The 57671-nt window shown below is 39.3% G+C and carries 56 protein-coding genes and 1 tRNA gene (1 of these 57 running past the window's edge); 38 read left to right on the plus strand and 19 right to left on the minus strand.

The genetic code is table 11. From position 1 onward, the window contains the following. Positions 1–470: 470 nt before the first annotated feature. Positions 471–1085, plus strand: coding sequence for a trimeric intracellular cation channel family protein (locus WNY98_RS12880; protein WP_342878074.1), 615 nt, complete (start codon positions 471–473; stop codon positions 1083–1085). Positions 1086–1119: 34 nt separating this feature from the next. After that, positions 1120–2631: a YifB family Mg chelatase-like AAA ATPase gene (locus tag WNY98_RS12885; RefSeq protein WP_342878075.1), complete on the plus strand. Its 1512-nt coding sequence runs from the start codon at positions 1120–1122 to the stop codon at positions 2629–2631. On the opposite strand, the gene WNY98_RS12890 is transcribed toward WNY98_RS12885, so the two are convergent. Further along, a complete protein-coding gene (locus WNY98_RS12890; protein ID WP_024600237.1) occupies positions 2628–3332 on the minus strand; it encodes a response regulator transcription factor in 705 nt (234 codons plus the stop codon). The two genes, WNY98_RS12885 and WNY98_RS12890, sit on opposite strands and share 4 nt — an antisense overlap. A gap of 216 nt (positions 3333–3548) precedes the next feature. Beyond that, complete coding sequence (locus WNY98_RS12895; protein ID WP_342878076.1) at positions 3549–6044, minus strand: prolyl oligopeptidase family serine peptidase; 2496 nt, start codon at positions 6042–6044, stop codon at positions 3549–3551. Between the two features lie 84 nt (positions 6045–6128). Here WNY98_RS12895 and WNY98_RS12900 point away from each other — a divergent pair, with 84 nt between their 5' ends. Next, a complete protein-coding gene (locus WNY98_RS12900; protein ID WP_024590554.1) occupies positions 6129–7205 on the plus strand; it encodes a hemolysin family protein in 1077 nt (358 codons plus the stop codon). Positions 7206–7237: 32 nt separating this feature from the next. Here WNY98_RS12900 and WNY98_RS12905 read toward each other — a convergent pair whose 3' ends face one another. Next, positions 7238–8449: an EAL domain-containing response regulator gene (locus WNY98_RS12905; protein WP_024600235.1), complete on the minus strand. Its 1212-nt coding sequence runs from the start codon at positions 8447–8449 to the stop codon at positions 7238–7240. Between the two features lie 166 nt (positions 8450–8615). Between WNY98_RS12905 and WNY98_RS12910 the strand changes: the two genes are divergently transcribed. Both WNY98_RS12910 and WNY98_RS12915 read left to right on the plus strand, forming a co-directional pair. Beyond that, positions 8616–9632 (plus strand): site-2 protease family protein, encoded by a 1017-nt coding sequence (locus tag WNY98_RS12910; protein ID WP_197185597.1) that lies wholly within the window; start codon positions 8616–8618, stop codon positions 9630–9632. Positions 9633–9924: 292 nt separating this feature from the next. Next, positions 9925–10638: a type II CAAX endopeptidase family protein gene (locus WNY98_RS12915; RefSeq protein ID WP_342878077.1), complete on the plus strand. Its 714-nt coding sequence runs from the start codon at positions 9925–9927 to the stop codon at positions 10636–10638. A 101-nt stretch (positions 10639–10739) separates the two neighbouring features. Here WNY98_RS12915 and WNY98_RS12920 read toward each other — a convergent pair whose 3' ends face one another. Further along, on the minus strand, positions 10740–12053 hold the full coding sequence (locus WNY98_RS12920; RefSeq protein WP_342878078.1) for a TIGR00366 family protein: 1314 nt from the start codon (positions 12051–12053) through the stop codon (positions 10740–10742). Positions 12054–12222: 169 nt separating this feature from the next. Between WNY98_RS12920 and WNY98_RS12925 the strand changes: the two genes are divergently transcribed. Continuing rightward, a complete protein-coding gene (locus WNY98_RS12925) occupies positions 12223–13290 on the plus strand; it encodes a potassium channel family protein (protein WP_024600232.1) in 1068 nt (355 codons plus the stop codon). Next, complete coding sequence (locus WNY98_RS12930; protein WP_076924021.1) at positions 13290–13487, plus strand: PLDc N-terminal domain-containing protein; 198 nt, start codon at positions 13290–13292, stop codon at positions 13485–13487. The genes WNY98_RS12925 and WNY98_RS12930 overlap by 1 nt, the downstream gene beginning before the upstream one ends. A 35-nt stretch (positions 13488–13522) precedes the next feature. Here WNY98_RS12930 and WNY98_RS12935 read toward each other — a convergent pair whose 3' ends face one another. Further along, the gene (locus WNY98_RS12935) at positions 13523–14557 is read right to left on the minus strand and encodes a cytosolic protein (RefSeq protein ID WP_342878079.1); all 1035 of its coding nucleotides are present in this window, start codon (positions 14555–14557) and stop codon (positions 13523–13525) included. Positions 14558–14626: 69 nt separating this feature from the next. Continuing rightward, the gene (locus WNY98_RS12940; RefSeq protein ID WP_342878080.1) at positions 14627–15085 is read right to left on the minus strand and encodes an EVE domain-containing protein; all 459 of its coding nucleotides are present in this window, start codon (positions 15083–15085) and stop codon (positions 14627–14629) included. A gap of 77 nt (positions 15086–15162) precedes the next feature. Here WNY98_RS12940 and tesB point away from each other — a divergent pair, with 77 nt between their 5' ends. Then, positions 15163–16020: an acyl-CoA thioesterase II gene (gene tesB / locus WNY98_RS12945; RefSeq protein WP_002957902.1), complete on the plus strand. Its 858-nt coding sequence runs from the start codon at positions 15163–15165 to the stop codon at positions 16018–16020. A 23-nt stretch (positions 16021–16043) separates the two neighbouring features. On the opposite strand, the gene plsB is transcribed toward tesB, so the two are convergent. Next, entirely contained in the window at positions 16044–18482 is a 2439-nt protein-coding gene (gene plsB / locus WNY98_RS12950; RefSeq protein WP_342878081.1) for a glycerol-3-phosphate 1-O-acyltransferase PlsB, read from the minus strand. A gap of 418 nt (positions 18483–18900) precedes the next feature. Between plsB and rpsJ the strand changes: the two genes are divergently transcribed. The 11 genes from rpsJ to rpsQ are packed head-to-tail and all read left to right on the plus strand — an operon-like array spanning position 18901 to position 23864. Beyond that, entirely contained in the window at positions 18901–19212 is a 312-nt protein-coding gene (gene rpsJ, locus WNY98_RS12955; protein ID WP_002957900.1) for a 30S ribosomal protein S10, read from the plus strand. 27 nt (positions 19213–19239) lie between these two features. After that, positions 19240–19875, plus strand: a complete 636-nt coding sequence (gene rplC, locus WNY98_RS12960) for a 50S ribosomal protein L3 (protein ID WP_002957898.1) — start codon at positions 19240–19242, stop codon at positions 19873–19875. A 17-nt stretch (positions 19876–19892) separates the two neighbouring features. Continuing rightward, positions 19893–20498 carry a 50S ribosomal protein L4 gene (rplD, locus tag WNY98_RS12965; RefSeq protein WP_002957897.1) on the plus strand — a complete coding sequence of 202 codons (606 nt, stop codon included), beginning with the start codon at positions 19893–19895 and terminating at the stop codon, positions 20496–20498. Beyond that, positions 20495–20797, plus strand: coding sequence for a 50S ribosomal protein L23 (rplW, locus tag WNY98_RS12970; RefSeq protein WP_002957896.1), 303 nt, complete (start codon positions 20495–20497; stop codon positions 20795–20797). Before rplD ends, rplW begins: the two co-directional genes overlap by 4 nt. Before the next feature lie 15 nt (positions 20798–20812). Beyond that, complete coding sequence (gene rplB / locus WNY98_RS12975) at positions 20813–21637, plus strand: 50S ribosomal protein L2 (RefSeq protein WP_002957895.1); 825 nt, start codon at positions 20813–20815, stop codon at positions 21635–21637. Positions 21638–21652: 15 nt separating this feature from the next. Then, positions 21653–21931, plus strand: a complete 279-nt coding sequence (gene rpsS, locus WNY98_RS12980) for a 30S ribosomal protein S19 (protein WP_004588689.1) — start codon at positions 21653–21655, stop codon at positions 21929–21931. 13 nt (positions 21932–21944) lie between these two features. Then, entirely contained in the window at positions 21945–22277 is a 333-nt protein-coding gene (gene rplV, locus WNY98_RS12985; RefSeq protein ID WP_002957892.1) for a 50S ribosomal protein L22, read from the plus strand. 11 nt (positions 22278–22288) lie between these two features. Beyond that, entirely contained in the window at positions 22289–22990 is a 702-nt protein-coding gene (gene rpsC / locus WNY98_RS12990) for a 30S ribosomal protein S3 (protein WP_002957891.1), read from the plus strand. A 12-nt stretch (positions 22991–23002) separates the two neighbouring features. Further along, on the plus strand, positions 23003–23416 hold the full coding sequence (gene rplP / locus WNY98_RS12995; RefSeq protein WP_002957890.1) for a 50S ribosomal protein L16: 414 nt from the start codon (positions 23003–23005) through the stop codon (positions 23414–23416). Then, the gene (gene rpmC / locus WNY98_RS13000) at positions 23416–23607 is read left to right on the plus strand and encodes a 50S ribosomal protein L29 (RefSeq protein WP_002957889.1); all 192 of its coding nucleotides are present in this window, start codon (positions 23416–23418) and stop codon (positions 23605–23607) included. The genes rplP and rpmC overlap by 1 nt, the downstream gene beginning before the upstream one ends. Beyond that, the gene (gene rpsQ / locus WNY98_RS13005; RefSeq protein ID WP_002957888.1) at positions 23607–23864 is read left to right on the plus strand and encodes a 30S ribosomal protein S17; all 258 of its coding nucleotides are present in this window, start codon (positions 23607–23609) and stop codon (positions 23862–23864) included. Before rpmC ends, rpsQ begins: the two co-directional genes overlap by 1 nt. Before the next feature lie 196 nt (positions 23865–24060). Here rpsQ and WNY98_RS13010 read toward each other — a convergent pair whose 3' ends face one another. Beyond that, positions 24061–24597 (minus strand): helix-turn-helix transcriptional regulator, encoded by a 537-nt coding sequence (locus WNY98_RS13010; RefSeq protein ID WP_342878082.1) that lies wholly within the window; start codon positions 24595–24597, stop codon positions 24061–24063. Between the two features lie 183 nt (positions 24598–24780). Between WNY98_RS13010 and WNY98_RS13015 the strand changes: the two genes are divergently transcribed. The 11 genes from WNY98_RS13015 (at position 24781) to WNY98_RS13065 (ending at position 36253) form a co-directional block, all read left to right on the plus strand. Continuing rightward, complete coding sequence (locus tag WNY98_RS13015) at positions 24781–25245, plus strand: hypothetical protein (RefSeq protein WP_342878083.1); 465 nt, start codon at positions 24781–24783, stop codon at positions 25243–25245. 272 nt (positions 25246–25517) lie between these two features. After that, a complete protein-coding gene (gene tsaE / locus WNY98_RS13020; protein ID WP_024600227.1) occupies positions 25518–25985 on the plus strand; it encodes a tRNA (adenosine(37)-N6)-threonylcarbamoyltransferase complex ATPase subunit type 1 TsaE in 468 nt (155 codons plus the stop codon). Between the two features lie 27 nt (positions 25986–26012). Continuing rightward, on the plus strand, positions 26013–27356 hold the full coding sequence (locus WNY98_RS13025) for an N-acetylmuramoyl-L-alanine amidase (RefSeq protein WP_342878084.1): 1344 nt from the start codon (positions 26013–26015) through the stop codon (positions 27354–27356). Between the two features lie 36 nt (positions 27357–27392). After that, positions 27393–29246 carry a DNA mismatch repair endonuclease MutL gene (mutL, locus tag WNY98_RS13030; protein WP_342878085.1) on the plus strand — a complete coding sequence of 618 codons (1854 nt, stop codon included), beginning with the start codon at positions 27393–27395 and terminating at the stop codon, positions 29244–29246. 10 nt (positions 29247–29256) lie between these two features. After that, the gene (gene miaA / locus WNY98_RS13035) at positions 29257–30174 is read left to right on the plus strand and encodes a tRNA (adenosine(37)-N6)-dimethylallyltransferase MiaA (protein ID WP_342878086.1); all 918 of its coding nucleotides are present in this window, start codon (positions 29257–29259) and stop codon (positions 30172–30174) included. A gap of 78 nt (positions 30175–30252) precedes the next feature. Further along, positions 30253–30516, plus strand: a complete 264-nt coding sequence (gene hfq / locus WNY98_RS13040) for an RNA chaperone Hfq (protein ID WP_024590569.1) — start codon at positions 30253–30255, stop codon at positions 30514–30516. 15 nt (positions 30517–30531) lie between these two features. Continuing rightward, a complete protein-coding gene (gene hflX, locus WNY98_RS13045) occupies positions 30532–31821 on the plus strand; it encodes a ribosome rescue GTPase HflX (RefSeq protein ID WP_342878087.1) in 1290 nt (429 codons plus the stop codon). A 100-nt stretch (positions 31822–31921) separates the two neighbouring features. After that, positions 31922–33091, plus strand: coding sequence for an FtsH protease activity modulator HflK (gene hflK / locus WNY98_RS13050; protein ID WP_170072248.1), 1170 nt, complete (start codon positions 31922–31924; stop codon positions 33089–33091). 5 nt (positions 33092–33096) lie between these two features. Further along, on the plus strand, positions 33097–33975 hold the full coding sequence (hflC, locus tag WNY98_RS13055) for a protease modulator HflC (protein ID WP_002957880.1): 879 nt from the start codon (positions 33097–33099) through the stop codon (positions 33973–33975). Between the two features lie 214 nt (positions 33976–34189). Further along, a complete protein-coding gene (locus WNY98_RS13060) occupies positions 34190–35503 on the plus strand; it encodes an adenylosuccinate synthase (protein ID WP_024600222.1) in 1314 nt (437 codons plus the stop codon). Positions 35504–35614: 111 nt separating this feature from the next. Beyond that, positions 35615–36253, plus strand: a complete 639-nt coding sequence (locus WNY98_RS13065) for a tetratricopeptide repeat protein (protein ID WP_342878088.1) — start codon at positions 35615–35617, stop codon at positions 36251–36253. Positions 36254–36324: 71 nt separating this feature from the next. Here the strand turns inward: WNY98_RS13065 and WNY98_RS13070 are convergent, their stop codons facing one another. Beyond that, on the minus strand, positions 36325–38172 hold the full coding sequence (locus tag WNY98_RS13070) for a sodium:proton antiporter (RefSeq protein ID WP_007586413.1): 1848 nt from the start codon (positions 38170–38172) through the stop codon (positions 36325–36327). A gap of 871 nt (positions 38173–39043) precedes the next feature. Between WNY98_RS13070 and proB the strand changes: the two genes are divergently transcribed. Together proB and WNY98_RS13080 are read left to right on the plus strand one after the other, a co-directional pair. After that, positions 39044–40150, plus strand: coding sequence for a glutamate 5-kinase (proB, locus tag WNY98_RS13075; RefSeq protein ID WP_010554355.1), 1107 nt, complete (start codon positions 39044–39046; stop codon positions 40148–40150). Continuing rightward, positions 40147–41394 carry a glutamate-5-semialdehyde dehydrogenase gene (locus tag WNY98_RS13080; RefSeq protein WP_342878089.1) on the plus strand — a complete coding sequence of 416 codons (1248 nt, stop codon included), beginning with the start codon at positions 40147–40149 and terminating at the stop codon, positions 41392–41394. The genes proB and WNY98_RS13080 overlap by 4 nt, the downstream gene beginning before the upstream one ends. A 71-nt stretch (positions 41395–41465) precedes the next feature. Here WNY98_RS13080 and WNY98_RS13085 read toward each other — a convergent pair whose 3' ends face one another. The 4 genes from WNY98_RS13085 to WNY98_RS13100 form a co-directional block, all read right to left on the minus strand. After that, positions 41466–43673, minus strand: a complete 2208-nt coding sequence (locus tag WNY98_RS13085; RefSeq protein WP_294119799.1) for an EAL domain-containing protein — start codon at positions 43671–43673, stop codon at positions 41466–41468. Positions 43674–43732: 59 nt separating this feature from the next. Further along, positions 43733–46951, minus strand: a complete 3219-nt coding sequence (locus tag WNY98_RS13090; RefSeq protein WP_342878090.1) for a response regulator — start codon at positions 46949–46951, stop codon at positions 43733–43735. Then, positions 46951–48213, minus strand: coding sequence for an extracellular solute-binding protein (locus WNY98_RS13095; protein WP_342878091.1), 1263 nt, complete (start codon positions 48211–48213; stop codon positions 46951–46953). The genes WNY98_RS13090 and WNY98_RS13095 overlap by 1 nt, the downstream gene beginning before the upstream one ends. Positions 48214–48392: 179 nt before the next feature. Next, positions 48393–48468: transfer RNA gene (locus WNY98_RS13100), tRNA-Ala, on the minus strand. Positions 48469–48634: 166 nt separating this feature from the next. Here WNY98_RS13100 and WNY98_RS13105 point away from each other — a divergent pair. Then, positions 48635–49030 (plus strand): hypothetical protein, encoded by a 396-nt coding sequence (locus WNY98_RS13105; protein WP_024600215.1) that lies wholly within the window; start codon positions 48635–48637, stop codon positions 49028–49030. A 1-nt stretch (position 49031) separates the two neighbouring features. After that, positions 49032–49532: a prolyl-tRNA synthetase associated domain-containing protein gene (locus WNY98_RS13110; RefSeq protein WP_342875258.1), complete on the plus strand. Its 501-nt coding sequence runs from the start codon at positions 49032–49034 to the stop codon at positions 49530–49532. Here WNY98_RS13110 and WNY98_RS13115 read toward each other — a convergent pair. Continuing rightward, positions 49499–50647, minus strand: coding sequence for an MFS transporter (locus WNY98_RS13115; protein ID WP_024600213.1), 1149 nt, complete (start codon positions 50645–50647; stop codon positions 49499–49501). The two genes, WNY98_RS13110 and WNY98_RS13115, sit on opposite strands and share 34 nt — an antisense overlap. A 198-nt stretch (positions 50648–50845) precedes the next feature. Between WNY98_RS13115 and WNY98_RS13120 the strand changes: the two genes are divergently transcribed. The 4 genes from WNY98_RS13120 (at position 50846) to WNY98_RS13135 (ending at position 54026) form a co-directional block, all read left to right on the plus strand. Beyond that, entirely contained in the window at positions 50846–51385 is a 540-nt protein-coding gene (locus WNY98_RS13120; RefSeq protein ID WP_002957867.1) for a DUF2058 domain-containing protein, read from the plus strand. Between the two features lie 183 nt (positions 51386–51568). Continuing rightward, positions 51569–51892, plus strand: a complete 324-nt coding sequence (locus WNY98_RS13125; protein WP_024600212.1) for a c-type cytochrome — start codon at positions 51569–51571, stop codon at positions 51890–51892. 164 nt (positions 51893–52056) lie between these two features. After that, complete coding sequence (locus WNY98_RS13130) at positions 52057–52824, plus strand: class II aldolase/adducin family protein (protein ID WP_024600211.1); 768 nt, start codon at positions 52057–52059, stop codon at positions 52822–52824. 26 nt (positions 52825–52850) lie between these two features. Continuing rightward, on the plus strand, positions 52851–54026 hold the full coding sequence (locus tag WNY98_RS13135; protein WP_077536801.1) for a mandelate racemase/muconate lactonizing enzyme family protein: 1176 nt from the start codon (positions 52851–52853) through the stop codon (positions 54024–54026). Between the two features lie 89 nt (positions 54027–54115). On the opposite strand, the gene WNY98_RS13140 is transcribed toward WNY98_RS13135, so the two are convergent. The 5 genes from WNY98_RS13140 to WNY98_RS13160 form a co-directional block, all read right to left on the minus strand. Beyond that, a complete protein-coding gene (locus tag WNY98_RS13140) occupies positions 54116–54487 on the minus strand; it encodes a hypothetical protein (protein ID WP_024600210.1) in 372 nt (123 codons plus the stop codon). A gap of 49 nt (positions 54488–54536) precedes the next feature. Beyond that, positions 54537–55376, minus strand: coding sequence for an amidohydrolase family protein (locus tag WNY98_RS13145; protein ID WP_342878092.1), 840 nt, complete (start codon positions 55374–55376; stop codon positions 54537–54539). 24 nt (positions 55377–55400) lie between these two features. Then, a complete protein-coding gene (locus WNY98_RS13150; protein WP_342878093.1) occupies positions 55401–56129 on the minus strand; it encodes an SDR family oxidoreductase in 729 nt (242 codons plus the stop codon). Positions 56130–56150: 21 nt separating this feature from the next. Next, complete coding sequence (locus WNY98_RS13155) at positions 56151–56639, minus strand: peptidylprolyl isomerase (RefSeq protein WP_007586440.1); 489 nt, start codon at positions 56637–56639, stop codon at positions 56151–56153. 66 nt (positions 56640–56705) lie between these two features. Next, positions 56706–57671, minus strand: partial view of a LysM peptidoglycan-binding domain-containing protein gene (locus WNY98_RS13160; RefSeq protein WP_342878094.1) — the 3' portion only. It continues 504 nt past the right edge of the window; 966 of the gene's 1470 nt are visible here — the last part of the coding sequence; its start codon lies off the right edge, out of view — the gene reads right to left on this strand; it ends in the stop codon at positions 56706–56708.

The raw sequence follows: 57671 nt of genomic DNA on the forward strand, positions 1-57671 counted from the left end.
ATGTCTAAAATTTGGTGTGTATATTGTGGCTCATAACCCGAAGGTCGTCGGTTCGCTTTTTACAAACTCAGGCTCCCACAACCACTGAAATAAATAAGAATGAAACGACACGCTTAAAGCGTGTTTTTTTATGTCTAAAATTTGGTGTGTATATTGTGGCTCATAACCCGAAGGTCGCCGGTTCACCTTTTATAAGTTCAGGCTCCCGCAACCATTGAAATAAATAAGAATGAAACGACACACTTAAAGCGTGTTTTTTTATGCCTGAAATTTGATGAGTGTGGTGATTTAGCTTATAGGTTAAAGATCGTCTTCACAGCATGAGGCATTCACTACTCATAAGCACAAGCTCCCGCTTCCCTGAGATACACTTAACAAAAGTTATAAACGACTTAAAATAAATCGTTATTACTTAAAACTTTGTTTAGTTTGTGTTAAAACGGCACAAATATTTTTGGGTTGTTACAAATATGACTGAACTTTACCACTGGTTTGATTTAATAGGTATTGCGGTGTTTGCTGTATCGGGCACTTTACTAGCGTACGAAAAAAAAATGGATGGCTTTGGGGTCGTAGTTTTAGCGACAGTAACTGCTATTGGTGGTGGTACAGTGCGAGATCTAATTTTAGATGTTCCAGTGTTTTGGTTACACGATCAAAGTTACTTTTTTGCTATACTCGCTTCAGTATTTGTTACAACACGCCTTATAAATAAACAAAAGCCGATACCTCATTATATTTTACAAACAGCGGATGCGTTCGGGTTAGCTTTTTTTGCAGTAATGGGGGCGCAAAAAGCACAGCTTGTTGGTATGCCCGATATGACTGCGGTAATTATGGCTGTAATTACAGGCTGCTTTGGTGGATTAATTCGAGATGTGCTTGCACGCGAGATCCCTATGCTATTAAAGGGTGAGCTTTACGCTATTACCTGTATAGCGGGTGGTACTGTTTATACGCTTGGCATTAGTTTTTCGTTAGCAACCGAAATGGCGATGGTATTAGGCATGTTAGTGACCTTATTGCTTCGTTTGGCTGCTATAAAATGGCAAATCACATTACACGTTTTTAAATATCCTGACTAAACTGGTGTAATCACACCATTTACTAGGATAAGGAATGTCGTTAGCTCGTATATTTTCTCGTGCTCAAGTGGGTATAAATGCCCCTGAAGTTATTGTAGAAGTTCACCTAGGAAATGGGTTACCCGCTTTTCATATTGTAGGCCTGCCCGAAGCGTCCGTTAAAGAATCAAAAGATAGAGTACGTAGCGCACTCGAAAACTCACAATTTGGTTTTCCCGATCAACGAATAACTGTAAATTTAGCCCCTGCCGATTTGCCAAAAGATGGCGGACGGTTTGATCTTGCTATTGCGGTGGGTATTTTAGTCGCCTCTGGGCAAATAGTGTGTCCTGATATTCACAAGTACGAGTTTTATGGTGAGCTTGCTCTTAATGGTGAGGTGCGTGGTGTAAACGCTATTTTACCTTCGGTACTTGCTGCTAAAGAAGAAGATCGCTGCTGCTTTTTACCTCTTGCAAACGACAGCCTAGCAAGCTTAGTTAATGGCGTTAAACGCAAAGCCGTAAGCTCTATTCAAGAAGTGTGGGGCGACCTACTTAATCAACAACCCTTGCCATTAAATATAGAGTATCCCGACTGCACACAAGCCCCTGACTTTTTGCTCGATTTAAGCGATGTGAAAGGTCAGCCTGGCGCCAAGCGAGTATTAGAAATAGCCGCAGCTGGCGGACATAATTTACTATTTTTAGGCCCTCCAGGTACTGGTAAATCAATGCTGGCCCAGCGAATGGCTACAATTATGCCTACTATGTCGGACGATGAAGCTATTTCAACAGCTGCGCTTTACTCTATTATTGGACAATCCATAGATTTAACTAATTGGCGACAGCGGCCATTTCGTAATCCGCATCATACGTGCTCAGCTGTTGCTTTGGTGGGGGGCTCTTCAAATCCCAAGCCTGGTGAAATTTCGCTGGCACACAACGGTGTGCTCTTCTTAGATGAGTTGCCAGAGTTTGAGCGTAAGGTGCTTGATTCACTGCGTGAACCAATGGAGACCGGCACAGTAACTATTTCACGTGCAGCTAGGCAAATGGAGTTCCCAGCGCAGTTTCAGCTTATTACAGCATTAAACCCAAGCCCAACGGGGAGCCATACTGATAAGCGGGCAACTCCCGATCAAGTTATGCGTTATTTATCACGCGTGTCGGGGCCTTTTATTGACCGTATTGATTTGCAAATAGAACTACCTCGTTTAACGAGTGTTGAGCTACAAAGTACCAAACCAGAGGAAACCAGTGCTGAGGTTAGAGCAAGAGTTGAGGCTGCTTATTACCTACAGTTAAAACGCCAAGGTAAGGTTAATGCGAGGCTTAATAATAAAGAAATGAGTGTGCACTGTGTACTGGCGCCAGCAGAGTTGCAGTTTTTAGCCAGAGCAAGCGAAAAGTTGTCTTTATCGCCACGCTCTTACCATAGAGTGATTAAAGTGGCGCGGACTATTAGTGATTTAAACGGGGCTGAAAATATTAGTTTAAATGAGCTTAAGGAAGCACTTAATTACCGTGCATTTGAGCGCCTTATTGCGCAATTAACTAAATATTAAATAGAGAGCATATAGCCTTTACCGCGAACGGTAACAATACGTTTTTGATCTTTTTCGTCATTTAATTTTTTACGTAAACGACCAATAAGCACATCAACAGTACGGTCGTTTGGGCTCCAATCGGGCTGGCCTATTTCTTCTGATATTTTTTCACGGGATGTGGCTTTACCTGCATTACTAATTAAGCAAATAAGCACTTTATGTTCGGCTTCAGTTAAGCGTGATTCAACGCCTGCAGCAGTAATTAATGTGCGGTTATCGGGGTGAAGCTTAAAGTCAGCATATTCTATAAACTCTTCGCTTTCGTCGTCTTCTAGGTTAACGGCAACACGCTTATAGAGCGCGCGCATGCGAAGTTCTAACTCAAGTAAATCGACGGGCTTACAAATATAGTCATCAGCACCTTGTGCAAGGCCTGCAATACGATCGGCTTGGGAGTCACGACTCGATAATACAATAACGCCAATATCGGTAAGTGTGTTTAATTCTTTTGCGAGTTGAAGCCCATCGCGCTTTGGCAAAACAATGTCAATTATGGCTAATGATATAGCACCGCGCAGGTTTACCCGCTGCCTTACAATGCTAAGTGCATCAGCGCCAGTTGGGTCTACCTCTATTGTAAATTCGGTATCTGCAAAGTGATTTTGGATGCGTTTAACGAGTAGTTCATCGTCTTCAACCAATAAAACATTAATAGCCATAGTACTTTATTTTGAATGCTTATAGCTCTGTATGGTAGCACCATTAGGTAAATGCTGAGAAGGGGGTTTATTAGTTTTAAGTAACTTAATATTTCAAAGGTGTAGAAGGTGTTATTAGAGGATGAGATTAGCACCTTTAAACTAATTAAAAGGTGCTAAGTAATTAATACTACAATTAATAAATCTGTATTAAGTCGTTATTTAGAAGAAGCAGACTCAGTCATTTTTATACATTGAGTCCCACCATTGAGGTTCATCTTTTAGCTTTTTATCAAAGTATGCGAGCATGGTGTTCCACCAATCAAATCGTTTATCGCGTGCAAATATTTGATGATCGGCGCCTTTGTATTCGATTAACTCTACGTCCTTATTAAGCAGTTTAAGCGCAGTGTACATTGTTAAGCTTTCGCCAACAGGTACATTGGTATCACTATCACCATGAAGAAGTAGCATAGGTGTTGTTACTTTGTCGGCATGAAACACAGGGCTGTGCTGGCTGTAAAGCTCAGGGTTATTCCACGGAAAGCTATTTTTTGATGCTTCGCCTGAATATAAATAGCCCCACCAACCTTCACCCCAATATGAGGTAATGTTAGAAATACCTGCATGGGCAATGGAGGCACTAAATATATCGGTTTTAGTTGCTAGTAGCATGGTCATAAATCCACCGTATGATGCCCCTAAATTTCCTACCTTTTCACTATCAACATAGTTGTATTTCTTTAAAAAGGCGTGCGTGCCTTCGATAATATCGTCTGCGGTGTAGTCGCCCCAGGCATTAACATGTTGCGCTGAAAACTTTTGTCCAAACCCTGTTGCGCCAGTAGGTTGTACTACATAAACAACGTAGCCATTTTCTGCCCATAAGTTAAACGGGTAACGACCTGTAAAACCACGCGTAACGGGTGAAGTACCGCCGTAGTAATACACGAGCGCAGGGTGCTTTTTAGTTTTATCTAAGTTGCTAGGAATGTACACACGACCAGTTATTTCGACACCATGTTTATTTTTAAAATTAAACTCTTCTAATGTAGGGAGTCGTGTATTTGCATAGCTACTTGGTTTTGAATCCCATATTAAATCTGTTTTATTTTTACTTACGTTAAGGCGCTTTAGTTGTTGTGGAGCTAAAGCGTTGGTACCACTTAGTAAAATTTCGGTATTACGGTCGTATGAGTAACTAAATTGTTCAACAATATCCAATCCTGTATTTAACTTTTTAAAGCGCTGTTTACTTAAATCAAATAGGTAAAGTGGTTGAGTGTCTTGCTCTGTTACTTTAATGAGCGCATCGCCGTTTTCTAAAACTTGCAGTTGGCCAATAGCGGGGTCGAACTGTTTACTAAGTGCTTTTACGTTTTTACCGCCTTCAGTAAGTAGATAAAGTTGCCCGTCGTAGTTATTGGCAAGCATTGCTTTTGGTAGAGCTCTGCCTGCGCCATTTTTAAAGTCAGGGCCTGCAACTACATAAATATCTTTATTTGCATATTTAGCTAAATTAAACGTTTTAAATTTACCAAGCGATGAAAGCTTATTTGATTTTAAATCGAGTTCGACTAACTCTGTTTCTGGGTGTGTTGATGCCTGCATTGCCATTACTGGGCGGCTCATTAATATTTTGCCACGGTTACTATTTGAATCTTCAAGGCTGTAAGAAAGAGGACCTTGGCTAAGTGCTTTTGTTAAACCACTTTTAGTATCAAGCATATAAATTTGGCTGGTGGAGCGTGCATACGACCAGCGATCTTGCAGACCTTTATAGTGCTTAGTTAAGTTGTTAGTGTTCTCAGGTAATTTAGACCAGCTAAACAAAAGACTGGTGTCGTTATAAAAGGTAAAGCCATTGGCTCCTTCTAAATCGTTTGCTAATGTTTTTATTGAGAAGTTTTTACGGCTAAGTTGTTTAAGCTCACCATTTAACAAATACACTAAATATTGGTTATCTGGACTCCAAATAATGTTACTTGGTTGGCCTGCTTCGAAGCGATAAAGCGTTTGATTATCTGAATCTTTAAGGACAGTAACTGTATTTGCTTGGTTTTGTGTTTTATCGCTATAAGTGCGAGTAGTAGTAACGTACTGCTTGGCGTTAGGTGCGAGTGATAATTGGCTAATTGTAGGAGCATCAAACAACTGTTTTGCAGATAAGCGCTTTGTTTGTGAGGCGCTAAGCGTAATTTTATCAACCTCGCTTTTAGCTGCAAAATCAAGCATTACGTCGTGCCAATTAGCTACTTGTTGGGCTACTATTAAAATAGAGTGAGTACTGTTATTTAGAGCTAACTTATAGCTATTTTTATCACCTGTTTGTAGTTCGCCATTAATAAATAACTGACCTTGCTCAATCCCTTTTAAGGTAAGCGTACCTTGTGTAAAGCGGGTTGTTTCAATATTAAATTTTAGTGCCTGTAACCCACCTAAAGTGAGCGCATTGATTTTATTAAATGGCTGCCAATTTTGTTTTTTCCCAAATACAGAAAAACTATCTGAGTCTGCTTGTAATTGAGGTAATAGGTTATTAATAATGGCATTACCATGAGGTGTTTGAAAAGGCTTTAACTGCATGTCTTCGGCAAGTGGGCCGATAAACTGAATTTTTGATTTATCCAATGGTGCAGCTATTGCAGCAAAGCTTAAGCTGCTAAGCGTTAAAAGAGTCGCTGCATGCTTAAATAGCTTATTTTGATGACACCATGGTGCGCTAAATTTCATTATTATGCCTATTATTATTGGAAGTTTGGCCAAATATAGCATGTATTGATACCATGCTCACATATCCAATATAGAGGAGAGAAAGTGACTTTACTGATAGTTTATATGGTAGTGGCGATTGTTATTTCGTTTTTATGTTCTGTGATGGAGGCTGTGTTATTAAGTATTTCGCCCAGCTATGTTGCATCACTTAGGAAAGATCATCCTGAGCTTGCTAAACAGCTCGAAAAACTTAAAAACAACATAGATCAGCCTTTAGCTGCTATTTTGACTTTAAATACGGTTGCCCATACTGCGGGTGCTGCTGGGGTCGGCGCACAGGCAGCTGTCGTGTTTTCCGATGCGGCTGTAGGTATTGCATCAGCCATTATGACATTCCTCGTATTAATCCTTTCTGAAATTATTCCTAAAACTTTGGGGGCTAATTACTGGCGAGCTCTAACGCCAAGTGTTACTTACGCTTTGCGGTTTCTAGTTATATCGCTAAAGCCTTTTGTATGGTTTGCACAAAAGCTAACAAATTTAATGGGTCCAAAGCACGATGAGGCTTACTATATTCGTCAAGAGATAGAGGCAATGGCTGATATAGGTACGGAGTCGGGCGCATTACATCAAGATGAGTCTGAAATAATTCGTAATCTATTGCATTTTAGACATGCAAAATTATGCGACTTAATGACGCCTCGAACTGTTATTTTTAAAATCCACAAAGACTTAACCGTTAATCAGTATTTAAACGATCACGGCTCGTCATCATTTTCTCGTATATTGGTATTTGATAAAGACAGCGACGATATTGTAGGGTTTGTGCATAAAAACGATATTATGCTGGCATTTCACCGCTTAGGTACCGATTATAAAATTAGCAAATTGATTAAGCCTATTTATACAGTGCCGAGCTCTCAAAATGTATCGTCGTTACTGCAAACTCTTTTAACAAAGCGCACGCATATATGCCTAGTTGTAGATGAGTACGGTGACGTGCAAGGTATTGTAACGCTAGAGGATATGATTGAAGCTTTAATGGGGCTAGAGATTGTAGATGAGCGTGACCAATCTACTAATATGCGCGCAGTAGCAAGGCAGCGTTGGCACAAACGTTTAGCAAGTAGTGCGCATATAGTCAGTGAAGAAGATAAACACACTCGGGGTGATAATTAGTTAACCAGCCCCGATTAAATATTAATACCGCTTTAAGCGGGGCTGCCATCAGTTTTCAGCCAATCTTTAGCCCAAGATATAAATTCGTTTTGTGGTTTAGGGCGGCTAAATAAAAAACCTTGTATGGCTAGTTTTCTTTTATAGTGCCTTAAATAAACGAGCTCTTCTGGGCGCTCAACACCTTCTGCCACTAAATCTAAATTATCTTTACTCGTAATGTTAAATAACGAACTTACAACCACTTGAGAAAATAAATCTGTTTCTATATGGCTAATGAGTGAGCGGTCTATCTTAATTTCAGTAAAAGGAAGGTTTCGAAGTTGATTCATATTAGTAAAACCAACACCAAAGTCATCTAGCGATATACCAAAGCCGTGCATTCTTAATCTGTTTAGTGTTTCTAATTGCATGAGGCTTGAGAGTGCATGTTGTTCTGTTATTTCTATAATTATATTACTAGGCGTGAGTTGATTTAGTTCTAATATGAGTAGTAATTTATTAGGACAGTTTAGGTCGTCGAGCTGAGTTGGCGATAAGTTAAATGCCATCTTAAAATCATGACCTAGTTGCGCTTTCATATTTTTGAATTCGCTGGTGGCCTTTTCAAAAAGAGAAAATGTAATTTGATTAATTAAGTTATGTTGCTCGGCAATACCTATAAAACGGTTAGGTAAAATAATATTGCCGTCTTTACTTGATAGAATACGCGCTAATACTTCAACGCTCTCAATTCTATTGTTATCAGCGTTTATTTTTGGTTGATAAAAAGGCGTTATTTCATCATTTTTTAATGCTTCAATAAGCTCATCTTTTGAAATGGCTGACTCTTTTAATAAAGTATGGCTATTTAATTGCGCTACTTTAATAAGTAACCTACTTACCTGAGATAGTTGCACTGGTTTTGTAATATTACCAATGAGGTGAGCGTTATGTTGCTTGGCAAGGCTGGCAGCTAAACTAATAACTTTATGATCCATTTCAGAAACAATAATAATACCGCCTTGATAGTGTAGCCCTCCTAAGTGGCGGATTAATTCCATACCATCCATTTCGGGCATATTAAGGTCAGTAAAAATAGCATCAAAGTAGTTTATATCAGAAGCAACTTTTTCGAGGGCTTCAGCAGCACTCAAGCAGGTGACTACATTATCAGACATATTTAATTCATTTAATATGGCTTCCATAACAATCAAAATCGCTTTTGAGTCGTCAACAACTAAAATGTTAGGCACTATTTTGTTCACTGTTATCCCTTTCAATGTATAGCTTATGGTTACTATAAAAGTAGTAGTGTTTTTTTATTTTGTCAGTATCAAATGCTTTTATTTTGAAAATAGTTATAGAACACCTTCACTCGTGTTTTTAAGTTGATTAGGTATACTAGCGCCATTATTTTAAATGGTCTTAATTATGATAAGAATAGATCTTACTTTAGCCGGGCAGCCATTTTCGCTTATGGTGTCTGGGCAAAAAATTGTGCAGGTGTTTCATGCTCAACAAGCTATTACCTTTGATAATCCTCGTGAAAACTATTATCAGTTTACTTACGACAACAAAGTAATAGGTATTGATACAGCGGCGGTGAAAGAGCAAAGTATTTCGCTTTTTGTAGATGATCAATTTGCAACACAACTTGCGTTACCAGCGCCTACAAATGGATCACCTAAAAAAGGCTTTTTGGGGTTGGCTGCATTAGGTTTTAAGCTTTTTAAAAGTGCTAAGGTAATTAAAGTAGTGCTTGCAGGGGCTTCTGTTGCAGGCTATGCGTGGTTATTTAGTATTGAATTTGCACTAATGCTAATTGGGTGTTTAGTTGTACACGAATACGGCCATGTGCGAGCAATGAAATACTTTGGCATAAAAACTAAAGGTATTTATTTAATCCCATTTGTAGGTGGGCTAGCTGTCAGTGACGATAAAATAACGACTCGTTGGCAAGATGTAGTTATATCATTAATGGGGCCTGCATTTGGTTTAATTACCTCGGTGTTGGGTGTCGTTTTATATTACGTCACCGAAATGGAAATATTTGCAGGTGTTGCGGTGCTTAGTGCGTTATTAAATTTATTTAATTTATTACCAATTTTGCCGCTTGATGGCGGGCATGTATTAAAAAGTATCAGCTTTTCAATGCGTTCATGGATTGGCCTAAGCGTATGCTTATTAGGCGTACTATTTGGCTTATGGCTAAGTTACACCTTTGGCTTAATGTTATTGGTATTCTTTTTGTTTGTTGGTGCGCTGGAAATTGTATTTGAATGGCGAGGCCGTCACTATTCACATTTAATGCCACTAGATAAATATGGCCAAGGCTTTTCAGCGGTTATGTATGCAGTTGTAGTAGCTGGGCATGTAGCTGTAATGATGCACTTTGCCGATTCAGAAAATCCAATATTGAGTCTGCCGATGACTATTTTATCGAGCTAGCAATAATAACAGCATGGTAGTTCAAAGCTCGCTCACTATGCTGTTTTTTGTACGTTGCTTTTTAAGGTTTTTGTGCATTTGTTGTTTAGAAAGGAAGCTGTCGCTCAGCAAAGTGGGCGTTTAACAGGGGCAATTACGCTTGCCCAACTGCTCGGAATAAAATTAACAGTGTTTATTTTAGCTTGTGTAGCGATAGCAAGATGTTAGTTTTGGTTCGTTTCTTAATGGGGTAATTGATATGGTACTATCCCCCAGAATGAAAAATAACAAGAAGCCGTGAGCTGATAGAATTATGAATGATGCGATAAAACAACAAGTAAATCAAAGCACAGGGGAATATTTATTGTACACGCTCTATTGGTTGGCCTTTTTTTTACTGGTGCTCCCAATACCCTCAAACTTGATTATTTTTTTATTGGATGGTGGATCATTAGTATTCAATTCCAATCCTATTTACCTTATTATATCTACCTTCCTCACTGCTGTACTTACGCTGCCATTTTTAAAGTTTACTCTTGATGCGCAAAATAAAAGCGAAGTTATTGGGCGCTTAGCAATAAAAAAAGTGGCTCTTTTTCCTTTAATCATTACAGTGCTATTAACAGCGGCTTTCGTTTTACTGGAACAATGGCTTTTTGGTTTTATGGAAGTCGCCTTGCCAGATTTTATGTTAGAAGTTGAAGCACAAACAAATTCGCTTTTAGCCAAAATTATCCTGCTTTTAGCAGTAGTATTTATTGGGCCCATATATGAGGAGGTGATTTTTCGAGGAGTGGCATTCTATAGGCTGAAAAAAACCGCCTTAGGAGTCAGTGGCGCAATTATTATCCCAAGTATCGTGTTTACATTGATACACTGGCAGTATGATCAAGTTGAAATTTATATTTCAGTGTTTGTATTTTCGTGCTTGATGGGACTACTTCGTCATCTATCGGGTAACTTGTGGTATTGCATTATCGCTCACATGATCTGTAATTTATTAGCACTAGGTGAAATTATTTTGTGATATTAGATGACTCATCAGTTAATTTTACTTTCTTGCTTAGTTCTTTTGGTTTGCAGCTGGCAAGCGCGATATAAAATCGCGCCTATTTACTACCAAAATACTTACGGATAAAAACTTAGCATTAACGAAATAAACACCCCAGTAATAATTAGTTGTACCACGCAAAAGCCCATAATATCTCTTGCCTTTAGGCCCGCTATAGCCAATACGGGCAGTGCCCAAAAAGGTTGAATTAGATTCGTCCACGCATCTCCCCATGCCACAGCCATAGCAACACGGGATATATCGGCGCCAAGCTCTTGTGCTGCAGGGATAACAATAGGTGCTTGTACCGCCCATTGTCCGCCACCTGAGGGCACAAACATATTAACGAGTCCTGCACTAATAAAACTATAAAATGGCAAGCTATCGGCATCCGCAATGGCAATAAAGCCTTGTGATATCTGCTGTGCTAATCCTGTATCGACCATGACCGCCATAATACCGGCATAAAAAGGGAACTGAATTACAATTCCCGCACCACTCGGAATTGCTTGTTGCAGGCTATTTAGTAGATTGTGGGGTGTTTGATGCAGGGTGATAGCCATAAACAAAAACAGGGCAATTATACTATTGAGGTTTAAGCCGCCACCAGAGATAAAAAAGTAATAGCTTAAGTAGGCAAGCCCCATTAAGCCAATGCCCATACCTAGCAGTTTGCTTTGTTCCAAATGTTGGGCGGGTCTGGTTATTGTTGTCAACTTAGGTGCTATCTCTTGTAAAAGAGCTGGGTCGATATATACGCTTTCTTGCTCACTTGGCAGCATATAGCGATTAACGAGCGGCATAATAATAAATAAGCCAACTAATATTGCTATATTAAAGCCCGCAAATAAGGTGTGCTCTGTACTAATAATACCAATGCTGGCTTCTGAAAAGTGGCCATCGGTTGCGATAGTTAAAGGAATCGAACCGGCTAATCCGCCATGCCATACAACAAAGCCTGAGTAAGCGCTGGCTACTAATAATCGATAATCAACACGAGTATGTTTTGCAATTGCCTTGGCAAAAAGGGCACCAATAACTAAGCCAAATCCCCAATTTATCCAGCTTGCTAAAAGCGAAATAAGCGTTACTAATATAATTGCTTTAGGTGCGGTGCTTGCAAATGTTGCTAGTTTTTCTAATAACTTACTTATAGGTGGCGTACTTGCCAGCATGTAGCCTGTGATTAACACTAGTAGCATTTGCATAGCAAAACTTAATAAGTTCCAAAAACCACCTCCCCACGCTTGTAATACTTCAATGTTGGTTGCGGTTGTAAATAAGCTCGCACTGACAAGAGTAATTGTTGTAAGTAAAATTACAAATATAAAAGGGTCGGGAAGATAGCGCTCTACAATTTTAGTAAAAGGGCGGGCTATTTTATTAAGCATAAGCACAACTGTTTTGGTTATTATTTTAACGCTAATTAATCATGAAAAATCACCATTGGCAAACAGCATTTAGTCTTATATTTGCGGTTAAAAGCTTAAACATTGCTTAAAAGCATCGCTTACAGTAACGTACTGTTTATAGATAATTTACTAACGAAGACTTTGTATTATGCCGGTGATATTTAAAAGGCTAGCGTTACTTGTTCGCGCTCATATAGATCAGTTGAGTTGGCAAGCAGTGGCATTAGCTATTTTGACTCATATGCTATTAACATGGAGCTTGCTATTTATAGCGAATGAGAAAGCGTTAACTTCGCTTACTACCTTTTTTTACTATTACACAGTAACAACATCAACAGTGGGATATGGTGACTTTAGTCCAACTACTGATCTTGGTCGTTGGGTGGTTGCATTAATACAAATTCCATTTGGTTTAGCTTTATTTGGTGTCTTGCTAGGAAAAGCAGGACAGACAGTTACTTACTTAATTAGGCGCGCTATGACTGGTGATAAAAACTTTGCCCACAGTAACCACCATATTATTATTTTTGGTTGGCACGACACTCGTACAAAAAAGATGATTGATTACATTTTGGCAGATACGAAGCGAACCGATCGTCGTATTTTACTCGCGGTAACCGAGCAAATGGATCATCCTTTTTTAGCTAACGAAAGCGTCGATTTTGCACGTTTAACTAGTTTTACAAACTTAGGAGAGTTAGAGCGTGTAGCTATTCGCCGTGCCGATAAAGTGATTATTGATGGGCAAGATGACGACCAAACATTTACGACAGCGCTGCGTATTAGTCGCTTAGTAAAAGACGATTGCCATATAAGCGCTCACTTTTTAGATGAAACCAAAGTTGAGATGATGTTAGAGCATTGCCAAAATGTAGAGTGTAGTAGTGCAAAATCAGCTGAGATATTAGTACGCTCAATGCAAGATCCAGGTTCGAGCCGTGTGCAAGAGGAGCTGCTATCTACTTTACACGGCGATACACAATTTAGCCTGAAAGTACCAAGTGGCTGCAAAGATATGGAGTTTGGTACTTTGTTTCATCACTTTAAACTTGAGCATGATGCAATACTGTTAGGCGTAGCTCATAATTTAAGTGCGCAAAATATGGATTTAAACCCGCCATTAGATTACAAAGTAAATGAAGGTGATATTTTGCATTATATATCGGTAGAACGAGTATTAAGTAGTGAAGTAGATTGGTCGAGTTTAGAGAAATAATGAATGAAGTTGTATTTTTAATTGTTGTTTTAAGTGCTTACATTTTACCTGTCGTTATTGTACTTAATAGTAAGCGCTCAAAAGGCCATGAAAAGAACGGCTGGCTGATGGGAATCATTATATTTTCGTGGTTAGGATTAATGATGTACTTTGCTATTGTGCCCAAGCATGGGCACAAAAAGAAAAAGGCAAAATAGAGTCATTAGTTTTTATAGCCGCATTTGCTGGAATATTACTCTTCTAGCTGTTTGAGTTTATGCTCAATTAGGGGGTCGTCAGGTAAAAGTTGCTGGGCGACTTCTAATAGCTGGATAGCATCATTAGGGTGTTCATCTTGGTGCTTAAGCGCCACATCAATCAAGGGCTGAATATCAATTTTTGCCTGATGCTCTTGTACATGCACTTCTTTTTCATCAGCTAAAATTTTATGCGCTGTACTCAATAATGCTAAACGATGCGGTGAGCTTGCATTAGCCGAATTGAGACTTTGATAATAATCCTCTTTTAAGCGTAAGGTTTTGGTTTGCAGGCGAAACTGTGCAATATCGATTTGCTGATGTTGAATGAAATCAACGGCTACTTGCTTATAAAACCCAAACTTATTCAAATATGTGGCGTGTGTACCATGTCCCATACCAAATACTCGTAAGTGAGTTAGCTGCTTATAGCGCTTAGCGTGCATTCTGTCTATACGATTAGTAGGATCGTAAATAATATAGCCTTGGGCATCTCCTAAATCTAGATCGTGATAATCTTGCTGCCAGTCAAACTGCTGAGCTATATCGGTACTAGAGCGGTCATCCCACGGTACTAATTCTTTATTTTTAGTACTTACCGGGTGAAAAAACAGTACTTGGTTTAGTTTTAATAGTTTAGCAAAAGCGCCAACAGCAAATCCGCCGCGGCTTAAGCCATAGCCTAGTCGACAATTAAACGGTGTAAGTAATGTTGATAGCTGCTCGAGAAAAAAGATTAAATTACGATTACGAAACCAATTACTTTTACCTAAATGTTGAAAAGCGATTATGTTTACGTTTTGTTTTTGAGCTAAGTGATAACCCCATGGTGCAAAATCAGGGTGAAGATCTTGCTCTTGTACATTTGTGCCAGCAGGTGAGAAGGTAAAAAGCAGGGGTTTATTAACGTCAATAAACTCATATTTTACAAATACATCGCCGAGTAAGTCACTACCCGTCATGGGTAATTGAGTTTGTTGCTCATTGCGCGGGAGAGTTAACCATTCATCTAACCAATACAGTAATTTCATTAATCCTCCAGCTATAAGTCGGCATAGATCATATCAAACTCAATGAAATTAGGTCAAACCGATAGGGTATTACTGCGCCATTTTGATTATTTCATCCCAGTCATTTTTAGTGACGGGCATAATTGATAATCGCCCACCTTTTTTAAGTGCTATTTCGGTAATATTATTATTGGCTTTAATATCTTTAAGGCTAATTAATTTTTTTAAATGGCTTTGGTAAGTAACGTCAACAACAACCCAGCGTGGTTTGTCGCTGGTGGCTTTTGCATCGTAATAGTCGCTACTTAAATCAAACTGAGTAGGATCTGGGTAGGCATCGTGTGTCACTTCGGCAATACCCGCTACACCTACGTTTTTACAGCTTGAATGATAAATCATGACTGAGTCACCGACCTTAACGCCGTCCCGCATGAAGTTTCGCGCTTGGTAATTACGCACGCCTTCCCATAGAGTCGTTTGTTTTGGTGCATTTTTTAAATCATCAATCGAAAACGCATCGGGTTCAGTTTTAAATAGCCAGTAAGCCATAACAGTATTCCTAACAAATATTTACTTCCCACTATTGTATAGTATCATTTGGATACTAGGGTAATGAGGAAGAAATAATGAGCCAAGTATTAGATGATTTATTGTCGTTGTTAACACTTGAAGAAATTGAGCAAGGTTTATATCGAGGACAAAGCCAAGATTTAGGCTTTGGTGCTGTGTTTGGCGGTCAAGTTATGGGGCAGGCGCTTTCTGCAGCTAAAGAAACTCTACCTGAGGGGCGTATAGTCCATTCATTACATTCTTACTTTTTACGCCCAGGTGATCCGGCTAAACCGATTGTTTATGATGTAGAAACTATTCGAGATGGTAAAAGCTTTAGTACTCGCCGAGTAAAAGCGATTCAGTACGGTAAGCCAATTTTTTATATGACAGCGTCATTCCAGGGGGAAGAAAATGGTTTGTCGCATCAAGCAACAATGCCTGATGTACCTGCACCTGAAGAGTTACGTTCATCGCTTGAGTTTTATCAAGATAACGCTTCACACATTCCTGAAGTGATTCGTAATAAGTTTACGCGTGAAATGCCAATTGAAATGCGACCGGTTACTTTTCATAACCCGTTTAAGCCAGAAGTTATGGAGCCGGTAAAACATATTTGGTTTAAAGCTAATGGTGAAATGCCTGACGATCAGCGCATCCATAACTATTTATTAGCGTATGCGTCTGACTTTGAATTTTTGCCAACTGCATTACAGCCACACGGTGTGTCGTTTATGCAGCCAAATATGCAAGTAGCTACTATAGATCATGCAATGTGGTTTCATCGCCCATTTAGAATGGATGATTGGATTTTGTATTCAATTGATAGTCCAAGTGCGAGTAATGGATGTGGTTTGGTACGTGGGCAGTTTTTTGATCGCCAAGGCAACTTAGTTGCCTCAACAATGCAAGAAGGGGTTATGCGCCAGCGCTAACCCCTACTATAGATACAGTAGTACTAATTACACTGATCTTGTACTATATCGCTGATTGACTGCCAGACGCGTGCTGGCAGTAATGTTTTAAGGTGTGCGTAGGTTTCGCAAAGTTGTGTACTGCCTACTAAGCCTTTATCACCCTCTGTTATTAACGACTCGCCACGTAAGTTATCAATAAAACTAACAAGTACTTTTTTATCAAAAAACTCAGGTGTTTTAATACCATGGAGTGTGCCTAAACGCTGTGCAAGTACTTGGCTCTCTCGTTCTAATTCTGCTTTTTCAATACCATCACTTGTTTGAATAAAACCAATCACAATAGCGTAACGTTGCAGAGTAAAACTAAGTGCTCGTCCAAGCATTTCAAGCTTAGCTAAGCAGTCATTACTGTTCGTTATATGAATGTTATCGCCATCAAACTCAATTAAATTTTGATCAGCAAAATTAGCTAAAATACGCGTTATATAGTTTTCATCAAGAGGCTGTAAGTACCATTCTTTAGCAAATAACGGATAAAACGTTTTTACAAGTTGCTGGCATTGCTCAATAGTTGTGCTGTGTTGTTTAAACAGATGTAGTGCAATTAAGCTTGGAACTGCAAACAAGTGCAATATGTTGTTTCGGTAGTAATTAAACAATACCTTTTCTTTATCGCTAATAGTAATAATTTCGCCAAATTCATCACTTATAACTTCAAACTTATTAAGCTTTAATGCATGCGTTAGTAATTGCTCTGGTGTTTCGTCTGGAGCTGTTACTTTATCGCTGTAACTGGCGTCGCGTTGTAAGCGCAGATAAAAATCAAGCTGTGCTAATAGCTTTGGTTTACTCAATGCTTGCTTATCATTAACCAGCAATATCATCGCTAGTAAGTTAACCGCATTAAGCGCCGCTGCATTATTAATTTTTACCATTACTTGGTCGGCAAGTTTAGTTACTTGTGGTGCTAACCATTGTGGCTTTTGCACGTCAGTTGGATGTATTGAATCGCGCCAATCAGGTTGGTTATCGTTTAAGTATTGGTTAATAGAGATTGGATCGCCAAAGTTTAAATTACCACGACCGTAGTTTTTAAGGTTTTTGATTGCCTTAAAAATACCGAAGATGGATTCGCCTTTTTTATCTTTCCCGTCCAGCTCTTTAAGGTAGGTGTTAATTTCCATTACGTGTTCGTAGCCAATGTACACAGGAACAATCGATATTGGTCTGTCTATTCCGCGTAGCATTGCTTGTAAGGTCATCGATAGCATACCCGTTTTAGGTGGAAGCAGACGCCCAGTTCTACTTCGACCGCCTTCTGTATAAAACTTAACAGAGTAACCTTTAATAAATAACTGGCTTAAATACTCTTTGAATATGGCAGAGTAAAGCTTATTGCCTGCAAACGAGCGACGAATGAAAAATGCGCCTGAGCGTCTAAATATGCCTCCGGCAGGGAAAAAGTTAAGATTTACGCCTGCAGCAATATGTGGCGGCACTAAACCTAAATGATAAATAGAGTAGGTAAGCAGTAAGTAATCCATGTGGCTGCGATGACAAGGCATATAAATTATTTCATGACCTTTATCGGTTAATTCATGAATTTGTTCTGCGTGCTTAATATCTATACCGTTATAAAGCTTATTCCATAACCAAGTTAAAAATCGCTCGGCCACACGTATCATTGCCTCAGAGTAATTAGCTGCTATTTCATCAAGTAGTTTAAGTGCATTTTGACGGGCTTCGGTTTGGCTAATATTTTTAGCTTTAGCTTCATCTTGAATTGCTTTTTTTATTGTTGGTGACGCCAATAATGAATTAAATAATTGCTCGCGAGAGGGCATTTTAGGACCAGTTGCTGCAAGTTTTTGACGTCTAAAGTGTACACGTGCTACACGTAACAACTTATGGGGTAATTCACTTACGTCAGCTTTTTCATTCACTAAAAGCGATAAGTCGAGAGGCTGACTGAAGCGAATAAAGTTATCGCGACCTGAAAACAACACCACAAAAATCTTTCTAAACCAGCTAGGAGTTAGAGAGTGTGTAATTAAAGTACGTAATCCTGGTTTTTCTTTACCTGGGTCACGTCCCCATAAAATAGTAACCGGAACAACTTGTACGTTTTGCTGTCCGCTCTCTATTAGGTACTCAATGATTTGTTTACCTTGAGCTAAAGCATTGGTTGGTTTAGCTTCATCACCAAATAGTGGTGGCGGGTTTTTAATACCAATAAAACGATCTAAATTTTGGTTGCCTAGTACTTGCTCTTCGGTTGGACTAGGTAGGCCATTTTTTTTACAAGCATGGGCAAGGGCAGCTAAATCAAATCGCGAATTTAAGCGCACTATATAAAATGTAGGGTACTCAGGGTTTAGCTCATACTGTTTAATAGGATTTTCTGGCAGTACTTTGCTTTTTACAAATAAGCGGCTAAATCCAGCAGACATAACATTTAAACAATAATTAAAAATACGCATCGACTCACCATATTGAGAGTATTAAGGCCAAAATTAGCGCAGTAGGATATCATAATATCTAAAAATCCCTTAGTTTGCGTAATTAAGGTGTTAACTTGTTTTATTGACTAACAGTAGAGGTATTAGTTCAAGTATAGCTAGTAAGTATGTATGGGTGCTTATTTAATCAAATTTACAGTCATAGTATTGTTTCTAAATAGTTGTTGCATTTATCACCAATACCTCTATAATACGCAGGCTTTCAAAATTCCTATGGGAACTAGGAAGGATAAATTAAGCTTGGATTTCAAGCTAATAAACAGGAGTTCCGATTTGGAACTCAACGTAGATATAATCAAACAGCCGGCATCTTAATTTTTAAGATTGTTTCGGTCGTTTTTTTATGCTCTTTTATATGCTCTTTATATTGAGGTTAAGAATGTCAAATCAACGCATTCGTATTCGCCTAAAAGCTTTTGACCACCGTTTGATTGACCAATCAACGGCAGAAATCGTGGAAACTGCGAAACGCACTGGCGCACAAGTACGTGGTCCAATCCCACTACCTACACGCTTTGAACGTTTTACTGTACTAACTTCACCGCACGTTAATAAAGATGCGCGTGATCAGTACGAGATCCGCACCCATAAACGTCTGATAGACATCGTAGAACCAACTGACAAGACTGTAGACGCGCTTATGCGTTTAGATCTTGCTGCTGGTGTTGATGTTCAAATCAGCCTGGGTTAATCGAAAGATTAGAGAGGTTTTAGGAAAATGGCATTAGGTCTAGTCGGTCGTAAAGTGGGTATGACACGAATCTTCACTGAAGATGGTGTATCTATCCCTGTGACAGTTATTGAAGCGACACCTAACCGCATTGCTCAGATCAAATCTGACGCAACAGACGGTTATAACGCGCTTCAAGTAACCGCAGGCACTAAAAAAGCAAGTCGTGTAAACAAAGCTAAAGCGGGTCATTTCGCTAAAGCTGGTGTTGAAGCGGGTCGCGGTCTGTGGGAATTCCGCCTTAACGGTGGTGAAGGCGATTTTGAAGTAGGCGCTGAGCTTACTGTTGAATTATTCAACGAAATCAACAAGGTTGACGTAACCGGTACTTCTAAAGGTAAAGGTTTCCAAGGTGGTGTTAAGCGCTGGAATTTCAGCATGCAAGACGCTACACATGGTAACTCTCTATCTCACCGTGCTCCTGGTTCAATCGGTCAAAACCAATCACCTGGTAAGGTGTTTAAAGGTAAGAAAATGGCCGGTCATATGGGTGCTGAGCGTGTAACGACTCAAAACTTAGAACTAGTTCGCGTTGACGCTGAGCGTAATTTGCTTTTAGTTAAGGGTGCAGTACCTGGAGCTATTGGCGGTGACGTTATCGTTAAACCAGCTGTTAAAGCATAAGTCCTGGAGATTTAGTGATGGAATTAGCAATTAAAGACGCTTCTGGCGGTCTTGAAGTTTCTGAAGCTACTTTTGGACGTGAGTTTAACGAAGCATTAGTACACCAAGTAGTTGTTGCATACGCAGCAGGTGCTCGTCAAGGTACTCGTGCTCAGAAGACACGTTCTGAAGTAAGCGGTGGTGGTAAAAAACCATGGGCTCAAAAAGGTACTGGCCGTGCACGTGCTGGTACAATCCGTAGCCCAATTTGGCGTTCAGGTGGCGTTAGCTTTGCAGCTAAACCACAAGACCACAGCCAAAAAGTAAACCGTAAAATGTACCGTGGTGCGATTAAAAGCATCTTATCTGAATTAGTTCGTCAAGAGCGTTTAATCGTTGTTGAAAGTTTTGCTCTAGCAGCACCAAAAACTAAAGAACTAGTTGCTAAGCTTAAAGAACTTGAGCTTAAAGATGTTCTTATCGTGACTGAAGAAGTAGATGAAAATCTTTTCTTATCGGCACGTAACCTTTATAAGGTTGACACACGTGATGTAGCTGGTATCGATCCTGTAAGCTTAATTGCTTTCGATAAGGTACTTATTACAGCCGCTGCTGTTAAGCAACTTGAGGAGGCGCTAGCATGATTCGCGAAGAACGTCTTTTAAAAGTGATCCTTGCTCCACATATCTCTGAAAAAAGCACAATTGCTGCTGAAGAAAACAATACTATTGTTTTTAAAGTAGTAAATGACGCAACTAAAGCTGAAATTAAAGTAGCAGTTGAGAAGCTTTTTGAAGTAGAAGTAACTGGTGTTCGCACACTTAACGTTAAGGGTAAAACAAAACGTACTGGCGCACGTTTCGGTCGTCGTAGCGACTGGAAGAAAGCTTACGTTACTCTTAAAGAAGGCAGCGAGCTAGACTTTGTCGGCGGCGCCGAGTAATAAGGGGATAGAATTATGGCACTTCAAAAGTGTAAGCCTACTTCTGCGGGCCGTCGTCACCTAGTTAAAGTGGTTAACTCTGATCTACATAAGGGTAAGCCATACGCACCACTTTTAGAGAAAAACTCTAAATCAGGTGGTCGTAATAACAATGGTCGTATTACGGTTCGTCATATCGGTGGTGGTCATAAACAACACTACCGTTTAATCGATTTTAAACGTACTAAAGATGGCATTCCAGCTACTGTTGAACGTTTAGAATACGATCCAAATCGTAGCGCAAACATCGCTCTTGTATTATATGCAGACGGTGAGCGTCGTTACATTATCGCACCTAAAGGCTTAAAAGCTGGCGATGCAATCCAGTCTGGTGTTGATGCACCAATCAAGCCTGGTAATGCATTACCAATGCGTAATATGCCTGTAGGTTCGACTGTTCACAACGTAGAATTAAAACCAGGTAAAGGTGCTCAAATAGCACGTTCTGCTGGTGCATACGTTCAAATCCTTGCTCGTGATGGTCAATATGTAACATTACGTCTTCGTTCAGGCGAAGTTCGTAAAGTTGAATCTGATTGTCGTGCGACTCTAGGTGAAGTAGGCAATGCTGAGCATATGCTTCGTTCACTTGGTAAAGCAGGTGCAAATCGCTGGCGTGGTATTCGTCCGACAGTTCGTGGTGTTGCCATGAACCCGGTAGATCACCCACACGGTGGTGGTGAAGGTCGTACATCTGGTGGTCGTCATCCTGTGTCTCCATGGGGTAAACCGACTAAAGGTGCGAAGACGCGTAAGAACAAGCGTACGGATAAATTTATAGTACGTCGTCGTACTAAGTAATATTGAGGAATAGCCATGCCACGCTCTCTCAAGAAGGGTCCTTTTATAGACCTACACTTGCTGAAGAAGGTAGAGAAAGCTTTGGAAAGCGGTGAGAAAAAGCCAATTAAAACTTGGAGCCGTCGTTCAATGATCATACCTAACATGATCGGATTGACCATTGCTGTCCATAATGGTCGCCAGCACGTACCAGTTTTCGTTTCTGACGAAATGATCGGTCACAAACTAGGTGAATTTGCACCAACTCGCACTTACCGTGGCCATGCTGCGGATAAGAAAGCGAAGAAACGATAAGAGGGGAAGATAAATGCAAGCATTAGCTAAACATAAATTCGCCTCTGGTTCGGCGCAAAAAGCACGTCTAGTTGCAGATCAGATCCGCGGGTTACCTGTAGATCGCGCACTAGAAATCCTGGCGTACAGCCCTAAGAAAGCCGCTGTATTAGTTAAGAAAGTACTTGAGTCTGCTATTGCTAACGCAGAGCATAACGAAGGTGCTGACATTGATGAGCTTCGTATAACAACGATCTTTGTGGACGATGGTCCTACAATGAAACGTATTATGCCTCGTGCTAAAGGACGCGCAGACCGCATCCTTAAGCGTACAAGCCATATCACTGTTATGGTTTCAGATAGCTAGGAGTATAAGTAATGGGACAAAAAGTTCATCCTACTGGTATTCGCCTAGGTATATCTAAACCTTGGGTTTCTACCTGGTACGCGAGTTCAAAAGATTTCTCTGCACAGCTTTTTGGCGATCACAAAGTTCGTACATTCCTTACAAAGGAATTGAAAACGGCTTCTGTGTCTAAAATCGTTATTGAGCGTCCAGCAAAATCAATCCGAGTAACAATCCACACGGCTCGTCCGGGTGTTGTTATCGGTAAAAAAGGCGAAGACGTAGAAAAATTACGTCAAGCGGTAACTAAAATCGCTGGTGTACCTGCTCAGATTAATATCTCTGAAGTACGTAAACCAGAACTAGATGCACAACTAGTAGCAGACGGCATTGCCTCTCAACTAGAGCGTCGTGTTATGTTCCGTCGCGCTATGAAGCGTTCGGTACAAAATGCAATGCGCATCGGTTCTAAAGGGATTAAAGTTGAAGTTAGCGGTCGTCTTGGCGGCGCTGAAATCGCACGTTCAGAATGGTATCGTGAAGGTCGTGTACCTCTACATACTCTTCGTGCTGATATCGATTACGCAACTTCTGAAGCCTTAACCACTTATGGTATCATTGGTGTTAAAGTTTGGATCTTCAAAGGCGAAGTTATTGGTGGTTTACCACTAGTACAAGAGCAAGAGAAGCCAGCTAAACGCGCACCAAAGAAAGCCAAGAAAAGTGCTAAGTAGAGGTAGCGAGTAATGTTACAGCCAAAACGTACAAAATTCCGTAAAATGCACAAAGGCCGCAACCGCGGTTTAGCGCAAAACGGTAACAAAGTAAGCTTCGGTACTTTCGGATTGAAAGCAACTGGCCGTGGCCGTATGACTGCTCGTCAAATCGAAGCAGCTCGTCGTGCTATGACGCGTCACGTGAAACGTCAAGGTAAAATCTGGATTCGTGTCTTCCCTGACAAACCGATTACAGAAAAACCTCTTGAAGTTCGTATGGGTAAAGGTAAAGGTTCTGTTGAATATTGGGTTGCTGAAATTCAGCCTGGTAAAGTACTTTACGAAATGGAAGGTGTTTCAGAAGAGCTTGCTCGTGAAGCGTTTGACCTTGCTGCTCGTAAATTGCCATTCAAAACAACTTTCGTAACTCGGACGGTAATGTGATGAAAGCTAGCGAACTAAAAGATAAAAGCGTAGAAGAGCTTAATGCTGAACTTCTAGGACTACTTCGTGAGCAATTTAATATGCGCATGCAAGCTAGCACTGGTCAGTTAGCTCAGACACACACGCTAAGAACAGTACGCCGCGATATCGCGCGTGTAAAAACAGTTATTAACCAGAAGGCAGGTCAATAATGAGCGATAAAATTCGTACTCTTCAAGGCCGTGTAATCAGCGACAAGATGGAAAAATCTTTCACTATCGCTATCGCACGTTACGTGAAGCACCCAATCTATGGGAAATTCATTAAACGTACGACTAAGTTACACGTACATGACGAAAATAACACAGCAAAAGCGGGTGACGTAGTTACTATCCGTGAATGCGCACCAATTTCTAAGAATAAATCTTGGACTTTAGTAGACGTTATTTCTAGTCCAAAACAAGCTTAATTTTTTAATTAAGTTAGTTTTGTAAAAAGCCCTGGCATTAGCTGGGGCTTTTTGTATTTGGAATAATGAGTTAGTAGTAAAGACTATCTGAGTTAAGGCTACGTACTACGGTTTAGATTGAGTATCACTCCTAACATAGTTAAAATTTTAATGAAGGAAGAGGGATGATTTTGTAAACTTAGAGCATAAATTTATACTAACTTCTCTTTTTCAGCCAAGATTTATTTATAAGTAGGCTTACTAAAAGCCCGCCGAGGATAAGTACAGCAGAAGATACCATTAAAGCGCGGTTCTCTAAGCGACTTACGTCACGTTGACCTATGATTTCATACACCACGTCCCCTTCTATATACTTTTCACCTTTATACATTTCAGTAATATTTATTGCCCAAAAACCTTGGTTTTTAGCTTGGTAAGTAAAGTAGGTTTCTGGATAAAAGATGTTAAGCACAGCGCAAAGGTAAATCAGTATGCCAGTAGCAATTAAAATAATGCTACCCCATTTTAGCTTATTAGTAGAGTTCGATATTTTTTCCTGATTGGGAACAAGGTGGTCAAAAGAAATTTGATAGCAGGTATTTAACTTTTCAATGACATCGGGTGAAGGAATAAATTGTCCGTTTTCTAGCTTGGATAGATAGGATTGCTGAATGCCTATTTCTCGAGCTGCAAAGGCTTGCGTCCATTTCTTATTTGCTCTAAGGCGTTTTAATTCTGTTCCTAACGATGACATGCTTTCATACTCTAATTATTCACCTACCCGTTCATTATCGCTAAAAATGAGTTGTTTGAATAGCCCGCTGAGTTATATTCATGGCGATGAATAAAAAGAATATCATGAATATTAGTAAGTTATATATTAATTGGTTTTTTTTTAGTTATGCTAAGCAGACTTATTAATAAAGGAGTGTCACTAATGAAGATGTATTTTTATCAAACGGTCTTGTTTATTAGCTTTCTGTTTGTATCGCACACGAGTTTTGCAGAACCTGTGCTTGCAATTAAAGCGACTATTTATAAATTGCCAAATAAAATCACCATCGATAGCCAAATAGATAAAACCTTAGAGAGTTTAAAACCAAGCCATCAGCCTCAATTATTAGCCAGTTTAAATAAAAGTGCATTAATAGAAATAGGCAATGATGCACAGTTAACGGCGCTTGAAGTTAAATCAAATGAAGATGGCAGCTACTTTAATGCAACGATGAAATTGAAAGAGAAAGTAGGTGGACAGTGGGAGTCAATTACATCTTTTATGCCTCATATTCCTGATGGGCAAACGGTGTATTTTAGTCGTACATTTACAGACAGTGTTTGGGTGATTAAATTAACAGGGAAGAGGTATGAGTCTATCGAACTAGGTCAGGCAAGTTTTGAGTAGTATATAATCGGATTTGACTGATTATTTATAGCTTATAAAAGCCTCTTAGTTGAGGCCTTACCTTCGAGGTTGGATTTTTAGCTAGATGCTTCGTAGAGCCGGTGTAGTGCATTATTAAATATAAATAGGCGGTCATACACATAGATACCAAGTACACGTGTCCTATTTTTAGTCCTCGAGTCTTTATGTCTAAAACCTCAATTTATCGCCTTAAATTAATATTCTGGTATGATTAGCTAATATGCGCTTTTGAATGAATTTTTGAGGTAGTAATGACGCGTAGTTTTGAATTTCATTTAACTGATGAAGTTGCCACGGTTGCAATGGGGAATTGCGTTGCTGATATTATTGAGCAAGGTGCGGTTATTTATTTACATGGTGATTTAGGTGCGGGTAAAACAACGTTTACACGTGGTGTAGTACAAGGTTTTGGCCATACAGGTAAGGTTAAAAGCCCAACGTATACACTCGTAGAGCCTTATGAACTTGAGCGCGCAAATGTTTATCATTTTGACTTATACCGCTTAGGTGATCCTGAAGAATTAGAATACATGGGTATACGCGATTATTTTTCAACAGATGCAATTTGTGTTGTTGAATGGCCTGAAAAGGGTGGTGAGTTTATTCCTGTGCCTGATTTAGATATTACTCTAAGCTATGTGGGTAACGAACGTAAAATTGTTATTAATAGTGCTAGTGAGCGCGGTATAACAATTGTCGAAAAACTAAATAACAAATAATAATATAGTTAAGGCAGTAATTATCAAATGAGCCGAGGTGTAGTTAAACTTTTTATTTATCTTATGGTTATTACCATAAGCTTGCCGTTGTGGGCCAAAAATACAATTAATAGTGTACGCGTTTGGCCGTCACCGGATAGTACTCGTGTGGTATTTGATTTAAATGATAAGCCCGACTTTAGCTATTTTATGCTTAAAAATCCTAGCCGTTTAGTGGTTGACTTAGAGAACACTAGCGAGTTAAAAATATTGCCAGGTGTGCCGCCAAAACATCAAATAGTAAGCAAATTACGTTACTCAAAGCCTAAAAATAAACAAAGCGTGCGTTTGGTATTTGAATTAAGTGCGCCAATAAAGCCTGTTGTATTTGCTTTAGCGCCTACTGGTCCTTATAAAAATAGACTCGTTGTTGATTTATATAATAAGAGCCAAGCAAAAACTGTTGTATCACCTGCACAAACAGCGGCTAAAAATCGCCAATTAAGCCAAGAACGAGACATCGTTATTGCAATTGATGCAGGGCATGGCGGCGAAGATCCAGGTTCAATTGGTCCATCTGGCACGTACGAAAAAACAGTAACACTGCAAATTGCAAAACGCCTTGAGCGCATGATTGATGGCGAGCGTGGGATGATTTCGCGCATGGTACGAAGCGGTGACTATTTTGTAAAACTTAATACGCGTACTAACCGTGCTCGTGAAAAAAAAGCTGACTTTTTTGTTTCTATTCATGCTGATGCATTTACAAGCCCTGGACCAAATGGTGCCTCTGTTTGGGTATTGTCGTTAAGGCGTGCTAATTCAGAAATAGGTAAATGGATAGAAGATAAAGAAAAACACTCTGAGCTTTTAGGTGGCGCTGCTGATGTAATGAAAGATGCCGCTAACGAAAAATACTTAGCTCAAGCATTGCTTGATATGTCGATGGATCACTCTATGAAAACCGGCTTAAACGTAGCTGACGAAGTTGTTAAAGAGCTCAGTAAAGTTGCTAAATTGCATAAAAAAGATCCCCAACATGCGAGTCTTGCTGTACTTAAATCACCAGATATCCCGTCAATTTTAGTAGAAACAGGGTTTATATCTAATCCACGAGAAGAAAAGCTGCTTAAAAGCGCTAACCATCAAGAACGTTTGGCTAAAGCTATATTCACTTCAATTAAAAATTACTATTTAAAAAATCCACCGGATGATTCTTTGTTTGCTAAATTAAAATCGCAATATCCAACAAAGCACAAGGTACGCCCGGGTGAATCTTTAAGTATGTTGGCGAGTCGCTATGGCGTTACAATTACTGAATTAAAACAAGTTAATAAGCTTAGCTCTAATACTTTATTTATTGGGCAAGAGCTAGATATACCGCAAAGTTAGTCATTATTATTAGCGCAATGCTTGCTAGGAAATCTCATGAATATTGAAATACTACCCGCGCGTTTAGCTAACCAAATTGCCGCAGGCGAAGTGGTTGAACGCCCCGCGTCGGTAGTAAAAGAACTGGTCGAAAACAGTTTAGATGCTGGCGCTACACGTATTCAAATAGATATTGAGCGTGGTGGTCATAAGCTTATTCGTATTCGTGACAACGGCTCAGGGATAAGTAAAGATGAGCTAACGCTTGCACTTTCTCGTCACGCTACCAGTAAATTAAAGTCACTTGATGATCTCGAAAATATTTGTTCACTTGGCTTTAGAGGCGAAGCGCTTGCGTCAATTAGCTCCGTATCGCGTTTAACGCTGAGTTCAAAACCAAAAGATCAAGAAGCAGCTTGGCAAGCATTTGCAGAAGGTCGCGATATGGCCGTGCAAGTAAAGCCAGTAGCGCACCCTGATGGCACAACCATTGAAGTAAAAGATTTATTTTTTAACACCCCAGCTCGTCGTAAATTTTTGCGTACCGAAAAGACTGAATTCAGTCATATTGATGAATTGATAAAGCGTATTGCGCTTAGTCGCTTTGATGTTTCTATTACACTAACTCACAACGAAAAAGTAGTAAGGCAATATCGTGCGAAGACAGATCCTTCTCAGGCTATTACACGTGTGGCACAAGTTGCAGGTAAGGCCTTTGCAGAGCAAGGTTTACATATTCAATCAGGCGAGGGCGGCCTACAGCTGCATGGCTGGGTGTTACCTGTCGGTTCAGCTAATACGACTCAATATACTTATGTAAACAATCGCATGATGCGCGATAAGCTTATTTTGCATGCTATACGCCAAGCATTTGAAGAGGTAAGTGGCACTCAAGAGCTTCCAGGGTTTGTTATTTATATTGATATTGACCCACGACAGGTTGATGTAAATGTTCACCCTGCCAAACATGAAGTGCGCTTTCATCAAGGGCGCTTAATTCATGACTTTATATTGCAAGCTATTAAGCAAGTGGTAGTGCCGCTGCAAGGTGAGTTTACGAATGAACCGTTTGGCTCTGAGGTGGAATCTGCGCCTGTGTTAATGGGGTCAACGCATATTAGCGCTAATAATATAGAAAGCGAAGGTGTGTTTGATTACCCTAAATCGCAATTACAGCCCTCTTACTCTGGAAGTGCTGGTAGCTCAAGTTCGTCCTCAGGTACTAGAAGTGTTGCCGGTAGCGGTGCATACCGTGCTACACCAAGTACGAGCCATCATGACGTAAATGCGTTTTATCAAGGTGTAAGTGAGCAACACGCTGCGCATTTTGATAACGTAGCAAATATACCAGCAACACAGCAGCAGTTTGAGTCAGCGCATAATGTTTTAAAGGTTGTTTCCATCATCAGTATTAATGAAGGTGTGTGTGTATTTAGTGAAGAGCAGCAATTGTATTGCTCACATTTCAAATATGCATTGGTAGATGATTGGCATACACAAATCAAGGAGCTTGGTAGCTTAGAAGGGAAAGCCCTTTTGCTGCCCGTAAGAGTAAACCTATCGAAAGAAGATTGCTTGCTCATAAAAGCACAGCAATCATGGTTTACTTTACTTGGTTTTGAACTCGTAATAGAAAAACAGTTTGTAATGGTTAAAAAATTGCCAGCGTGCTTATATTTACTTGATGTAAGTACCGCGATAGGTGAGTTACTTAATGGATGTAAAGCGGAGCTTGAAAATATAGAGAGTTGGTTAGAGTGGCAGATGAAATGTGTACCAACTCGATTTTATTTGAGCAATGTATTTTTAGCGCAACAAATGCGCTTACAAAATAATCCGCAAACTATTGAACGCTTGCGCGAAAAAGCAGTTAAAATAGAGCTAAATCACTATTTAACGCAATTAGATTAAGGTATCAGTGTTGAGTAATTTACCAGTCATATTTTTAATGGGTCCAACAGCTGCTGGTAAAACAGCATTGGCAATCTCACTGTGCGAGCATTTAAATACAGAAATAATCAGCGTTGATTCAGCGTTAGTGTATAAAGATATGAACATTGGTACTGCAAAACCCGATGCAGAAGAACTTGCTAAAGCTCCGCATCATCTGATTGACTTGCTCGATCCGAGTGAAACATATTCAGTTGCTGATTTTAGGCGTGATGCAGTACAAAAAATTGACGAATTTCATAGACAAGGTAAAGTGCCTGTATTGGTTGGAGGTACAATGTTGTACTTTAAATCTTTAATTGATGGTTTATCGCCTTTACCTGAAGCAGATCCTGTAATAAGAGCTGAGTTAGAAGTACAAGCTAAAGAATTTGGCTGGCCTCATTTATATAAAGAATTAGCTAAAGTTGACCCAAAAGCAGCCGAAAAAATAAGTGAAAATGATTCACAAAGAATTAATCGAGCTTTAGAGGTTTATAGATTAACTGGTAAGACCATGACTGAGTTGCAAAAGCAAAAGCAGCCGGCTTTACCTTATACTTTTCATCAATTTGCGATTGCACCGCAAGAACGCAGCGAATTACACCGCCGAATTGAAGAAAGGTTTAAAATAATGATTGATCAGGGGTTTGAAAATGAAGTTTCGACCCTATATCTACGTAAGGATTTACACCCCAATATGCCTTCTATTCGTTGTGTTGGTTATAGACAAATGTGGGATTACCTTGCGGGTGAAACAAACCATGATGAAATGGTTTTTCGTGGCATCGCGGCAACACGTCAATTGGCAAAACGTCAGTTAACGTGGCTTCGTAGTTGGCCTGATGTTACGTGGTTAACAACAGGTGACGAAGAAAACTTGCATCGTGTAGTAAGTTCGCTAAGCTAGTAGTAGTTGAATATTGTTTTTTATCAAATAAGTTCAGCCACTTAATTATAATAACACCTAGAACGAAGGAACAATAACATGGCAAAAGGCCAATCGTTACAAGACCCATTTTTGAATGCACTACGACGTGAGCGCATTCCAGTATCAATCTTTTTGGTAAATGGCATAAAATTACAAGGCAAAATTCAGTCATTTGACCAATTTGTTATTTTACTAGAGAACACCGTAAATCAAATGGTTTATAAGCATGCAATTTCAACAGTTGTCCCTGCTCGCGCAGTTAACTTCCAAGCAGTTCAAGGGAGTGAAGAAACTGAAGAGCCAGAAGCTGGTAACTTTTAATTAGGAGCATAATGTTTGTTTGACCGCTATGAATCCGGCGAACAGGCAATTTTAGTTCATATCGACCTACCTAAAGAAGGGGATCGTGAAGATCTTCATGAATTAGAGATGTTGGTATCTTCTGCTGGTGTTAGTAGTTTGGCGGTTGTGCAAGGCAGCCGTCAAGCACCACATCCGAAACTATTCGTCGGTACCGGTAAAGCAGAAGAAATAGCTGAGATTGTTAAAATCCACAATGCAGATGTCGTAATTTTCAATCATCAACTCAGGCCGTCACAAGAGCGTAATTTAGAGCGTGTTTGTCAGTGTCGTGTGCTTGATAGAACGACGCTAATTCTTGATATTTTTGCCCAACGTGCACGTACCCATGAAGGTAAGCTGCAGGTTGAATTGGCACAACTTCGCCATATGTCGACTCGATTAATTCGTGGCTGGACCCATCTTGAACGCCAAAAAGGCGGGATTGGTTTACGTGGACCTGGTGAAACCCAACTTGAAACCGATAGGCGATTACTTCGTGCCCGTATTCAAAATATTCGTGCGCGTTTAGCTAAAGTAGCAGTGCAACGCGAACAAGGTAGGCGAGCTCGTACTCGTAACGAAATACCTACGGTATCGTTAGTTGGCTATACTAATGCAGGTAAATCTACATTATTTAATCGAATTACGAATTCAAATGTATACGCGGCCGATCAGTTGTTTGCAACGCTTGACCCGACTCTACGTAAGCTTGAATTAGGTGATGTTGGTCCTGTTATCTTAGCTGATACAGTGGGCTTTATTCGTCATTTACCGCACGACTTAGTTGCTGCTTTTAAAGCAACGCTAACTGAAACTCGTGAAGCTGATTTACAATTACATGTAATTGACGCAGCAGACTCTCGTCTTCAAGAAAATATTGAACAAGTACAATCGGTGCTTAAAGAAATTGAAGCCGATGAAGTACCACAGCTATTAATTTATAATAAAATTGATGCGCTGGATAACGTAAGCCCACGTATTGATCGAGATGGCGAAGGCCAACCTATAAGAGTATGGCTTAGCGCTCAGACTGGTGAAGGGTGTGAATTACTTAGTGAGGCTATTAGTGAACTACTTGCTAAGAAGATGTTTAACGAAACATTATTTCTTACGCCATTGTATGGTCGCCTAAGAGCTGCATTGTTTAGTTTAAATGCAGTACATGAAGAACGCTTTGATGAGCAAGGTAATTGGCTGTTAGATGTTAGAATGCCAATGGTTGAGTGGAATCGTTTAATTAAAGAATTTGGTCCTGAAATTGCTGGTTTTATCTACCGTAATTAAAAATTGACGTTTTAATGTCGGTTTTTGTATGAGAAACGCGGTAGATTTGTTAGATTTAACACAATTTCCTAATTTATTTAGATAACAATGGAGTATAGCTATGGCCTGGAATGAACCGGGTAATAATGGCAATGACAAAGATCCGTGGAATAATAAAGGCGGACGTGATCAAGGCCCACCTGATTTAGACGAGGTGTTCCGCAAGTTTAGTAACAAGTTCGGCGGCTTATTTGGCGGGAAAAAACCTGGCAATGGTAGCGGCGGTGGACTTGGCGGAGCCGGTATTTCATTCATACTTATTATCGCCGTTATTGTATGGGCGTTAAGTGGTATTTATACGGTTAAAGAAGCCGAGCGTGGTGTAGTTCTACAATTTGGTAAATATGACCGAATTGCTGATCCTGGCCTGCGTTGGAAAATGACTTTCATCGAAACGGTAATCCCAGTAGATATTGAAGCAGTTCGTTCACTATCGGCTTCTGGTTTTATGCTTACTGAAGACGAAAACGTAGTGAGCGTAGAGTTTCAGGTGCAATACCGTGTTATTGACCCATATCTTTATGAGTTTAGCGTAACCAACGCTGATAGTAGCTTAGAAGAAGCGCTAGACAGTGCACTACGTTATGTTGTGGGCCATGCAAAAATGGACCAAGTATTAACTAATGGCCGTGAGGTTGTTCGTCAAAATACATGGGATGAGCTTAATAAGATTATCGAACCATATAACTTAGGTTTAATTGTTACTGACGTGAACTTTAAAGACTCTCGTCCGCCAACTGAAGTTAAAGATGCTTTTGATGATGCGATTGCTGCACAAGAAGATGAAGAACGTTTCATCCGTGAAGCAGAAGCATATGCTCGTGAAATTGAGCCTCGTGCTCGTGGTCAAGTAACGCGTATGACTCAAGAAGCTGAAGGTTACCAAGAGCGTATAACATTAGAAGCACAAGGTGAGGTAGCTCGCTTTGAAAAGCTATTACCTGAATATCAAGCAGCTAAAGAAGTTACTCGTGAGCGCTTATACATTGATGCAATGGAAGAAGTGCTAGGCAGTAGCTCTAAAATATTGGTTGATGTTAAAGGCGGTAATAACATGCTTTATTTACCTCTTGATAAGATTATGGATAAGCAAGGGACAGCAACACGTGTTGCACTTCCAAGCTCTAGTGATATTCAAGATTTACGTAATAAAGTAAATACGTCGCGTAATAGCTCTGTTAACAGTGGCAATGACCGCTTTAACAACGACCGCTTTAATGATGGGAGATAATCATAATGAAAAACTTTAGTTTAGTAATACTATTAGCTGCCATTGTTATGTCTTTCTCATCGGTATTTGTTGTACCTGAAGGGCAAAAAGCAATTGTAATGTTATTCAGTAAAGTACAAAAAGATAGCGACGACAAAGCGATTGTATATGGCCCAGGCCTACAATTTAAGGTGCCATTTTTTAGCCAAGTACGTCGCATTGATGCACGTATTCAAACGCTAGATGGTGCGCCAGACCGTTTTGTTACTAGTGAGAAAAAAGACTTAATTGTTGATTCGTTTGTAAAATGGCGTGTTAACGACTTTAGCGCTTTTTACTTACGTGCACGTGGCGATAAGCAATACGCTGAAACGCTACTTAAACAAAAAGTAAATAATGGTCTTCGTACAAACTTTGGTACACGTACAATTCGTGAAATTGTATCGGGTGAGCGTAGCGAATTGATGGAAGAAGCGTTAGTACAAGCTTCTGAAAGTGCGCGTGAGCTTGGTATTGAAGTACTAGACGTACGTGTTAAGCAAATTAACCTACCACAAGAAGTAAGTAGCTCTATTTACCAACGTATGCGCGCTGAGCGTACTGCTGTTGCAAAAGAGCACCGTTCTGAAGGTCAGGAAAAAGCTGAGACCATTCGTGCGGGTGTTGACCGTCGTGTAACAGTAATGCTTGCTGACGCGGAGCGTAATGCGCGTTCTGTACGTGGTCAAGGTGATGCTGACGCTGCTGGTATTTATGCTAATGCGTATAACAAAGACCCTGAGTTCTTTAGTTTTGTGCGCTCGCTTGAAGCTTATAAAAAGACTTTTAAAGATAAGCAAGACGTTATGGTGCTTTCACCAGATAGCGACTTCTTTCAATATATGAAAGGTGCTAAAGCTCAATAAGCTTTACCTTAATTATTTAAAAGTTAAAAAGCCTCGCATTTGCGGGGCTTTTTGTTAAATGCTATTTGTAATCATAAATCACTGTTATTTATGTGGTTATTAGCTGATATTTCGGTAGAACAGTTACGCGCAGAAAAAATAAGCTGAACAGGGGTGATCTTTACTTTAGTTTTCTGGTAAAATCTCGTCCTAATTTTCTCTAAGTGAATTTACGATGGGTAAAAACGTTGTTGTATTAGGCACCCAATGGGGTGACGAAGGAAAGGGTAAGGTAGTTGATCTCCTTACAGACAAAGCATCTTTAGTAGTTCGTTATCAAGGTGGCCACAATGCGGGTCATACTTTAGTTATCGAAGGTGAAAAGACGGTTCTACACCTTATTCCATCGGGTGTATTACGTGACAATGTTAAATGTGTGATTGGTAATGGTGTAGTTTTATCACCAGAAGCGCTAATGAGAGAAATTGGCATGCTTGAAGAACGTGGCGTACCAGTACGCGAGCGTCTTTTAATAAGTGAAGCATGTCCACTAATCTTGCCTTTCCATGTTGCATTAGATGTAGCCCGCGAAACTGCTCGTGGCGATAAGCCAATTGGTACAACTGGTCGTGGTATCGGTCCAGCGTACGAAGATAAAGTGGCGCGCCGTGGTTTACGCGTAGGTGATTTATTTAATCCTGAAGTTTTTGCAGCTAAATTAAAAGAAGTTCTTGAGTACCATAACTTCACTTTAGTTAACTACTACAAAGTAGATGCTGTAGATTTTCAAAAAACGTTTGATGATGCAATGGCTGTTGCAGATATCTTAAAAGCAATGGTTGTAGATGTAACTGAGCTTTTAGATCAAACGCGTTTAGCAGGCGAAAACATTTTATTTGAAGGTGCACAAGGTACATTACTTGATATCGATCACGGTACTTACCCTTATGTAACATCTTCAAACACAACTGCCGGTGGCGTTGCTACTGGTGCTGGTTTTGGTCCACTAAACCTTGATTACGTTTTAGGTATTATTAAAGCGTACACGACACGTGTTGGTTCAGGTCCTTTCCCTACAGAGCTTTACGATGGTCTTGAAAAACAAGATCCAGTAGGTAAGCACTTAGGTGATAAAGGTCATGAATTTGGCGCAACAACAGGTCGACTTCGTCGTACTGGTTGGTTAGATGCAGTGGCTATGCGCCGTGCAGTTCAAATCAACAGTATTTCAGGTTTTTGTTTAACTAAGCTTGATGTTTTAGATGGCTTAGAAACACTTAAAATCTGTACTGGTTATAAGCTTGAAGATGGCACTGTTACTAACATAACGCCATTAGCAGCAGAAGGTTACGATAAAGTAACGCCAGTATACGAAGAAATGCCAGGTTGGTCAGAAAACACTGTTGGTGTAACAAGCCTAGACGGTTTACCAAAAGCGGCGATTGACTACATCAAGCGTATTGAAGAAATTACGGGTGTTCCGATTGATATTATCTCTACAGGTCCAGACCGTGTAGAAACTATGGTACTTCGCAACCCGTTTGCGTAATTACTATTAGATTGAAAAAAGCTGCTTAGTGCAGCTTTTTTTATATCTAAAATTCACCTTGGAACGATCTTTGTATACTATTTAGTAGGTTTATTTTTAAAAGTGGTGAACATGCATTTATTTTCTCGTAATTGCGTATTAAAGCTTTCATTTATTTCATTAGCTTTATTTATATCAACCAATAGCTTAGCTACGGAAAGTCCAGCAGCCGTACCGCTGTATACAGAATCTGAGCTAATTGCGTTAATAAATAAAAATACGCATTTAGCGCGCGTAAAGGCAGATGATTGCCAGTTGGTACAAGATATAGAAGCACGAGCCAATAAAATGGCATTGCCGTCTTATCAGTTTTTGTATGGCGATATGCTGGCTTATAACGTATGTGTCGGTCGAAATGTAGAGTTAGGTGTGTATTACATGCGAAAAGCGGCTGAGCAAGGCTTAGCGGCAGCACTAGAGCAATTGGGGCGTTACTACGACACCGGGCGTTTAGTTCAGCAAGATAAAGCAATGGCAATTACGTATTTGCGTGAGGCATCGTCGCAAGGCAATTTAAAAGCACAATTACGTTTAGTTAAATTATTTAATGATGGCTATGGCAGCCCGCGTGATTTTGAAGATGCCTATCGTTGGCTATTTAATTCTATGGTGGCAGATAAAGCGACTCATAAAAAAATTGAGCGAGCGTTGACTAAGTTAGCGCAAAAAATGCCAGATAGTGTGGTTGCGCGAGCTCGTCTTCCTATTTAATGGCCCTTAAAAAACAAAACCCTAACTTTTTAAGTTAGGGTTTTTTGAGTTTTTACAGGTAGTAAAAGTGTTTAACTTTCTTCTTTAGCCTTTGTTTGCGGGTCTTTTAAAACCGACATCTTAGGCGGCTGTAATGCAACAACACGCTCGCCTTCTTGCGGCGGTTTTTCCATGTTGATTGTAAATGGTCTTAGTTTAATTGGCGTATCGTCGTCGCTGTCTTTATCACCTTTAAGAATAAATAAAGGGATAGCCTCAGGGTTCATTTCTAGGTATTGCTCCCAGCTAAACTCATCCGAGATACGTGTTGAACTAACCTTACCGCCTTTAGCTATAATACTGCTCAAACGTGCATATGAACCTTCGTCGCCAAACAGTATTTGTCTGGATAAAAACGTTGCGCTGTCTTTATTTGCTTTAGCATGCGACGTTGATGAGCGAAGCGAGAATACATTTTTTTCATTAAGTAAATGCGAAAAGTATTGAACGCCTAGCGCATTATGATGACGATTTGGCGATAGCGCTAAGACACTGCGAATAGTTGTCAGAGGTAAATAGCGTTCAGCATGCTCTGACTGTGGGTTACCGTAATAACAAGCTAAGCCATCCATACGTGCCATTCTGCAGTTTTCCCATGCAGGATCTGAAAGGTGAACCGGAATATTCTGCTCTTGTAAGCCACGTCCAATTGCACGTGATACATGGTTCGCACCAATAATTAATATTGTGTTTGGTGATGGTTGGCGAACACCTAATAGCTTAGCAACAGGAATGGCTGTTAAGCTTTGCAGTACAACCGTAATGATGATCACTGTAAATATGAGTGGCACCATTTTTTCAGCATCAGCAACGCCAGCTTCCATCATACTTAGTGCAAATACCGACCCAACGGCTGCGGCAACTATACCCCGAGGAGCAATCCAAGCAAGTACCAAGCGAGACTTCATTGGTAGGTCAGTGCCAAAAGTCGAAATAGCAATACACAGTGGGCGTGCAACAAAAAGCACAATAGCTAAAAATATAAATACGTCGCTGTCGAGCATCATCAAATCAGAAAGCTGTAAGCGTGCTGCAAGTAAAATAAACAGCGTTGATATTAATATCATCGACAAGTCTTCTTTAAACTCAAGTACAGAATCTATTTCTAAATCGTCTTGGTTCGCAAGCCATATACCAAATACAGTCACTGCCAATAAACCTGATTCATGGCTTAAATAGTTTGATACAGAAAAACTAATAAGTACTAGCGCTAAAATCCCAAACTTATGTAATTCAAATGGCAGCCACTCGCGACGCATTAATAGTGTTGTTAGCCAACCAGCGGCAACACCAATACTTAAACCAACACCTAGGGTTTTAACTAAAGCAATAATAGTATGACTAAATACTTCGCCTTGGCCTACAAGCATTACGGCTTCAAATACCAATACAGCAAATAATGCGCCAATAGGGTCTATTACAATACCTTCCCAGCGAAGTATGCGGTCTATATCTTGTGTTGGGCGCATTGAGTTTAATAACGGTGCTATAACGGTAGGGCCTGTTACAACTAGCACTGCGCCCAATACTGCAGCTACACGCCAATTAAGCTCAAGCAACCAGTAGGCGCTAAGGCTAATAATAATACAGGTAGTAAGCATACCGATTGAGCAGAGGTTTCTTACGACTTTTCCTATCCCTTTTAATTCCCTGAAATGCAGAGTTAAGGAACCTTCAAATAAAATGATGGCAACGCTTAGAGATACTACTGGAAACAGTAAATCACCTAAAAGCGCATCAGGGTCTAAAACACCGCTAAATGGTCCAAGTAAAAGACCAGTAAGCAATAAAAAAAGAATAGCGGGTACTCTAAAAGCCCACGCGACCCATTGGGCAAGCACAGAGCAAAGTGCGATACCGGCTATGTAAATTGCTGACATAGATTAAGAATTCCTTATTTATGACGATATGTTTAGAAAGTATAACTTTTGTTAATTATTAATACAGGGGTATACACCGGAAACTCAAATATTACTAATCAATTTTAGCTGCTTATAAAAGATTAGTACGCTTAAATCATTTAACGAGAGCTTAGCTAGCTTATTTTAATGTGTATTAATTGTTTAATTTATTGAATTTTAATAACAATATAAAAAATGTGAGTGTTTTGTAATAATCTAGTTCGATTTTTAACCTTGATTTTAAAGGGGTATTTAGTGTATTATGATTCGTGTTCTAATAATTAGTCATCTAACGAAGTTTATTGAAGATAAAACAGGCTTGTTAATCTTAACGTCATTTTTAATCTTTATAATCAGGAGTTAGTAATGTTTCTGGTGTTCGAACATTAAAAAAATATCATTTGCCGAATTCTTGGTATGGTTTTGCCAAACAAGTTTATTTAATTATTTAAGTAAATAAAGGTTTGAGTTGAACTATTACTTTCAATGTTTAACCCCCATCGTGGCGGTTAAATCTCGGTCCTTTGGTCTTCACCCTATCTGTTGGTGTATCAGACTTTAGAGGCTCTATGCATGTTGTTAATAAAAAAGCCACACACAGCTTTTTACAGCGATGCATAAACAACACTTTTAAATTTTTTGATTAGTGCTGCTCAATATTATTGGGTTGTTGCTACTTTACACTTGACCTCAAATCTAAGCTTCTTGTTTTAGATGTGGTTTTTGCGTGTGTGTAAAAAAGTGTTGCCTAAATGAAAAGCAAAATTCGAAGCTATGTTTTAAACCTAGCTACTTAGTTTTAGCTCGTCTAATTAAGATGAGCGCAGATAAAATGGAAAGTTGAGCATTTATGCAAAAGTTAAATTGGCGACGTATCGTACTTAAAGTAGGTAGTGCATTAATTGCACCAGATCAAGATGGCTGCCGTTCGCGTTACATATTAACCATCGCACAGTTCATTGTTCGTTGTCGTGCCCGTGGAATTGAGGTGATTTTAGTATCATCGGGTTCTGTAGCGGCTGGAGCGCATTTATTCCCATCAGACAAACCTCGCTCTGTGGTGATGAAAAAAGCAATGGCAGCAGCAGGCCAAACAGAAATGATCGCCATGTGGGACCGCTTTTTTGACTTTCCATCTGCGCAACTATTATTAACGCACGGCGATTTACGTGACCGCGAGCGTTACCAAAGTATTCGCGAAACAGTGTTTACTTTGCTTGAGCATGGTGTTTTTCCTATCATTAATGAAAATGATGCTGTAACTACCGACGACTTAAGAGTGGGTGATAACGATAACTTATCAGCAATGGTTGCAGCAGCTGCCGACGCCGATGCTTTATTAATATTCTCAGATGTTGACGGGTTGTATGATAAAAACCCTAACTTGCATGATGATGCGGTGCTACTGCCTGAAATAAAATCAATTGATGAATCTATTTATGCTATGGCAGGATGTGCTACAAGTGCCGTTGGTACTGGTGGTATGAAAACTAAAATAGAAGCGGCAGAAAAAGCAACGTCACATGGTATAGCAACTTATATTATAAACGGCTTTAAAGAAGAAACATTTACGAAATTGCTGGCTGGGGAAAATCCTGGTAGCGTATTTTTACCGTACGAAAAACCGATGCAGGATTCTGTGCATTGGATGACACACACAGCAAACGAGCAAGGTGAAGTTGTTGTTGATGGATCATTTGATGAATCCCTGGAAGGGGAAAGTGGCTGTATTCGCGGTGATGAAATCATGGAAGTCCATGGTGAATTTGCTGTTGGTGATACTATTTTAGTACGTAGTGAAGACGGTACGCGTTTAGCTAAAGCGACCGCAAATTATAGTAGCTGTTTGTTAAACTTTATTGCAGACAACGAACAGAGTGAATTCAGCGAAAAAATGCAGGATTCAATTGGACCAGTTATATCTGAAAAACATATCGCATTATTGGAGAAGTCATGAGCTTAATTACGGACATTTCACGCCAGACAGCTAAAGCTGCCCATACACTTGCTTTACTCGACACCGAGACTAAAAATCAAGTACTAGTTGAAATGGCAACGGCACTAAGAGAGCAAAAAGCATTTATAATTAAAGAAAACGAGAGTGACCTAAGCGCAGCACGCGACAATAACTTAGCAGCCTCAATGATAGACCGCTTAACGCTAAACGATGAGCGCATTGAAGCAATGGCAGAAGGCATTGAAGTTATAGTAAGCCTAGATGATCCTGTTGGTCAGCTACGTGATATCACAGAGCGTCCAAATGGCATTAAAATTCGTAAAATGCGCGTACCTCTTGGCGTTGTGTGTATGATTTATGAAGCACGCCCAAATGTAACAGCAGACGCTGGCGCATTATGTTTTAAATCAGGTAATGGCGTTATTTTACGTGGCGGTAAAGAAGCACTTAAAAGTTCGCAAGCTATCGCAAGTGTAATGCACAGCGTACTTGAAAAGCATAACTTACCAGTATCACTTATTTCAGTGATCCCAGATCCAGACCGTGCACTATTAATGGAATTGATGCAGCAACGTGAAAGCATTGATTTAATAATTCCACGTGGCGGTGAAGGCTTAATTAACTTTGTTACCGAAAACAGTACGATCCCAGTAATTCAGCATTACAAAGGCGTTTGTCATCTATATGTAGATAAAGATGCAGATCTTGAAATTGCGCTTAACTTACTACTTAACGGTAAAACGCAACGTACGGGTGTTTGTAATGCACTTGAGGGCTTAGTAGTTCATCAAGATGTTGCAGATGAGTTTTTAAATCTTTGCGCAGTTGTATTACGCCAAGAAGGTGTAAAAATAAATGCCGACAGCTTTGCAGCTAAATATTTTGATAATGCAACTGTGTTAGCCGATAACGAATTTGGTGAAGAATACCTAGACCTTGAAATTGCTATTCGTGTGGTGCCAACTTTCAGCGCTGCTGTGGATCATATCGCTCAGTTTGGTTCCAACCATACTGAAGTGATTTGTACTAAGAACGCAGCTGCTGCAGAGTTATTCCAGCGTAGTGTTGACGCTTCTGTAGTAATGGTTAACACATCATCTCGTTTTTCTGATGGCTCACAACTGGGTTTAGGTGCAGAGATTGGTATAGCAACCTCTAAGCTTCATGCGTACGGTCCGATGGGTCTTGAATCACTGACCACAGAAAAGTATTTAGTTAATGGAGTAGGCCAAGTTCGCGAGTAACTGCAAACTTAGGTTTATAAAAAGCCGAGCATATTCATGCTCGGCTTTTTAGTTTGTAAATTACGCAACGGTTATTTTAATTTATCAAGCCAATCGCTTGCAGGTTCAGGTCTATGTAAATAGTAGCCTTGAAGAATAACTTCTGGATATTCCTGCAATAAATCAAAGTGGGATTGGTTCTCTACGCCTTCAGCTACAATCTCTAACTCGAATAAACGGCCTAAGCTTACAATCATATCAATAATTAACTTATCGTTATTATCAGTCGGTGCTTCCAATACAAAAGAGCGGTCAATTTTTAGCTCCTGTATGGGTAATTGTTTTAGATAAGTTAAACTCGAATACCCAGTACCAAAGTCATCAATAGATACCCTAATACCTAGCTTTTTGAGAAAGTGAACAGCCTCAATAGCCGCTTCCATATGATTAAGCAATGTCCCTTCAATTATCTCAATAGTGAGTTGCTGAGGATTAATGCTATGTTGCTTTATTTGTTGGCTAATAAAGCTTAAAAAACGCGCTTCATGAAAGTGCCTACCACTTACATTAATCGATAAATTTAACTCAGGGTGAGTTTTACTAAGTTGCGTTAATATTTCTAGCGCATTTGTAGTTACCCAGCAATCTAAGTCATAAATTATATCTGACTCTTCAGCTATAGATATAAACTCACCAGGGCTAATAAAGCCTTTTTGGGGATGCTCCCATCTTAATAAAACCTCAGCACCTTTAAGTTCTTGATTGCGATCAAATTGCGATTGCAAATACAGAGACAACTCATTTTGTGCAATTGCTTTGCGTAAATCTTGCTCTATTTCAAAACGACGTTTTGCTTGCTCGCCAAATGAAGTATCGAAAAAGGTGATTCTGTTACCGCCTTTTTCTTTTGCTTTGTAGCAGGCCGCTTCACAATTTCTAATTGTTTCTATAGCACTTTCCCATTGATCCTCACGCGGAAAAATATACGTGCCAATACTTACCGTTAAGCTTACTTCTTGATCATTAAATATAAATGGGTGATTTATTGCTATGAGTAACTCTTGAGCTTTTCGTTCTGCAATTATTTGTGCTCTAGCACGACCAACTCCTTTATCTACAATGCACAGTGTTGCAAATTCATCGCTCCCTAAACGGGCAATAACATCTTTTTTATCAATATGAGTATGAATTCGTTTAGTTAATTCTTTAAGAATGTTATCGCCAGCAAGTAGGCCTAATCCATCATTTATTGAGTGGAAGCTGTCTATGTCAATAATATAAATATAGGCATAACTATTTTCGGTACTACAAACCTGAAGTTGCTGCTCTAACTGTTTTAAAAAGCCATTTCGGTTTGGCAAACCTGTAAGCTCATCATGCCATGTGAGGTAGTGAATTCTTTCTTGTGTTACTTTAACGCTCGAAATATCACTAAACACACCAATATAATGCACATTAGTATCTTGATCGCCTTTAACCATTGTTAGTGTTAAAAGCTCTGGATATAGTTCGCCATTTTTTCGTCTTGTAACAAGTTCGCCACTCCAGTAACCGGCTTTGCTTGCATGACCCCACACTTGGTCAAAACTAATACTAGGATGATTGTTTTTCTTTATATCGTGCAATTGCATTTTTAAAGAGTCAGCTTCACAGTATCCTGTAATTCGACAAAAAGAAGGGTTAACGGCAATTATTTTACCATCGCTATCAGTTATTACTACACCGTCAGCAGTGCCTGTTAAAGCTTGATAAAACAACTGTTGCTTAGAGGAAAGTAGCTTTAATTCTTCTTCTCGTTGGGTTAGTTCTTGTGCTAGAGATTCTATTTCGAGAAGCTTATCGTGTAGGTCAAAGTTTTTTTCAATGAGACGGTCTAACATCCCTTGAGCTGTTATATGCGTGCGAATACGCGCTCTTACCAGTGCTAATTTGTAAGGCTTATGAATGTAGTCAATAGCGCCCATTGCAAAGCCTTTTTCTTCAGACTCTTCTTCGGTAAGCGCAGTGACAAATATAACAGGGATCCCTTTAGTATTTTGTTTCGCTTTGAGTATATTGCATACTTCGTAGCCGTCCATACCTGGCATCATTATGTCTAATAAAATTAAGTCAGGCCGAGTTGACTCAACAAATACTAATGCTTGTTCGCCACTAGTCGAAATACGTACATCGTAATCAGTTAAAAGTCCTTCAACTAATACGTGTAAATTACTAGGTTCGTCATCAACAATAAGAATTAAAGGTTTATGCTTTTTCTCTGTGGTTAATCCATTACTGTTTGCGAGATAATTTGAATGCACTATCTATCCTTCTTTGCGTTCTTTGCAATATTAAATCTAGTTCAGGTTAGTGGTTATGCCTAATTTTTATTATCGTTTCTATACTTATCAATAAGCTCAATCACTAACGCGTAGTTAAAATGATCAATTGCTTCTTTGAGCTTAAATAAAGAGTGTCCTCTATCATATTGATCCATTTCTAGCTGTCTAATCAAACTGCTAGGTACAGGGCGAGCCGTTAATGCTAATGAGTATATATTATCAATAACCGAGTCTTCGTTTTCTAACTGATTTAGTTGCTTATGCTCTTTTTTAAAGCCATCAGCTATCAAAAATTGTTTTACAGCAAAAAGTGTAAGAGTTAATTGCTCATTAAAGCTAGATAAGTTAATACTCTTCTCATCTATTAAGTTTTTCTCAATACTTTGCGTGCTTTGTTGCAGTAGCTCCAAGCCTAGTGTTCCGGCCAATCCTTTAAGTGTATGTACTAGTCGAATTAAGCTTTCTAACTCTCTATTTTTGATTAATATATCAGCTTTAGTTGAAAAGTCATTGTAATCGTTGACAAACTGAGTAAATAATTTAGCTAACAATTCATCATTGTTTTCTACGTTTTCTTTTGCCAGCTGCAGATTAATTGTATTTAATGGTTTGTTACTTTGTAGGTGTTTTTCTATACTTTCGAAAAGAGCATCAAAAATAATGGGTTTTACTAAAAAGTCATCCATACCCGCTCTAAACGCTGCTTTTTTATCATTAGGATCTGCGGCTGCTGTAATTGCAATTATGGGAGTTTTGTAGCCCCGCTCTCTTAATATACTTGTTGCCTCTAAGCCGTCCATAACTGGCATTTGAACATCCATAAAAATAATATCAATGTCATTTGTCTCTACTTTACCTAATGCATCATGTCCATCATTAGCAATGATCACGGCCATATCTAACCTTGCTAAAAGGGCAGAAGCTATTTCTTGGTTAATCTTATTATCGTCAACCACCAATGCATTGAAACCCGAGAATTTAGGATGAGGCCGTAATTGCTTTTCTTTAAAGTTATCAGGTGAAAGCTTCCTTAAAATTTCTACTTCACTATTCTTATTACCAATAATTGTAATGTCTATACTTTCATTTTTTGCAATTGGTTCTGGAGACTCTTCATCGGTAATTAATAAAATAAGTTTCAATTTTTCATTAACGTTTTTATTTTGAGCGTACAGTTGTTGTAAAATAAAGTTATCGTTGAGCTCTTTTTCTTTTATCGACATTATTACAATACTAAATGGGCTATTAGGTTGAGCCATTTTCGCAATGGCTCTTAATGGTTCTTGTGTGGTTTCTGTTGTTATATTTATATCACTTAGCAAGTGCATTAATTTTTTAATTTGCTCATTATCAGGGCTAATTAATAAGGCGTGTTTTTTAAGCTTTTGTTGCTCAGATAAAGTAAAGGGTAGAGTAAAGAAAAATTCGCTACCTTGATTAATCGTGCTCCTTACTTGTATATCTCCGCCTAGCAATTTAGTTAATTGTTTGCTTATCGTGAGTCCTAAACCGGTCCCACCATATTTTCTTGTTGTGCTTGAATCACCTTGCGAGAAAGACTGGAATATAATTTTTGATTGCTCTTGCGTCATCCCAATACCCGTGTCTTTTATACTAAAGCGAAGGTTTATTGTTTTTTCGTGTTGAGATGTCGCTTCTATAATTAATGATATTTCACCATGCTCAGTAAACTTAATCGCGTTACCTACACAGTTATTTATTATTTGGCTTAAGTGCATTGGGTCGCCAATAAGCTCAAGCCCTGCATCAACGTGTAAAGTAAAGTTTAATAACAAGCCTTTTTGCTTGGCATTTGTTGAGAATAAATTTTGAACGTTAGAAACTATAGTATGTAAGGTAAAAGGGATTTGCTCTAACTGGACTTTTTCCGATTCTAGTTTAGAAAAATCTAGAATATTATTTAAAATCTGCAATAAATTTTGAGCGCTTGAAAAAGCTTTGTCTGCATAGTGTTTTTGCCTTAAAGGAAGCTCGCTGCTTTGTAAAAGCTGCAACATACCTAATATGCCATTCATTGGGGTGCGAAGCTCATGACTCATGTTGGCTACAAAATCTATTTTTGTTTTATTGGCTTTATCAGTTTGCTCCATAGCACTCGTTAGGTCGGCATTCATTGCTTCCATTTGGGTATTTAATACACGAGTTTCGTTGAGCAGTTCTTTGGTTTGCTTGTTTTTTAGATACAAGGCGTTAGCGGCTTTTATTACCGATGCTATTTCTGTTTGATTTTGGTTGTTATTTGAAATAGTTACTGGCTTTTCGTTATTCATATCTTTAAGTAGTAAAGTGAGCTGAGTAATCGGCTTTATAACTGATCTGAAAATAAAATAGCTTAAAAATAAAATGATTAACATAATTAAAACGGCAAATATATTTGCCTGTTCTGTATTTTTTGTTAAGTGGCTACTTAGTAGCTCTTCTGTTTCGGCTAGTTTATTTTTTTCTATATTTTTAATTTCATTTGTTAAATACAGCAATTCGTTTTCTATGCCTGTTAGTACAACATTTACAGAAAAAGTATAGCTGCGGGTGAGTAATACAAGTTGGTTATAAGCTTGTTTTAAGCTTGTTGTTTTACTGGAGAGAGATTCATTTATTACAGAGGTGCTCGTTAGTTTTTTATGTAAGTGATTTAGGTTTTGTTTTACATTTTGTGCTTCATCAAAATTAGGTTTATAGAGGTAGCTTATAATTGCGTGTTGTAAATTACTTATTGTGAGTAAAACATCGTTGAAAATAACCTTATTACTGTCGCTTGAAGACTCCTCTAAATTACTAATTGTTACTTGTAAGTCATCAATAGGCTGTTTGAACTGAGTAGTGTAAAGATGTTCGCGTTTTTGTCTGTTTACGACAACTTGGCCAAATGTATCTTGGTAGTTACTTAAATACTCGCCAAGGCGTATTAGTGAGTTTTTGTATTCAAGGGGATGGTGTAGAGTATTTGTTTTTAGTTGCTTAAGGTTTAGATTTGCCTTATTTAAATAAAAATTAAATTTGGTAATCGTATTTTCATTTGCATTGTCAATAAATGAGACTGCATACGCTTGCAAAGAGATAATATCGTTTTCTAAGTGATTCACAGCTTCGCTTTGAATAAGCGCGTTATGCTGCGACTTTTGCAAGTTTAGTAAGGTCGTTTGCGAATAGTTAAACAAGTAACTTTGCAAAAGAAGTAATCCAATCAGCGGACACAAAGCTAATATTATTTTTGATTTAATTGAATTTATTATCATTATCGGCTAATCAACTCATACCATTTTTGTAGACTGTAGTCATAGGTTGGCATAACTGTATTCCATACTGCTACATTGCTAAAGCGTTTATGGTAACTACCGCCGTTGCGTTGCTCACCCGCTTTTACTGCTACGTCGCCATTTGTATTTAATAAATCTATGTTTGTTGCTTTTCCACCATACCAGTAATCCCATTCGGCCTGAGATAGAAGTAGTTTAGAGCGTTGTGGGTTACTAATGTAATAACCTTGGCGAGCAATAAATGCACCAGGCCAGCCTGAAAGCCACCAATTCATATAGTCGTAAGCTGCATCTTTTACGCTACTTTGTGTTTGTGACGATAAACACATAACACCATGCCATCCTCGGTAGCCTTCTTTTGGCGCGGCAAAACGAACATTAATATTTTGACTGTTTAACGCAGAGACGGCAGGCGAAAACATACTTTCTATATGGGCACGCTTACTTTTCATAAACTCAATCGATTCAGGGACCGAGTTCCAATAGCCACTAAAATGACTTTGGCGTTTAAAGTCGAGTAATATACTAAACAATCTATCAAGTTCTGGGCGGGTCATTGCACCTATATCGTTAAACTTTATAAGACCTTTGCTTTGTGCTGCTAGGGCTAGGTCAAATAATCCAATGGTAGGCGCATTTACAATGGCTACTTTACCTCGGTTCTCGTCATCAAGCAGCCAACTCCAGCTTTCTGTTTCGTATGCTATACCGGGCTTAATAAAGTCGGTGTTGTAACCAAAAGAGTCAACATTATGCACATAAGGCAAAAAGCTAATATGATCGCTTTCTTGAGCGCTTAATGTGCCATCGGGTTGAACATTTAATAATTTATAGGGGGCATCACCTGCACCAATACTTGCAGTTTCGGTTAGTTTTCCCGTTTTAGTGAGTGGATTTATCTCGTTAAAGTAGGTGAGTCGCTTTTTTTCTATTGGCTGAATAGAACCTGCATCCCAAAGCACATTAATGCTGTTTGACCACTGTTCGTATAAATCAAAGGAGCTAGGGTCCATTGATGCCTTTTGCAAAACAGCAGCGCTGCCTGCTGGAGTGAATTCTATATTAATACCTAAGTCACTCATCGCTTGCTTGCGGATAGCCTCTTGGAGTGTTACATGAGTACCAAGTACTCTTAATGTGACTTTTTTTCGGGCAAAAACATAAGGCGCATGTGTTATCGCACCAGCTGTTAAACCTATAGCAGCTAGCTTTTTTAGCGTTGAACGCTTAGGGTTATCCATGTTAAGCCTAAAGTATTAATGTGTGACATTATGTATAGCTAAGAACTTGTAAAGACACAAGTTGAATGGATAAACTTAAAATTATATAGAATGAAAAATTAGAATAGTAGGGTATCAAAAAATAATAAAAACAATGGAAAAATAGAAGAGTAGAACGAATTTGAAAAAGAGTAGGAAAGTGGTGGAGCTAAGCAGGATCGAACTGCTGACCTCCTGCGTGCAAGGCAGGCGCTCTCCCAGCTGAGCTATAGCCCCACATTCCTAAATTACATATAATGTAACTGCTTGACTGCTGAGTTCCAAGCGGGACGAACTTTAAGTTTTTTTATAAATTTGGTCAAGTATTTTTTCGTAAATTTTCACCGTTTTCGTCAATTTTTGTTAGACTCGGCTTAATTCAAAACTAAAACGATAAAAAACAATGAAAAAATGTGTTCTGGCGCTTATGGTTTTACTCGCTGGTTGTGCCTCGAATGATGAGCCGCCTTTTGAAATAAATAATAAACAGTTTCACGAAAAGCAAGATGATCAAGGCAATAAACTTTTTGCTTATGTTGTTTCGGTAAAAGCTAAGCATCGTGAAAACTTTAACTTAGACCGTGGTCCAAACAAGAGACCAAGCCGTGGTGAGGTTAAGCAGTATATTGAACAAGAGCATTTTGAAGAATCGAGTGTTTTAAAATTGCAGTTAGAAGATCAAGCTGTTGAGTTATTAAACGAAGAGTTAAAAGAGCGTCAGTATTGCGATAATAAACACGAAGTAAGTGAAGTTTTATGGCGAGACCTAAGCGTGCAATTAAGAGGGCGTTGTTTGTAATATGTATGCGGATAAAACTAAGTTAGCAGAGCTTTTAGCGCACCTAGATATTGACTATGATGGAATAGAGCATCCGCCGCTACATACTAGCTTAGCAGCTGATGAGTTTATGATTGAGCGTCCTGGTACTCGTCTTAAAAACCTATTTTTACGCGATAATGAAGGTAAGCGACACTTTTTAGTTATTACCGCGCACAATAAGCAACTTGATTTAAAGGCACTATCAAAGCAACAAGGGCTTTCGCGTTTAGGGTTTGCATCGAGTGAGCGCTTAGCAACGTATTTAAAAGTGGCTCCTGGGTGTGTATCTATGTTGGCTCTTTTAAATGATAAGCAAAACGAAGTGAGCTTATGGGTCGATCAAGATATTTGGGGTGGTGATTTGTTTCATTGTCATCCGTTTGAAAACACCCAAACATGGTTGATTAGTAAAGCTGATTTAGAAGCATTTTTTAATCACACAAAGCATCAACCGCGCGTTGTATTTTTACCCTCAAAATAAGCCCACATAATTAACGATAAACCACATAAGCAAACCGCAAGTAGCGTAAACATAAACGCTGTTTGCCCATGATGTTGGTATACCACACCGGGTAATAACGACCCCAATGCACCACCACTGTAATAAAACGATACATATCCACCATTGGTTACACTTGGCGGGGCTTTACTTATTTTATTAACGAGTGGTGCGGCAGTTGAATGAATCACAAACATAGCACCACAAAACAAAGTAAATGCGATTAAAAATAAGCTAAGCTGGTGGCTCATTAATAAAATAATACTCACACTATAAAAACTAAATACCGCAGTTAATAAATGCCAAGGCGAAGCGACTTTTTTAAGTAACCAAGGTGCAGCAATAGAGGCGAGGGCACCAACTAAATAACCACTGTAAACTAAACCTATGTCACGAGTATTGGTAATTAAAAAGGTGTTTTGCAATATAAACGGTAAGTAATTAAGTAGTGCAGCAAAGCAAAAAAACATACAAAAAACGGCACCGTAAACTTTAAGTACAGCGCCTTCTTTAAGCTGTTTAATGTAGTCCAGTGGTGAAAGCTGAGACTTTGTTGCTGGGTTCGAAAATTGAGAATGTTTGATTGTTAAAGCTAAAAAAATAAGCATAAAAGCAATTACGTAATAAAAGCTCTGCCAATTCCATAAGTAGCTAAACAAAGCTGCGAGCACACGACCAAAGTAACCACCAACTATGCTGCTACCAATATATAGGGTCATATTTTTTTGAAGTGTATCAGCGCTATAACTCATACCTATATAGCTAGTCATTGCGGTTAAAGCTGCAGGGAGCGTTAAACCTTGTAAAAATCGGACTAATAATAAAAGCTCAAAGCTAGGTACATAAATAAAAAGTAAGCAGCTAAGGCCTAAAAGCACCATTGCAATACGTAATATAAGTAGTGGGTTTATTTTTGCTAAAAATAAACCGTAAACGAGCGGGGCAATGGCTAAGGGCAGCATAGTTGCAGTCATTAAGCTGCCAGCTACCGCAGGGGCTACATTAAATTCGCTCGCAAAGAGGCTAAGTAGAGGTTGTGGTGCATAAAGTACAAAAAATATAAATACCGAGCAAACGAGTAGATGAGGTAAACGCATTATATGGCTTATACATTTGCTGATTGGTTACGTGGCATTGTATTAAAAATTGTTTTTAATTGATAATTAAAACCATGCTCTTTGCGTCATATCATGGTTTGTTTTAACTAGTTTGCTAGATTAATGTCGATAGCGCTGTTATTTGAACTCGTTGGTGATTAAAATAGCGATAATATTAGTTTTTAGTGGAACAAAGCCATGGGTTCATTACAAGACCAATTGCTTCAAGCAGGATTAACAACATCGCATAATGCTAAAGTTGCTAAATCAGAAAAGCGTAAGCAACAAAAAAAGCAAAAGAAAGGGGCTACTAGCAACCCAAGTGATCTGCAAAAGCATATTCAACAAACCAAGCTAGAGCAGCAAAAAAAAGCTGAAGAGCTTAACCAAACACGCCAAGTGAGCTTAAAGCAGCGCGAACAAGAAGCGCGTGTTAAACAAATTTTAGAGCACCACAACCAAGACGCTATTCGTGGTGAGCGCACATTTAATTTTACTTATCAAAACAAAGTAAAAAATATCGACGTGAACGAGAAAACGCAAAAAGCGTTATCGGGCGGTCGTTTAGCTATTTGTGTACTAGAAGGGCAATTTTACGTATTAGACGACGAACCAGCACGCAAAGTGGCTGAAGTTGACGAAAAGTATATTGTTTTTCATGTAGAGCCAGAAAACAAACCAAAAGATGAAGATGACCCGTACGCAGACTTTGAAGTACCAGATGATATAGTGTGGTAATAGTTTATTAAGGGTAAGCTCATTTTTATTTGCTAAAGTATATAAAAGTGAGACAGAAACGAGTTAGCGGTTTTTGGTTAAGTTGATCGTCTAGTGTCGTTTCGTACGTATGCTTTTTATTTGATTGTTTACTACAATCAATAGAACAGTTTTTCTAACCGTCAAAAAAGAAGAGTAAATACAATGAGCAAGATGAAAACACTACTATTAGGCGCGGGTATTACTTTAGCCGCAAGCTTCTCGTTTAATGCAGCAGCGGCCGATGGCGCCACACTTTATACCGCTAAAAATTGTCAAACTTGTCATGGCGCTGAAGGTAAAGCACCAATTATGGGTATGTATCCTAAGCTAAACGGCCAAAACAAAGACTACTTAGTAGCGCAAATGAAAGACATCAAATCAGGTGCACGTAATAACGGTATGACCATGGCTATGAAAGCAATGGTTGCAACGGTAACTGATGAAGAGTTTGAAGCAATTGCAGATTACCTAGCTAACGTAAAATAATTTACGCAGCTATACCATTTTAATGCAATTGGTATTTTAGTTTTACAAACAGCCACACAATAGTGTGGCTGTTTTGTTTGGTGTTTGCTATAAAATAGAGACTGCTTTAGACTTCTAAACATCTGTTCGTACAGGTTAATAATGTACGTTTTAAAAGGCTTATTATGTTTGATTTACCCCAACTCAATTTAAAAAATAAAGTATCAGCACAAGAGTGGCAACTTCGTGTTGATTTAGCCGCATGTTATAGACTGGTAGAGCACTTTCGTTGGGGGGATTTAATCTATACGCATTTATCAGCACGTTTGCCTGGCACCGATCACTACCTAGTGAATGCGTTTGGTTTAACCTTTGATGAAGTAACTGCCTCTAATTTAGTAAAGGTCGACTTAGACGGTAACATTATTGATGATACGCCATTTAGTATTAATCCAGCTGGTTTTACTATTCACAGTGCGATTCATGAGGTACGCGAAGACGCTCATTGTGTTATTCACCTTCATACTAAAGAAACAATCGCTGTTGCTACACAAAAAAATGGTTTATTACCGCTTAGCCAGTATTCAATGTTTTCACTGCCATCGCTTTCTTATCATGGCTACGAAGGGCTTGCGGTAAACGACGACGAGCGGAAAGTGCTGCAAGATGATTTAGGCAGCACTAACCATATGTTATTGGTAAATCATGGTGGCTTAACGGTAGGCCCAACGGTAGGCGATGCGTTTATGCGCTTTTATGATTTACAGCGAGCGTGTGAAATTCAATTAGCGCTACAATCAAGCTCGCAAGAGGTTATTGAAGTACCGCAACCTATAATCGACAATATTTATAATCAAGCAAATGTAGTACACAGTGGCAGCACTGGCGGGCAACTTGCGTGGCCTGCGATGTTACGTAAAGCGTATCGACTTGACCCTAGTTTTGCAAAATAACCCATAGCGGTTAATAAGGAATTTTAATGAAAGTAAATCGCGTTGAAGTATTTGATATTCACTGTCCTGATAGACCTTCTTGGACACCTGTGTTTGTACGTATTCATACTGACGAAGGTATTAGTGGTGTTGGCGAAGCGGGCCTTGCATACGATTTAGGTCACAGTGCTGCAGCGGCTATGATTAAGGAAATGGCAGATGCCTTTTTAATCGGCCACGACCCATTTCAAACAGAAAAACTATGGTCTCGTATGTTACGTGAGAGCTTTTGGGGCTTAGGTGGCGGACCTGTTGTATATGCCGCAATGAGCGCAATTGATACCGCGCTTTGGGATATAAAAGGTAAAGCGCTTGGTTTACCTGTATACCAATTACTGGGTGGTAAAGTTAACGATAAACTACGCACGTACGCATCGCAATTACAGTTTGATTGGGATAGCGAATTTAAAGCGCTAGTACAACCGCAAGAATACGCAGAAGCGGCTTTAAAAGCGATGGCCGAAGGTTACGATGCAGTAAAAGTAGATCCAATTCAGTACGATAAAGACGGTAATACTTATTACGACCGCACAAAAATAATTTCACGTACTGAAATGAAGTTATATCGCGCACGCATGCAAGCTATTCGCGAAGCGGTAGGCGACGAAGTGGATATTATTTTTGAATGCCACAGTTTACCAGGTGTGACAACAGCTATTCAGCTAGGTGAAATTGCAGAAGAATTTGACTGTATGTATTTTGAAGAGCCAGTTAACTACTTAAACCATTCATTACACGCAAAAGTAGCCGATAAAGTATCTGTGCCTATTGCTGGTGGTGAACGTTTGTATAATCGCTGGGGTGTGCGCCCGTACTTAGAAGATCAAAGTATTGATGTTCTGCAACCTGATATTGGTTTATGTGGTGGTTTTACCGAAACTAAAAAGGTATGTGATTACGCTGATATTTTTGATGTGCGTATTCAAGCTCACGTATGTGGCGGGCCTGTTGCAACAGCAGCATCACTGCACTTAGAAACGGCTATCCCTAACTTTTTAATTCATGAGCACCATACTTATGCGATTAAAAAGTGGAACCGCGAGTTATGTTTACAAGATCCACAACCTAAAAATGGTTTCTTTGAAGTGTCAGAAGAGCCAGGGTTGGGTATTGAGTTAAACGATGAGATTGTCATGCGTTCTCAGCGTGTAGAAATTAAGTAACTTTTTAACCTGAGTTTAGGTTATATAAAAGCCGGTAAGTGATTAGTCACTTACCGGCTTTTACTTGCTTGGGGGGGAGGTAAAGCTTGTTATAACTCGTTAATTTTACATTCGACATCTTTAAGCTCAATAGTTGCTTTACTATCAAGGTGGCGTATATAGCATTGCTTGCCTTTAATCATCAATTCAAACTGATCGGGTGTATTGCGACTTTGCGTGTCGATAATATTATTACCATCTACATTGCTAATGGTTACTGTGCTGCTGGTAGTAAATACATCATCAGCTAATTGAGTCTCTTGCATATGTACCAGTGTTCTAATTGCCTTGCTAACGGCTGTTTTATTCGGCTTTATCAGTAGAGCATGTTGCAGCTTGGGTGTAGGGTCTGGACTTTGCGATATGCAGCCATTGAGAAGAAACGCTGAAAATACAACGATTAGTAAAAAGTACATTTTCATAAATTAGCCGTATTATCATAAAAAGAGAGTTTAATATAACTAGTTTTACTTACACTTGGTAGTAGTGCTTAGCGTTTGCATAGCTAAGGTCATGCCATGTCTTATCGTTTGAGCATAGCGCCTTATGGCAGTGCCATAGATTGTTGTAGCTTGTATTTACTTGGCACACAGGGAAGTTGCTAGCAAACATAATACGCTGCTGGCCAAAGTGATTAAAAAGAAAATTAAAACACGCCGCTTGTTGTTCGCTGGTGAGTTGTAGTAATTCAAAACCAGAAAACTTAATTGCAATATTGTCATGCTGAGCAAGTAACTCAACACCTTGTTGCCAAGTATTTAAATTACTTGGCAGTCCTGCATGATTAATTATAATTTGAAGCTGCGGTAGCTGCTTAGCGTAGTAAGCTATTTGTTTGGTTATTTCGCCACTTTCAATATCAAACTGAGCTTCAAAATGCAGTCGGGTATCTGATAATGTTGTTAGGTTTTTAAAGCTATTAGCATCTAATAAACGCTTTGCGTCAGTACCTTCGGTTATATCTCTAATGCCACACAAACTCAGATGAGCTAAAGCTTCCAGCGAGTTTATAAACTCATCAGCCGATGAGTCAATTTGGTTGTAGCTAATGGCTTTAAATGGAATACCTTTTAAATGCAAGCTTAGCCAGTTTAACTCGTTAATAGGGGAGGTGTTATCAAACCCAGCTTCTATATGAACAAGCCCTACGAGTTCAAAGTCAGTACTTTTAATAAGTTGCTGTGCACTTACTGGCTGTTTTATTTTTTCTAAATTTGGCCATGCTGGTGGGTTAGCGCCTTGTAGCCATGAGTATTGACCTTCTACTAAATTAAAAAAGTGTACGTGTGGGTCAATAATTTTTAGGCTCATTGCGCATTACTCATTGAACAGTCTTCATTGTGCAGTGTAGCCACCGTCTATGCTTTGTAGGCTGCCAGTAATAAAGCTGGCATCGTCGCTTGCTAAAAAGCTCACAAGAGCAGCAACTTCGTCGGCTTGACCTAATCGGTTAAGCGGTTGCAGACTTGCTTCCTCGGCAACTATTTCAGCTTTGTTTGCGCCACTTTTTGCACAGTACGCATCTATCGCGTTATGAAATAGCGGGGTTTCTATTGTGCCAGGGCATACCGCATTTACTCTGATATTAAAGCTCGCGTAATCAAGCGCCGTTGTTTTGGCCATTGAGGCAAGGGCATGTTTTGTTAGGTTATACGCAAAAGAGTTTTGCTTACCTATAATTGCTTGATCGGATGCGACTAATATAATAGCGCCGCTATTTTGCGCTTTCATGCTTGGCAATACGCTTTGTACAGCGGCATAAGCGCCTTTAACATTAAGCGCAAAAAGTGCATCGAGAGTTTGCTCGTCGGTGCTTTCTATATTTGCGCTTAAGTGTTTTCCAGCATTAGAAACAAGTACATCAATACGTTGGCTTTGTTCACAGATAGCGTTGATACAGTTGCGTACCGCCGATACATCACTTACATCACACTGATGAAATATACCGATTTCGCTTAGCTCTATATCAAGGTTATGTACTTCATAGCCATTGTTTAGCAAACGCTTTACTACGGCTAGGCCAATACCTTTTGTGCCACCTGTAACTACTGCAACTTTAGACATACTTACTTCCTTTATTGCTAACTAGTGAGAGTGACCACAGCCGCCTTCAGCGTGCACGTGTCCGTGAGAAACTTCTTCACTTGTTGCTTCACGTACCGATATAACTTCAACGTCAAACGTTAGCGTTTTACCAGCAAATGGGTGGTTTAAATCACAATCTGCGTTAAAACGACCAACCTTAACTATAGTAACCTGATGACGACCTTGGTTAGAGCTAACCATTGCTGTCATACCTGGTTTCCATACTTTAACGTCGCCTTGTAGATGCTTTAACGGGATGCGTTGAATTAAGTCATCAACACGCTCGCCGTATGATTCACTTGGCTCTAGAGTTACACTAAATTTTTCGCCTGCTTCTTTACCTTCAAGTGCTTTTTCTAAACCAGGAAGCATGCCTTCGCTGCCATGAATATAAGTAAGTGGCGCTTCATTTGTGCTACTTTCAATTTGCTCGCCCGCTTCACTAAGGGTGTAATGAAATTCAACCGCTGAATTTTTGCTAATTTGCATGCTTGTCTCTTCAAATAATAACTATGTTAGGGCGCAATTTTACGCGAAATATACTTGTTTATAAACTTAACGTGGCTGATTTAGTGTTTTTTGTAAATTTAGCAGAAAATCTTTTTTTGTTGGGGCTGCTTTTTGCTTTTCAGCCTGTGGTATAAACAGTACTAATTGAGTGCCAGGCTTTAAAATACTTGATGCAGAGAGTTTGTTCCATTTTGCCAAGTCGCTATGGGGTACATCGTAAAGTTGACTTATACTCCAAAGGCTATCGCCCGACTTAACTTCGTAATCTATTTCAATGGTGGGAATCGCAATCTCTTGGTGTTCTAAATAAGGGCTAATTTTGTAATCAACAGTTAATGTGCTTGGCAGGGTTTTAGGTTGTCCAACTAATAACTTTTCTCCAACGCCGATTAAATTATTATTTTTGTTATTAAGTTGTTTTAAAGCTTTTACCGACATATTAAAACGTCTGGCGATACCGTAAAGCGTGTCGTTTTGTTTAACGATGTACTCTCCAGCAAAATTTGATTTAAAAAACTGACTTTTTAATAAAGCCTCTTGTCCTATAGGAAGCAGTAAAGTATGCGGCCCGTTAGGTGAGCTTTGATTTTTTAAATATCCCTGATTAATCGCGTGTAACTGCTTTGAACCTATACCAGAGAGCTTAGCGATGACTGAAAAATCGAACTGCTGGCCTATGTTCATTTGTGTGGTAAATGGCTTATATGCAAGCTTTGGGCGTTTAATGCCCTTTTGTGGGTGCTTAACTAAATAGCTTAAAGCGAGTAACTTGGGTACGTAGTCGGCGGTTTCTTTTGGTAGACTTAGTGACCAGTAATCGGTGCTTTTACCGCGTTTTTTGTTTTTTTCGATTGCGCGTTTAACGCGCCCCTCACCACTGTTATAAGCAGCCAAAGCATGTAGCCAATTACCATCAAAGCGTTTATGTAAGTAGCTTAAGTAATCAAGTGCAGCATCGGTTGAAGCAAGTACGTCTTGGCGGCCGTCGTACCATTGGTCTGACTTAACTCC

It is taken from the genome of Pseudoalteromonas sp. AS71 (genome assembly GCF_038900275.1).
Lineage (GTDB): Bacteria > Pseudomonadota > Gammaproteobacteria > Enterobacterales > Alteromonadaceae > Pseudoalteromonas.

Excerpts from the sequence above, each read along its gene's own strand:
- WNY98_RS13015 (WP_342878083.1), top strand. The coding sequence starts at position 24,781 with ATGAAGATGTATTTTTATCAAACGGTCTTGTTTATTAGCTTTCTGTTT.
- WNY98_RS13135 (WP_077536801.1), top strand. The coding sequence starts at position 52,851 with ATGAAAGTAAATCGCGTTGAAGTATTTGATATTCACTGTCCTGATAGA.
- WNY98_RS13065 (WP_342878088.1), top strand. The coding sequence starts at position 35,615 with ATGCATTTATTTTCTCGTAATTGCGTATTAAAGCTTTCATTTATTTCA.
- mutL (WP_342878085.1), top strand. The coding sequence starts at position 27,393 with ATGAATATTGAAATACTACCCGCGCGTTTAGCTAACCAAATTGCCGCA.
- WNY98_RS13115 (WP_024600213.1), bottom strand. The coding sequence starts at position 50,647 with ATGCGTTTACCTCATCTACTCGTTTGCTCGGTATTTATATTTTTTGTA.
- proB (WP_010554355.1), top strand. The coding sequence starts at position 39,044 with ATGCAAAAGTTAAATTGGCGACGTATCGTACTTAAAGTAGGTAGTGCA.
- hflK (WP_170072248.1), top strand. The coding sequence starts at position 31,922 with ATGGCCTGGAATGAACCGGGTAATAATGGCAATGACAAAGATCCGTGG.
- rpsS (WP_004588689.1), top strand. The coding sequence starts at position 21,653 with ATGCCACGCTCTCTCAAGAAGGGTCCTTTTATAGACCTACACTTGCTG.
- WNY98_RS13120 (WP_002957867.1), top strand. The coding sequence starts at position 50,846 with ATGGGTTCATTACAAGACCAATTGCTTCAAGCAGGATTAACAACATCG.
- WNY98_RS12880 (WP_342878074.1), top strand. The coding sequence starts at position 471 with ATGACTGAACTTTACCACTGGTTTGATTTAATAGGTATTGCGGTGTTT.
- rplC (WP_002957898.1), top strand. The coding sequence starts at position 19,240 with ATGGCATTAGGTCTAGTCGGTCGTAAAGTGGGTATGACACGAATCTTC.
- rplV (WP_002957892.1), top strand. The coding sequence starts at position 21,945 with ATGCAAGCATTAGCTAAACATAAATTCGCCTCTGGTTCGGCGCAAAAA.
- WNY98_RS12890 (WP_024600237.1), bottom strand. The coding sequence starts at position 3,332 with ATGGCTATTAATGTTTTATTGGTTGAAGACGATGAACTACTCGTTAAA.
- WNY98_RS12915 (WP_342878077.1), top strand. The coding sequence starts at position 9,925 with ATGAATGATGCGATAAAACAACAAGTAAATCAAAGCACAGGGGAATAT.
- WNY98_RS12895 (WP_342878076.1), bottom strand. The coding sequence starts at position 6,044 with ATGAAATTTAGCGCACCATGGTGTCATCAAAATAAGCTATTTAAGCAT.
- WNY98_RS12930 (WP_076924021.1), top strand. The coding sequence starts at position 13,290 with ATGAATGAAGTTGTATTTTTAATTGTTGTTTTAAGTGCTTACATTTTA.
- WNY98_RS13145 (WP_342878092.1), bottom strand. The coding sequence starts at position 55,376 with ATGAGCCTAAAAATTATTGACCCACACGTACACTTTTTTAATTTAGTA.
- tesB (WP_002957902.1), top strand. The coding sequence starts at position 15,163 with ATGAGCCAAGTATTAGATGATTTATTGTCGTTGTTAACACTTGAAGAA.
- tsaE (WP_024600227.1), top strand. The coding sequence starts at position 25,518 with ATGACGCGTAGTTTTGAATTTCATTTAACTGATGAAGTTGCCACGGTT.
- WNY98_RS12925 (WP_024600232.1), top strand. The coding sequence starts at position 12,223 with ATGCCGGTGATATTTAAAAGGCTAGCGTTACTTGTTCGCGCTCATATA.
- WNY98_RS13125 (WP_024600212.1), top strand. The coding sequence starts at position 51,569 with ATGAGCAAGATGAAAACACTACTATTAGGCGCGGGTATTACTTTAGCC.
- rplW (WP_002957896.1), top strand. The coding sequence starts at position 20,495 with ATGATTCGCGAAGAACGTCTTTTAAAAGTGATCCTTGCTCCACATATC.
- rpsC (WP_002957891.1), top strand. The coding sequence starts at position 22,289 with ATGGGACAAAAAGTTCATCCTACTGGTATTCGCCTAGGTATATCTAAA.
- WNY98_RS13155 (WP_007586440.1), bottom strand. The coding sequence starts at position 56,639 with ATGCAAATTAGCAAAAATTCAGCGGTTGAATTTCATTACACCCTTAGT.
- WNY98_RS12885 (WP_342878075.1), top strand. The coding sequence starts at position 1,120 with ATGTCGTTAGCTCGTATATTTTCTCGTGCTCAAGTGGGTATAAATGCC.
- rpmC (WP_002957889.1), top strand. The coding sequence starts at position 23,416 with ATGAAAGCTAGCGAACTAAAAGATAAAAGCGTAGAAGAGCTTAATGCT.
- WNY98_RS12910 (WP_197185597.1), top strand. The coding sequence starts at position 8,616 with ATGATAAGAATAGATCTTACTTTAGCCGGGCAGCCATTTTCGCTTATG.
- rplB (WP_002957895.1), top strand. The coding sequence starts at position 20,813 with ATGGCACTTCAAAAGTGTAAGCCTACTTCTGCGGGCCGTCGTCACCTA.
- WNY98_RS13110 (WP_342875258.1), top strand. The coding sequence starts at position 49,032 with ATGTATGCGGATAAAACTAAGTTAGCAGAGCTTTTAGCGCACCTAGAT.
- WNY98_RS13090 (WP_342878090.1), bottom strand. The coding sequence starts at position 46,951 with ATGATAATAAATTCAATTAAATCAAAAATAATATTAGCTTTGTGTCCG.
- WNY98_RS13095 (WP_342878091.1), bottom strand. The coding sequence starts at position 48,213 with ATGGATAACCCTAAGCGTTCAACGCTAAAAAAGCTAGCTGCTATAGGT.
- WNY98_RS13130 (WP_024600211.1), top strand. The coding sequence starts at position 52,057 with ATGTTTGATTTACCCCAACTCAATTTAAAAAATAAAGTATCAGCACAA.
- rpsJ (WP_002957900.1), top strand. The coding sequence starts at position 18,901 with ATGTCAAATCAACGCATTCGTATTCGCCTAAAAGCTTTTGACCACCGT.
- hfq (WP_024590569.1), top strand. The coding sequence starts at position 30,253 with ATGGCAAAAGGCCAATCGTTACAAGACCCATTTTTGAATGCACTACGA.
- WNY98_RS13060 (WP_024600222.1), top strand. The coding sequence starts at position 34,190 with ATGGGTAAAAACGTTGTTGTATTAGGCACCCAATGGGGTGACGAAGGA.
- WNY98_RS12935 (WP_342878079.1), bottom strand. The coding sequence starts at position 14,557 with ATGAAATTACTGTATTGGTTAGATGAATGGTTAACTCTCCCGCGCAAT.
- WNY98_RS13140 (WP_024600210.1), bottom strand. The coding sequence starts at position 54,487 with ATGAAAATGTACTTTTTACTAATCGTTGTATTTTCAGCGTTTCTTCTC.
- WNY98_RS13025 (WP_342878084.1), top strand. The coding sequence starts at position 26,013 with ATGAGCCGAGGTGTAGTTAAACTTTTTATTTATCTTATGGTTATTACC.
- rpsQ (WP_002957888.1), top strand. The coding sequence starts at position 23,607 with ATGAGCGATAAAATTCGTACTCTTCAAGGCCGTGTAATCAGCGACAAG.
- WNY98_RS12920 (WP_342878078.1), bottom strand. The coding sequence starts at position 12,053 with ATGCTTAATAAAATAGCCCGCCCTTTTACTAAAATTGTAGAGCGCTAT.
- rplP (WP_002957890.1), top strand. The coding sequence starts at position 23,003 with ATGTTACAGCCAAAACGTACAAAATTCCGTAAAATGCACAAAGGCCGC.
- WNY98_RS13070 (WP_007586413.1), bottom strand. The coding sequence starts at position 38,172 with ATGTCAGCAATTTACATAGCCGGTATCGCACTTTGCTCTGTGCTTGCC.
- plsB (WP_342878081.1), bottom strand. The coding sequence starts at position 18,482 with ATGCGTATTTTTAATTATTGTTTAAATGTTATGTCTGCTGGATTTAGC.
- WNY98_RS12940 (WP_342878080.1), bottom strand. The coding sequence starts at position 15,085 with ATGGCTTACTGGCTATTTAAAACTGAACCCGATGCGTTTTCGATTGAT.
- WNY98_RS13080 (WP_342878089.1), top strand. The coding sequence starts at position 40,147 with ATGAGCTTAATTACGGACATTTCACGCCAGACAGCTAAAGCTGCCCAT.
- WNY98_RS13150 (WP_342878093.1), bottom strand. The coding sequence starts at position 56,129 with ATGTCTAAAGTTGCAGTAGTTACAGGTGGCACAAAAGGTATTGGCCTA.
- WNY98_RS13105 (WP_024600215.1), top strand. The coding sequence starts at position 48,635 with ATGAAAAAATGTGTTCTGGCGCTTATGGTTTTACTCGCTGGTTGTGCC.
- WNY98_RS13010 (WP_342878082.1), bottom strand. The coding sequence starts at position 24,597 with ATGTCATCGTTAGGAACAGAATTAAAACGCCTTAGAGCAAATAAGAAA.
- rplD (WP_002957897.1), top strand. The coding sequence starts at position 19,893 with ATGGAATTAGCAATTAAAGACGCTTCTGGCGGTCTTGAAGTTTCTGAA.
- hflC (WP_002957880.1), top strand. The coding sequence starts at position 33,097 with ATGAAAAACTTTAGTTTAGTAATACTATTAGCTGCCATTGTTATGTCT.